Here is a 57,671-nt window from a genome sequence, read left to right on the forward strand (position 1 = left end):
GGCGACCTGGACAAGATCCGGCCGATCATCCGCGAGGGGCTCTCCGACACGGCCTGCCTGGACAACGCGGTGGAGCTGCTGGTGCGCTCCGGCTTCAGCCTGCCGCACGCCATGATGATGCTGATCCCGGAGGCCTGGGACCATCACGAGTCCATGTCCCAGGTCAAGAAGGACTTTTATCAGTATCACAGCTGCCTCATGGAGCCCTGGGACGGCCCCGCGTCGGTAACCTTCACCGACGGCAAGAACATCGGCGCGGTCCTCGACCGCAACGGGCTGCGGCCCAGCCGCTTCGTCGTCACGAAGGACGACCGGGTGATCATGGCCTCGGAGGTCGGCGCCATCGAGGTCGCGCCGGGGAACGTCCTGAGGAAGGGCCGGCTCGAGCCCGGCAAGATGTTCCTCCTGAACCTGGAGGAAGGCCGGATCGTCGACGACGAGGAGCTGAAGCAGCAGATCGCCTCCGCCCGGCCCTACGGGCAATGGCTCCGCGAGTACATGGTCCACCTATCCGACCTGCCGCCGGCGCCCGAGGTCCCGGGCCCGGATCCCCGGACGCTCCTCCAGCGTCAGCAGGCCTTCGGCTACACCCTGGAGGACCTCAAGTACATCCTCGGACCGATGGGCTCGAGCGGCGAGGAGGCGATCGGCTCGATGGGCAACGACGCGCCGCTCGCGGTGCTCTCCGACCGGGCCCAGCCGCTGTTCAACTACTTCAAGCAGCTCTTCGCCCAGGTCACGAACCCGCCCCTCGACGCGATCCGCGAGGAGCTCGTCACCTCGGTCTTCACCGGCGCCGGCGGCGAGCAGAACCTGCTCGAGCCGAAGCCGGAGTCGTGCCGCCAGATCGCGCTCGAGATGCCGATCGTGGACAATGACGAGATGGCCCGGCTCAAGCAGCTCGAGGGCTGGCGGGGCTTCACCTCGGTCACGCTGCCGATGCTCTTCGTCGCGGCCGACGGGGCCGCCGGCATGGAGCGGGCGCTCGATGCCCTGTTCGAGAAGGCGAGCGAGGCGATCGACGCCGGCGCCAGCCTGATCATCCTTTCGGACCGGGGCGTCAACGCGGAGATGGCGGCGATCCCGTCGCTCCTGGCCTGCTCGGGCCTGCACCACCACCTGGTCCGCCGCGGCCAGCGCTCCCGGGCCGGCCTGCTGATCGAGTGCGGCGACGTCCGCGAGGTCCACCACTGCGCCCTGCTCCTCGGCTACGGCGCCGGCACGATCAACCCCTACGTCGCCTTCGAGACGCTCGACGCCATGATCCGCCACGGGCAGATCAAGGGCCTCGACCGCGAGGAGGCGATCTACCGCTACCGCAAGGCGATCAAGAAGGGGGTCGTGAAGGTGATGTCCAAGATGGGCATCAGCACGATCCAGAGCTATCGAGGCGCCCAGATCTTCGAGGCCATCGGCCTGAACGAGGACTTCGTCGCCCGCTACTTCGACAAGACCGCATCCCGGGTCGGCGGCGTCGGCCTGGAGGAGATCGCCCTCGAGACCCTCGAGCATCACGCCCGAGCCTATGCCGTCCGCGAGGCCGGCCCGTCCCTGCTGGACGAGGGGGGCCAGTACCAGTGGCGCCGCGAGGGCGAGTTCCACCTCTTCAACCCCGAGACGATCTTCCGGCTCCAGCACGCCACCAGGTCCGGCCGCTACGACATCTTCAAGGCGTACACGCGGAGCGTGGACGAGCAGAATGAGCGGCTCTGCACCCTCCGCGGCCTGTTCGAATTCCGCAAGGGGGCCCGGAAGCCGATCCCCATCGAGGAGGTCGAGCCGGTCGAGGCGATCGTCAAGCGGTTCGCCAGCGGCGCCATGAGCTACGGCTCGATCTCGGCGGAGGCCCACGAGACCCTGGCCATCGCCATGAACCGCCTGGGGGCCCGCTCCAACACGGGCGAAGGGGGCGAGGATCCCGAGCGGTTCCGCCCGCTCCCCAACGGCGACAGCAAGCGGAGCTCCATCAAGCAGGTCGCCTCCGGCCGGTTCGGCGTCACCAGCGAATACCTCGTGAACGCCGACGAGCTCCAGATCAAGATGGCGCAGGGCGCCAAGCCCGGCGAGGGGGGGCAGCTCCCCGGCCACAAGGTCTGGCCCTGGATCGCCAAGGTCCGGTACTCGACGCCGGGCGTCGGCCTGATCAGCCCGCCGCCGCATCACGACATCTACTCGATCGAGGACCTCGCGCAGCTCATCTTCGACCTCAAGAACAGCAACCCGCGGGCGCGGATCAGCGTCAAGCTGGTGGCCGAGGTCGGCGTGGGCACGGTCGCGGCGGGGGTCGCCAAGGCCCACAGCGACGTCGTCCTGATCAGCGGCCATGACGGCGGCACCGGCGCCAGCCCGCTGACGTCGATCAAGCACGCCGGCGTCCCCTGGGAGCTCGGCCTGGCCGAGACCCAGCAGACGCTGGTGCTCAACAAGCTGCGGGACCGGATCGTCGTCCAGACCGACGGCCAGATGAAGACCGGCCGCGACGTCGTGATCGCCGCCCTCCTGGGGGCGGAGGAATACGGCTTCGCCACCGCGCCCCTGGTGGTCATGGGCTGCGTGATGATGAGGGTCTGCCACCTCGACACCTGCCCGGTCGGCATCGCCACCCAGAACCCCAAGCTCCGCGAGAAGTTCCACGGCCATGCGGACCACGTCGTCAACTTCTTCCGGTTCATCGCCGAGGAGGTCCGCGAGCACATGGCCGCGCTCGGCTTCCGGACCGTGGAGGAGATGATCGGCCGCAGCGACCTCCTGGACATGCGGAAGGCGCTCGACCACTACAAGACCCGGGGCCTGGACTTCAGCAAGATCTTCTATCGCCCGGACATGGGCCCCGACGTGGCCGTCCGCAAGGTCCGCGAGCAGGAGCACGGGCTGGACACGACCCTGGACGTGAAGACCCTGGTCCCGGATTGTGCGCCGGCCATCGACCGCGGTGAGCCGGTGTCGCTCGACCTGAAGATCCGCAACGTCAACCGCACGGTCGGGACGATCCTCGGCAGCGTGATCTCGCGCAAGTATGGCTCGGCCGGGCTCCCGGAGGATACCATCCAGCTCCGCTTCAAGGGCTCCGCCGGCCAGAGCTTCGGGGCGTTCGTGCCGCGGGGCATCTCGTTGACGATCGAGGGCGACTCCAACGACTACGTCGGCAAGGGGCTCTCCGGCGGCAAGATCGTCGTCTTCCCGCCGCGGGAGTCGACGTTCGTCCCCGAGGAGAACATGATCATCGGCAACGTCGCCCTCTACGGTGCGACCGCCGGCCGGGCCTTCTTCCGCGGCCTCGCGGGGGAGCGGTTCTGCGTCCGCAACAGCGGGGCGCAGGCCGTCGTCGAGGGGACCGGCGACCACTGCTGCGAATACATGACCGGGGGCGTCGCCGTGATCATCGGCCGGACCGGCCGGAACTTCGCCGCCGGCATGAGCGGCGGGATGGCCTTCGTCCTCGACGAGGCCGGCGACTTCTCGCGCCGCTGCAACAAGGACATGGTCGACCTGGAACGCCTGGTCGAGTCCGAGGACGTCGAGCTCGTCCGCGACCTCCTGATCCAGCACGCCGGGTACACGGGGAGCACCGTCGCCGCACGCCTCCTCAAGAACTGGGACCAGGCGGTGGGCAAGTTCGTCAAGGTGATGCCCCGCGATTACCGCCGGGCGCTCGAGGAGAGGAAGAAGGCCGAGATGGAGGCTGTCGAGGTGTCCGTGCAGGTGGAGGTGACCCGTGGGTAAGCCGACCGGATTCATGGAGTACCCGAGGGAGCTCCCGACCCGCCGCCCGGTGGACGTGCGGCTGAACGACTACCTCGAGGTCTACGACCCGTTCCCCGAGGACCGGCTCCGGGCCCAGGGGGCCCGCTGCATGGACTGCGGCATCCCGTTCTGCCACCAGGGCTGCCCGCTGGGCAACCTGATCCCGGACTGGAACGACCTGGTCTACAAGGACCACTGGCGCGCGGCCATCGACCGGCTGCACGCCACCAACAACTTCCCCGAGTTCACCGGACGGCTCTGCCCCGCCCCCTGCGAAGCCTCGTGCGTGCTGGGGATCAACAGCGACCCGGTCGCGATCAAGAAGATCGAGGAGTCGATCATCGAGCACGCCTGGGAGCAGGGCTGGGTCGCCCCCGAGCCTCCCCGGGTGAAGACCGGGAAGTCGGTCGCGGTCGTCGGCTCCGGGCCGGCGGGCCTCGCCGCCGCCCAGCAGCTCGCCAGGGCCGGCCACGCCGTCACCGTCTTCGAGCGGGCCGACCGGATCGGCGGGCTCCTCCGCTACGGGATCCCCGACTTCAAGATGGAGAAGAGGTATCTCGACCGGCGGCTCCGCCAGATGGAGATCGAGGGGGTCGTCTTCCGCCCGGGCGTCAACGTCGGCGTCGACGTCGCCGCGGCCAAGATCCTCGCCGAGTTCGACGCCGTCTGCCTCTGCGGCGGCGCCACCCAGCCGCGGGACCTCCCGATCGAGGGCCGCGACCTCGACGGCATCCTCTTCGCCATGGACTTCCTGACCGCCCAGAACCGGCGCGTGGCCGGCGACGGGAGCCAGCATCACGTGCACACGGCGGAAGGTAAGCACGTGATCATCATCGGCGGCGGCGACACCGGCGCCGACTGCCTGGGGACCTCCCACCGGCACGGCTGCAAGACCGTCCACCAGTTCGAGATCGTCCCCCGGCCCCCGGACGACCGGGCCCCCACCAACCCGTGGCCCCAGTGGTCGAACGTCTTCCGGGTCTCGTCCGCCCACGAGGAAGGGGGCGATCGCGTCTACTCGATCAACACCCGCCGATTCGTCGGCGAGGGGGGGCGGGTCAAGGCCCTGGAGACGATCGAGGTCGAGATGAAGGTCGAGAACGGCCGCCCCAGGTTCGTCGAGGTCCCGGGCACCGAGAAGGTCTACCCGGCCGACCTGGTCCTCCTGGCCATGGGCTTCACCGGCCCCGAGAAGAACGCCCTGCTCGAGCAGTTCGGCGTCGAGCTCGACCCGATGGGGAACGTGAAGGCGGACGCGGCCAAGCGGACGAGCGTGCCGAAGGTCTTCACGGCCGGGGACATGACCCGCGGCCAGAGCCTCATCGTCTGGGCCATCGCCGAGGGCCGTCACGCCGCCCACTCGATCGACAAGTTCCTCATGGGGGACACCCAGCTCCCGAGCCCCCTCGATTTCGGCAACCATGCGAGGCCGTTCGCCTGATCACCCGGAGGTCGCGGACACGATGCCCGGCAGCCGTCGTCAGCTCCGTCACGCCCTGGGCCTGGTGGCCTGGCTCTCCCTGGGCCTCGGCCTCTCGGGGGCGGCCCGCGCGCAGGTCGGTCCGACGTATTCGGGCCTGTTCGACGACCCCCCGCGGACCGACCGGCTCGCCCCGGCCGATCTCGCGAACCTCGGCCGCCTGGTGGTGCTCGAAGCCACCTCCATGTATGACCACGCCCGGTCGGAGTTCCTCAATAGCCCGGCCGGCCCGCCGCTCCTCGCGGAGATTCAGGAGGTCTGGCGAGCCGGAGACGACTTCACCGCGGCCATCGCGTTCAGCCCGGATCGGCCGAGCGGCCTCGAGGCCGGGCGGCTCGCCTATCCGGCCCTCGAGCAAGCGTATGCGAGGCTCCGGGACCGGATGGACAACACGCCCGGCGGAGGCTCATCGAGGTCGAGGAGGAATTTCCTGCAGATGACCCGGGTCATCGCCGTCATCCCCCCGCTGCTGGCCTCCTCGCCGGAGCCCCAGCCGGTGGCCGTCGCCGCGACCGATCGCGCCCGAGTGGACGAGACGGCCCGCGTCCTGGCCCAGGAAACGCGCAGCCTGCTGGCCGCGCTCGAGGCCGATGCGACCACGCCCGAGGGGCCGAAACGCGACGTCCGAAGGCTCGGCGAGCTCGCCGAGGGCTTCGCGCGGATCGCCGCCGCCGGCGCGGACGATTCGACGGTCGTCGCCGGGCTCAGGCCGCTGGCGGACGTCGCCGGGTCGCTCGATCTCGAGTTTCAGCGGCCCGCGTTCGCCGCCGGTGTCCGGGAACGATGGAGGCGGGTCCGGCGAACGGTCGATTCGCTGGCCGCGAGATTCCGGCTCCCGCGGCAGATTGTCCTCGCTCGACCCCGCCAGGACGTCCCGCTCGAAGGGGCCGTCGCGCCGATCGACGAGGCCATTCGGCGGCTCGAAGGGTGGATCGGCAACGATCCCGCGGCGAGCCGCGCCGTCCCCGTTGCGGAGGTGCCACGGGACGCGGCCGGGCGTCTCCTCGCTCGCCTGCTCCTGCTTCGCCAGGACGTGATCGGCGGACAGCCCGCCGCCGTCATCGGCAGCGACCTCGACGGCGTCGAAACCGCCCGCGTCCCGCTCCGGCCCGATGTCGTGGGCCGAGGACTCCGCCCCGAGGCGGTCGCCCTCGACCAATCGCTGGGACGGGCGGCCGCGGCCCTCAGGACGCCTCCGGGTCGGAAAGACGCCCGTTGATGCGTTCCGAGACGGCCCCGGGGTCGTCGGTGATGATCGCCGCGACCCCGATCGCCGCGAGATGCTCGGCCAGCCCCCCCTGACGTGAGTCATTGACCGTGTAGACCAGGGTGGGGATCGAGGCCCGCCTCAGCTCGGCGACCTCGGCCCCGCACAGCGAGGCGGCGGAAGGGGACCGGCGGTAGGCGATCGACCCGGCCCCCAGGCAGTCCGCGGAAGCATGAAAGGTCTGTGCCCCGACGATGTCCCGGATGTACTCCGCCGGCCGGAAGAGGGGCGTATCCACGAGGATCCCCCGCGGCGGGCAAGTTCCCCCCGCAGCCATGTGGACGAGCCTTGCGACGTCGCGATGATCGAAGCTCGAAAGCAGAACCCGCCCCTCCGTCCCCGTCCGGCGGATCGCCTCCACGACCGCCTCGACGAGGCCGGGAGGAGACTCGGGGAAGGACTTCAGCTCCACATTGACCAGCCAGTCCAGCTCGGATGTCAGGGCGAGCGCCTCCACCAGGGTTGGGATCCGGATCCTGCCGGACTCGAAGAAGGCCCGGCGATCGGCCTCGATCCGCTCGAGCGTGCCGAATGCGACGGCCGTCCGGCGCCCACCCGAACGTTGAACGAACCAGCTCCCCGCGTCGAGCGAGGCGACCTCATCCCGGTCGAAATCGGATAGCCGGAATCCCCCCGAACCGCGAGCATCCCCCTCGAACCGCCGGGCGACGTCCGTGGTCCGGACCAGGAATTCGTCATGCAAGACCACGGGCACCCCATCCCTCGTGAGCTGCACATCCAGCTCCCACGCGGCGGCCCCGCACGCGTGGGCGAGCCGGGCGGCCTCGAGCGTGTTCTCCGGGGCGAGGCACGAGCATCCCCGATGCGCGATCACCGCGGGCTGCCTGGATTCGGAAAGAAGCTCCAGGAAAGGATTGTTCACGAGTTTGCCCCCTTCACATGGGAAGCAGTCGAGGCACCGCATCGAACCCTCACGGATCCTGGCATGTGACTTGCCCTAGGAGACTCTTCGTCGTGCTCTCTCCTCACCGCGGTCCTGCGACGACTATCGGAGCAGGTTACACAATCCCTTTTGAATTCACCACTTGCGCGGTAGCGCGGGATTGTGGTGCTGAACCTCTAGGGCGAGGCAGCGAATCATCGATCCGGCATCGTGCCCATTTCCTGAAAGGAACTGCTTATGAAGCGTGCAGTGACACCGTTGATCCTCCTCATCGGCCTGGCGGTCCTGGCGCTGGCGCCAAATTTGTTCGGGGGCGAGGCGCTGCCGGACGGGGATGCGCTGAGCGCCGGCGACACGGCGTGGATGCTGACGGCGTCTGGGCTAGTGCTTCTGATGACCCCCGGCCTTTCGTTCTTCTACGGCGGCATGGTCGGCTTCAAGAATGTCGTCTCCACGATGCTTCAGAGTGTGATCGCCCTGGGCGTGATCAGCCTGCTCTGGGTCCTGGTGGGCTTCAGCCTGGCCTTCGGCCCCGATGTCGGCGGATACGGGCTGATCGGGAACCCGTTCACCCACTACATGCTCAACGGCGTGGGCGAGAAGACCGTGACCATGGGGGCGGGGGAGGGGGCGATCAAGTTCACGATCCCGTTCCTGGTCTTCTGCATGTTCCAGCTCAAGTTCGCGATCATCACACCGGCGTTGATCACGGGCTCGTTCGCCGAGCGCGTGCGGTTCTCCGCGTACCTATTCTTCATGGTCCTGTTCAGCCTCCTGATCTACTGCCCGCTGGCCCACTGGACCTGGCACCCCCAGGGCATCTTCTTCAAGTGGGGTGTCAAGGACTTCGCTGGCGGGACCGTGGTGCACATGTCGGCGGGGTTCGCGGCGCTCGCCGGGGCGATGCTGCTCGGGCGTCGCAAGGCTCACCTCGCCAATGAGGCCCACGAGGCCTACAACGTCCCCTACGTCCTGCTCGGGACCGGGATGCTCTGGTTCGGCTGGTTCGGCTTCAACGCCGGCTCCGCCCTGGGGGCCAATGGCAGCGCCGCGCTGGCCTTCGCCACGACCAACACGGCCTCGGCCTGTGCGATGCTGGGCTGGATGTTCTTCGACTGGGCGAAGGGCCGCAAGCCGTCGGCGATGGGCGCCTGCATCGGCGCCGTGGTCGGCCTGGTGGCCATCACTCCGGCCGCCGGTTTCGTCACCATCCCCCAGAGCATCGTGATCGGCCTGGTCGCGAGCATCATCAGCAACGTGGCCTGCCATTTCAAGAGCAAGTCCACGCTGGACGACACGCTCGACGTCTTCCCGTGTCACGGGGTCGGCGGCATGGTCGGCATGGTCGCGACGGGCATCTTCGCCAAGGACGTCGGACTCTGGTACGGCAAGACCGAGACCTTCATGTACCACATGATCGCCCTGGTCATCGTCGCGGTCTTCGCGTTCGTCGGCTCGATCATCCTCTACAAGCTGACCGACCTGATCATCCCGCTCCGCGTGACCGAGAGTCAGGAGCACGAGGGCCTGGATCAGAGCCAGCACGGGGAGTCGGCCCTGGCGATCAGCTCCTTCACGAACGGCAACGGCCATGCCTACGCCAAGGTGCCGGCCGACATCCTCGCCTGAGGCCGTCGCATAGGGGTCGATGAGAACCGGCCCCATCATAACTTCCGGCTGCCGAAGAGCCGCCCCGGGATTCATGCCGGGGCGGCTTTTTCTGGTTCATCCGGCCGAAGCGTGCGCCGGATGAGCGGCGGGGCAGTGCACCTCCCGCCAGGGAGTCTCTCCTCAGGGTGAGACCGTCCTTTGTAGGGTGCGTCAAGCGGAGCGCAGACGCACCGGATCGGATCGGCACCAGGATGGCGAGGATTCCCCATTCGGGCAAGGCACAGTGACCTCAGATCGCTCGCTCGTCCACCATGCCTCGGCGGTCCGGTGCGTCTGCGCTCCGCTTGACGCACCCTACGAAAGGCTCATCCGGCGGAGGCGAGCGCGGGCTTCAGGACGAGGCCAAATCCGGCTCTCCCCCTTGGTAAGCGGGGAACGATTTCTGTCTCGGCCCGCCCCGGCAAGTGAGACCGAGACGGCCTCGGGACTCGCAACGATCACCTATCGTCGCTCGAGCTCAAGGCCCCGGCCCGCTTCCCTCACCTGGCCACCCGCTTCTTCCCTGAAGGCCGTCCTGCCCCTTCGACCGTGAGCCTCCGATCGGACGCGCGCTCCTCCTGGATGAACCCTTTTTGTGCCCCAGACCGGGCCGTCGCCTTCAGGACTGTCGACACGGATCCGGCACGCCGGGACTCGAGAAGAGCCGGCCGCCTTGGACGTCCCCGCGGTTCCTGTTACCGATCAGGCCGGTCGACGATCGATCACCGATCAATCGGTGCTTTCGTCGATGCCGCCGCGGCTCGTCCCTTCTCCAGATCCGGAGGTGCCGAGATCCCGGAACGTGGATCATGAGAATGCCATGACCGCCCCAACCACGGCCAGGAAGAGGAGGATTTCCTTGATCAGCTCGTTCTCTCGAAGCTTGGCGTTCAAGGTGCGCGGTCCTCGAGCTTGATCGGCCTGCGTCGCCGATCCGGAATTCTTGTTCGCATCAGGGCGAGTTGTCCCTGAAGGAAAGCTCATACCAAATGCAGGAAATTGCCGGTCCTCGTCGCAACAACCTGCAAGTGGTTTTCGGTCAGCGAGTTTCGGCACCGACGAGGCGAAGAGAGGCGGGACGACGCAGCTTCCTCGGGAACGCTCCGTGGATTTGAGCAAACGAATGGGGCACTTCTGTCTGAAAAGTGCGCTGGAGATGCAAAAGAGGGCGGTCCCGGTGGACCGCCCTCTGAGGGTTGTCAAGGTTCTCGCTCGGGCGGACGATCCGTCACGAGTGGTGAACCGGAGTCCTGGATTCCGTCTTGCCGACGTTGCTCGGGACCCCGGGGCCGTAGGTGGAGATGTGCTCCGCGCCGGCGTTCTGGATGTGGATCGGATCCTCGTCGACGTACCCGAGGACGCCCATTTCGGGGATGTCCAGGCCCTCGATCTCGATCTTGGCCGAGACACGATTGCCGATCGTCTTCTCGATGATCAGGAAGCTGATGTACGCCACGGGGAAGACCCAGAGGATATTTGCCAGGACGCCGATCGACTGGGCGGCGAGCTGGCCGAATCCGCCGCCGTAGAAGAGGCCGAGCGGGGCCTTGTCGGCGACGCCGTTCCAGCCGGCGCCGTACTTGCCGTCGGCGAAGAGGCCGATCGCGAGGCAGCCGAACGCACCGCAGACCCCGTGGACGCTGATCGCGCCGACCGGATCGTCGACCTTCAGGACGCGTTCGATGAAGAGCACGCTCCAGATGACCAGCACGCCCGCGATCCCGCCGATGATCACCGCGCCGATCGGGTTCACGAAGGCGCAGGGGGCGGTGATGGCGACGAGGCCGGCGAGGAGGCCGTTGCAGGCCATGGTCGGATCGGGCTTGCCGAAGACCATCCACATGTAGGTCTGGGCGGTGAAGAATCCGGCGGAGCCCGCGAGCATGGTGCAGACGCAGACGCTGGCGATCCGGCCGTCGGCCAGGGAGAGGGTGCTACCGCCGTTGAATCCGAACCAGCCGAAGGCCAGGATCAGGGTCCCGAGCACGACCATCGCGATGTTGTGGCCGGGGATCGCGTTGGCGGAGCCGTCCTTGTTGAACTTGCCGATTCGAGGACCGAGGATGATGGCCCCCGCCAGGGCGGTGACGCCGCCCGTCATGTGCACGACCGAGGATCCGGCAAAGTCGCAATGGCCGTTGCCCAGCCCGAAATTGGCGCCCAGGTCGGCGAGCCATCCGCCGCCCCAGACCCAGCAGCCGTAGACGGGATAGATGAGCATCGAGATGACGAATCCATAGACCACGAAGGCCGAGAACTTCCAGCGTTCCGCCATGGCCCCGGTGGGGATGGTCGCGGTGGTGTCCATGAACACCATCTGGAAGAGGAAGAGCGTCAGCACCGACATGTCGTTCGCATCGCCGGCCAGGAAGAAGCCCGAGTAGCCGAGCACCTCGAACGGCTTGCCGAAGAGCTCGAACTTGACCATGTTGTGGAGGACGTCGGGCCCGTTGAAGACCCCGATCGGCCCGAAACCGCCCATCTGAAAGGCGAAGCCGCAGATGAAGTAGCCGAGCATGCCGATCCCGTACACGGCCAGGTTCATCGCCATCGTGTGGGCCATGTTCTTGTGCCGGGTCAGCCCCGTCTCGACGAGCGCGAACCCCGCCTGCATGAACATGACCAGGAAGCCGGCGATCAGGGCCCAGATCATGTTGCCGTTGATCTTGAGCATGGCCACGTCCCGCGTGACCGTATCGATGTTCGCCTTGCCGTCGGCGAGCGTGAGCGCCCCGGTGGTGCCGGCCCCCGTGTAATTGCCCGTGGAATCGGGCGAAGTCGCCGACTTGGTGACGTCGGGAAGGGCTGGAGCGGGGGCCGCCGCGGGAGCCGGGGCCGCCGCGTCCGGCACTTGACCCCTCGCGGTCAGTCCGCCTTGCCAGTAAGACACCAGCCCAAACCATGCGAACATCGCTAGCCCGAGGACTAACCGTCGGGAGAGGGGACGCTTCATCGGCTGAATTCTCCAGTGGGGGGTCGGACGGACTGCGCGCAGACTCGACGAGCGTCGAGCTGGCGACGTCGCACGGAACGCTCGAAGTCCAGGCTGCTTGGGGAGACAGGTAGGACAGCCGGACCGGCATCTTTCCGGATCCTAGAGGAAAACCCGTGCCACAGGCCAGCGAGCGATTCCTCCCCGCCCGTTAATTCGCGTTAATCATTAACCCGAAACAACTTACACACGAACATGTTGTCAATGATCTTCCGCCTGCCGGGATCAATGTCCGGTGAACAGCAGGTATCGTGCGCGCCTCTCCGGCACCCCTGTCCGGAATCTGAGCGACGAGTTCCGCGATGCGAACATGAAAACCCGCAATTCGCTGACAAACCGAGCGTGATTGTTCGACGATGTAACGCCTCGGTGGGCGACCGCGACGCGAGCATTTTGCAGGCGCGTCCCTCGGTTCGTCACCCCTCCGATGCGCTCGGGCGGTCGGGCCGGAAGCCTCGGCGTGTTGTCCGATCACGCCCGGCCTGGATCGGTGGCATGGGACGTGCTCCCTGCGTGAAATGGACAACACGGGCCGGGAGACACATCGCAAGGCTCCGACCGCGGCGCGATCGCTCATCGCTGGGCGACCTGGATCCCGCAAGACTTCGAGTGCCTCCCCGCGGCTCGACGATCGGCCCCCTGGATCGGATCGCGACAACTTTGAATCGACTCTCCTCCTGGCCATGCCGCCTGGCCGCCCAACGGAGCATGTGAGCAGCCATGAAATTGATCATCGCGGTCATCCAGCCGGAGATGCTCGAATCGATCCAGGCGGCATTGACTGATGTTGAGATATTCAGGCTAACCGTCGTCGAGGCAAGGGGCTTCGGCCGCCAGCTCGGATTCACCGAGGTCTACCGGGGCCAGGAGTATCGCGTTAATCTCCTCAAGAAGGTGCAGATCGAGATCGCCGTGAACGACGACTTCGTTCAGGCCGCGCTCGACGCGATCGTCCGTGGCGGCCGGACGGTTCCCGACGGGAAGATCGGCGATGGAAAGATCTTCGTCCTGCCCCTTGAGGAGTGCGTCCGGATCCGGACGGGTGAGCGCGGGTCGGATGCCATCTGACCCCACAACCCGAGCATGCTGCAGGCACGCCTCACGACTCGGGGCGGCCACCAATCGGGGATGAGCGCCTGCCGGTTGCGGATCGCAGGCCGTCCCCGGAGAATCCCCCAGTGAATCGACCCGCCCGAATCCACGTATTCCGGCTTTTCCTTCCGATCGTCGTCGCGATGGCCGTCCTGGCCCCGGACGTCCGGGCCCAGTCGGCCACGCAAGCCGGGACGGCCGTCCAGACCGCTCACGAGTCCGCCGCGAGCGGCCCGGGCGTGTCGGCGGCCGAGGCACACGAGGACACGATCGCCCCGGTCCTGCTCGGCGTCATGGTGATCATCCTGGCGGCGCGGGTGGGGGGACACGTCTTCGAGGTCCTCCGGCAACCCCCCGTCCTCGGCGAGCTCGTGGTGGGAGTGGTCCTCGGGAACCTGTCGCTGGTCGGTTTCCATGGGCTCGATTTCCTCAAGCTCGAGACGCCCGCGGCGGCGGCCGGGCTTCCGGAACATCTGCGGCTTGCCGGGATCTCCATCGACCACCTGTCTCGAATCGGGATCATCCTGCTCCTCTTCCAGGTCGGCCTGGAGGCCCATCTCGCGGATTTCCGACGCGTCGGCCTGTCGGCCTTCCGCGTGGCGGTCCTGGGCGTGATCGCGCCCTTGATCCTGGGATTCGGCGCGGGGGCGATCCTGCTGCCGTCCCGGGGCTGGCCGGTCTTCCTCTTCCTGGGGGCGGCCCTGAGCGCGACGAGCGTCGGGATTACCGCCCGGGTCCTGCGAGACCTCGGCAGGGCGTCGACCCGCGAGTCCCAGATCGTCCTGGGCGCCGCGGTCATCGACGACGTCCTCGGGCTCCTCGTCCTCTCGGTGGTCCAGGGGATCGTGCTCTCCCTCGGGGATTCGTCGGGGGGGTTCAGCCTGATCGACGTGGTCGTCATCGTCTCGAAGGCCGTCGGCTTCCTGATCGGCGCCCTGGCCGCGGGACAATTCGTGAGTCGGGCGGTCTTCAAGGCGGCCAGCTACCTGCAGGGGGGCGGGATGTTGACGGTCACCGCCCTGGCCATCTGCTTCTTCTTCGCCTGGCTCGCCTCGCGGATGGGGCTGGCCCCCATCGTGGGCGCGTTCGCGGCCGGCCTGATCCTGGAGAAGGTGCAGTATCGAGAGCTCGCGCGGAGGCAGGAGAGGCACGAGCTCGAGGACCTGATCCGCCCGATCGCGGACCTCCTGGTCCCGATCTTCTTCGTCATGATGGGCCTCCAGGTGGACCTCCGCACCCTGGCCGACCCCCGCGCGATGGGGCTGGCGGCCGTCCTCTTCGTCGCGGCCGTCGTCGGTAAGCAGGTCTGCTCCTTCGGAGCCCTCGAGAAGGGCCTGGACCGGCTGAGCATCGGCATCGGGATGATCCCGCGAGGAGAGGTCGGGCTCATCTTCGCCGCGATCGGCAGGCGGCTGCAGCTCAATGGGACGAATGTCGTGGACGACGGGACCTACTCCGCGCTGGTCCTCGTGGTGATGGCCACCACCCTGGTGACGCCGCCGCTGCTGAAGATCTCGGTCCAGCGTTACGAGACGGCGCGTGCCGTCGCGAAGCCCTCGGCGTAGCGGCGATCTTGGGAATAACTCGCCTTCGAAATGATCGGTCCCCGCTCCGTCCCGGGGACGTGCGGGGACCGATCAGGCTCGCGACCATGCTCAGAAGATGAAGATCGCGTCAACCGCCAGGGTAAACTGCGAGTTCCTGGTGTTGTTGCTGTACGACGGGTGGAACTGGGACCAGTCGTACCGCGCCTCCGGCCGGATCCAGAGCCATTCATAGGGCTTGATCTGACAGCCCAGGGTCTGCTCGTAGTAGGTATCGCCCACGAGCAGGCCGGTGCGAGCACCGTTCGTATCCCAGAAGACTTCCGACCGCCAGACCCCCATGAGCTTGTCGCTGAAGGCGTAGAGGAACCAGTTGCCGAAGCTGTACCAGGTCTCCTGCTTGGGCTTCGCGTTCTGGACGACGCCGTCGACCACCGGAGCACCGAGGCCGGGGACGTCCCGCTCCCACCCCTGGTCGGTCTCCAGGACCTGGGTCAACTTGTCATTCCACTTATGCGTGAGCACCGTGGTGAAGAGGGTGCGGTCGTTGCGCTTGTAGCCCGGGTTGTTCAGGCCAGCAACGGACGGGATGTTGATGTAGCCCGTCGGGTAGATCTGCTGGTTGGCCGGGAGGAAGCTGGGATACTGATTCGGTCCCCAGACGCACGTGAAGGCCAGGCTGGTCTTGTCGTCCTGAGAGGTCCAGGCGAATCCGCCCATATACCCCCAGATGTAGCGGTCGTTGATCCACCGATCCCAGCCGTTGATCGTGCCGTTGAAGAGGTTGATCTTGTCGGTCAGGTGGAGCGTGGTCATCAGGCCGACGTGGGTGAACGGTTGGCCGTAGTTGAACATGTAGGGCACGGAGAGCAGCGGGCGGGCGACGGCGGGCACCACTTCGTAGCCGGCAAGCGTGTAGAACCGACCGCCCTTGACGTCGAGGCCGCCCTTGGTGAGGAAAGGCAGGTGGACCTCGCCATAAAGCTGGGCCATGTCGTAGCCCGAGAACTGGCCGGGCCGGAAGGCGCCGTTGAAGAGGCCCTGCATGTAGTTGAACTGCCAGTCGTTGCCGAACAGGTTATCGATGCGGAAGCCCCAGTTGACCTCGTCGTTCTGCTTGAGCGGCTTCTCGAGGATGAGGTAATACTGGTTACCCATCCACGAATTCGCCTTGTAGTTCGGATTCACTCCGAAGTTGAAGCCGTTGCCGAAGCCGTTCGTGTTGCCGGTATAGCTGTTCTGGATCCAGCCGTAGACCTTCCAGTCCGAATCGGCCGGAATGTCCAGGAACTTCATGAGAAGGCCCCGGGTGTCCTCATTCCCCGCTTCGGCCTCCTCGCCGGCCGCGGCAGAGGCCGTCGGCTCGCCGCCGCCGAAGGCCCGCTCCGAGGCCGGGAGGCTGAGATCGCTGGTGTTGGCCCCCGGGACGCCCGGCTCGGCATTCACGGCCGCGTCGGGCGAAACCGGCGGCTGGGTCGCCGGCGCGGGGGGCTGGACCTCGATGACCGGAGGTTGAGGAGCGGCCTCCGTGCCCGGGGTCTGAACTTGACGGACGGCCCGGTCGAGCAGGCCGTGGCTGCCGGGCAGGTAGCCGGGCTTCCCGCCGATATTCCCGTAAGGCACCGAGCCCGCGCGACCCGTTTGCGCGGCCTGGGATCCGGAGCGAGTGCTCGATCCGTACGAATCCTGAGCGCGAACCGAACCGCTGTGTATGGAAAACAGCAGGGCGAAAGCGGCCCCGCCGGAAAATGCCTGCACCCACGGAGATCTCATCCTGAGCTCCTCCCGTTATCCTGTCGAAAGTCCATTGAAACAGTTGGCGATCCTGAACTAGCAAACCAAGTGGCCGGGCACCTCGGTCGGAGCCGGCACTTTCCTGGACCTAACGATCGCTTCATTCCGCGGTTACGCCCGACGAGTGGGCTACTCACTCCGTTTCACTGAACTTCCTGATCCTCGCAATACTGCGAGGCCGACGGCGAGCGCAACGGCTCGGCCTACGTCCATCCGAGTCTCCGCCAGGCCACGCCGGAGAGATCCTGACGCGAGAATTACACGTAAAATCAAATCGGATGAGCGGCCGTGTCAATTTAGAGGATTCTCAGCAAGAGCATGAAAGCCCGGGATCTTCCGTGAGGATGGGAAGCTCGTGCAATTTCTGAGGCGCCGGACGCGAGGGTTCGAACGAGACGGGGCCCTCCCCCCGAGGACTGGCCAAGGGAAGAGAGCCCCTTCGAATCGAGGACGCGGCCTTCAGGCCCGCGATCCGATCACTTGATGAAGAGCATCTCCTGGTAGGTCGGGAGCGGCCAGAGGTCGTCGGCGATTAGCGTTTCGAGCTTGTCGCCGGCGGCCCGGACGGCATTCATCGCGGGGATGATCGCGTCCCGGGAGTGCTTGGCATGGTCGAGCGAATCGCCCTTCGAGGGCTCGTCGATGGCCTCGTTGAGCTTGTCGACGGCCGACTGGAGGTCGTCGATCCCCGAGACGAGCTCGGCGAGGTGCGCCGACTGGCCCTTCGGGACCGCGACGCCGCTGTTCTTGAGGTTGGCGATCGAGCCGGCGACCTCGGCCTGGTAGCGGAGGGCCGCCGGCAGGATCTGGCGTTGGGCGATCTGGAGGGTCAACTGGGATTCGATGTTGATGGTCTTGGTGTAGTTCTCGAGGAAGATCTCGTAGCGCGAATGGAGTTCCCGCTCGGAGAGGACACCATACTTCGTGAAGAGCCCGAGCGACTTCTCGGAGACCAGGTCGGGGAGGCTGTCGATGGTGCTCTTCCGGTTGGGGAGGCCCCGCTTCTCGGCCTCCTTGTGCCAGGCCTCGCTGTAGTTGTCGCCGTTGAAGAGGACCGCCTTGCTCTCCTTGATGGCCTGCTGGAGTAGCTTCTGGATCTCGGTATTGAGGTCCTTCTTCTCAGCAACAGCCTTCTCGAGGACGGTGGCGAACTCATCGACGGCCTCGGCGACGATCGTGTTGAGAACCACGATCGGGCCGGCGATCGACTGGGCGGAGCCGCAAGCCCGGAACTCGAACTTGTTGCCGGTGAAGGCAAACGGGCTGGTCCGGTTGCGGTCGCCCGCGTCGCGAGGGAGGGTCGGCAGGACGGTGACGCCGATCTTCATCTCGCCGCCCGCCTTGGCCGACTTGGCGCCGCCGGCCTCGATCTGCTCGACGATGTCCTGGAGCATGTCGCCCAGGAAGATCGAGATGATGGCCGGCGGGGCCTCGTTCGCCCCGAGGCGGTGGTCGTTGCCGGCGTGGGCCACGGCGACGCGGAGCAGGTCGGAGTGCTTGTAGACGGCCTTGATGACGGCCACGAGGAAGATCAGGAACTGGGCGTTGTCGTGGGGGGTGGCGCCCGGCTTGAGGAGGTTGTTCCCCTGATCGTCGGACATCGACCAGTTCAGGTGCTTGCCGGAGCCGTTGACGCCCGCGAACGGCTTCTCGTGGAGCAGGAGCTGCAGGCCGTAGCGATCCGCCACCCGCTTCATGGTCTCCATGACCAGCATGTTGTGGTCGGTGGCGACGTTGGCGCTCTCATAGAGCGGGGCGATTTCGTACTGGGCGGGCGAGACCTCATTGTGCCGGGTCTTTACCGGAACGCCCAGCTTGTAGAGCTCGGTCTCGGTCTCGAGCATGCAGGCCAAGACCCGCTCCGGGATGGCGCCGAAGTAGTGGTCCTCCATCTCCTGGCCCTTGGGCGGCTTGGCGCCGAAGAGCGTCCGCCCGGCGTTCATGAGGTCGGGGCGGTTGTAGTAGAAGTTCTTGTCGATCAGGAAGTATTCCTGTTCGGGGCCGGCCGTGGTGTAGACCGTGTTGGCCGTCGAGCCGAAGAGGCGGAGGATGCGGAGGGCCTGCTTGGAGAGGACCTCGACGGAGCGGAGCAGGGGGGTCTTCTTGTCGAGGGCCTCGCCGGTCCACGAACAGAAGGCCGTCGGGATGCAGAGCGTCGTGCCGTTGGGATTCTCGAGGATGAACGCCGGGCTGGTCGGATCCCACGCCGTGTAACCGCGGGCCTCGAAGGTGGCGCGGATGCCGCCGGAGGGGAAGCTCGACGCGTCGGGCTCGCCGCGGATGAGCTCGCCGCCGCTGAACTCGGCGATGGCGCCGCCCCCCTCGGTGGGGGCCAGGAACGAGTCGTGCTTCTCGGCCGTGAGGCCGGTCATCGGCTGGAACCAGTGCGTGTAGTGGGTCGCCCCTCGCTCCAGGGCCCAGTCCTTCATGGCCGCCGCGACGACGTCCGCAACCGAGGGATCCAGGGCGACGCCCTTGCGGAGCGTCTCGCGGATCGCCTTGTAGACGTTCTCCGGCAACCGGGCCCGCATCTGGTCGTCCGAGAAGACGTTGCTGCCGAAGAGCTGTCGTATGGTCGACGACGATTTCGGGGCCCGCCGCCCCGTGGTCGGCCACGTGGTCACGGATTCGATCGCCGCCTGTCTCGCCCTTGGATGTTCCACGGAATGGCTCCTGAGTTCAGGGAGTCTGGGATCCGCCGCGCGCATGCCACGGGAAGGTCCCGCGATCTCATCCGCAACCTCGACCCCGACCCGATTTGCCGCGCGGATGGTAACTCCGCTTCGGCAGATCCGCGGCGCGATGGGCAAGGACGATTCGATTCAAGGATGCGCACCTAACGCGATCGGATGGAAATTTGGAGCTAGCCGGAAAGCCTCTGCACTCGAACGGTCCCACCGGTAGGACGCCCGGAGCCTGCGATTCACGAAGAGCTTCGGATTGCGAGGAGATTCGGGGCGGTTCGCTGGACCCGTCCGATCGAGAACCAGGCTCGCGAGAGAGGTGGAGCGGCTCGCCACGCATCGCGGGATCCGGAGCCCCCGGGAGGGCCTTCGCATTCCCAACCAACGCCGCGATTCACCCCACGTCTTCGTTTCGGCGCGGGAGAGGACGCCGAACCTGGGATCGTGGTCAGGGAACGCTCGCTCATCGAGCGGCTTGATGTCCCATTCTCGAAGTTTCAGATTATATCGTGCGAACGATTGACTCGCCAGCCCCCAATCCGGCCCCAACGCTCGATTCGGCACATGCTTGCGCAATCCGGTACGGACGGGCGGGGGGATGGCGGCGACCCCGGCCGGGGTCGATCCTCGGCGAGTGACGCGACCGGGGAAACAGGCCTCACTTCTTGTTGAGCTTCGCAAGGATGCCGGCCGGGTCCTTCTTCGCCTTCGGACCGCAAGCGTCGCAGCATAGATAGACGTCACGCCCCTCGAGGGTCAACTTGACCGGCTTGTCCATGGCGCCCAGGTGGTCGCCGCTGACGGGGCAGACCGCCTGCTTGAGGGCGGCCGCCTGCTCGGCCTCCGGCAACAACTTGACGTTGGCGATCTCCGCGGCGGTGAGGGTGACCTGGGCAGACTCCGTGGCCCCCGACTTCGGCTCCTCGAGCGGGGGCAGCTCCCCCTTGCCGGCGTCGGCGGCGGGCTTGGACTCGGCCTTCGCCGGTGCCGGGGCGGGGGCGGGGGCGGGAGCGGGGTCCGCCGGCTTCTTCTCGTCGGCCGGCTTGGCGGGCGACGGTGCCGGCACGGCCTTGAGCTCCTTCTTGGCCGTCGCGGGGGCGCCCGGCTCTTCCGCCACGTCGCCGTTGCAGCCGCCGAGCGCGAGCACGACCGCGAGGCCTAGAATTCCTTCACGCGTTTTCATCAGCATTTCCTTGTTGAATGGAGAGAGTCGTCCCGCGGCAGGGAGGGCCGACTTGCGTCGTGAGTGCCCGCCGGCCATTCTAACCGCCGCCTCGGAGGGCCGCCAAGCGCGGTCAGGACAGGGGCGCGCGGTCCTCGGCCGCGGCCGCCTCGTCGGGGATCCCCTTGTAGATCCGCCGATTATCCAGCCCGTACACCCTGTCCGTGAACTCGTCGAGCGTGTTCGACTGCATCCGCTGCCGCGCGACGATGTTCATCTTGGCGTCGAGCTCGTCGATGAAGTTGACCAGGATGGCCTCGACGGTCTGGGGCAGGACCGGCGCCCCGTACTCGTGGCGACCGTGATGCGCCAGGATCGCATGTTCCAGCAGCAGCAGCGTCTCCTCGGGGAAGCCCTCGATCTTCCGGGCCATGTCGCGGACCATGTCGCGCCCCATGAGGATATGGCCCACGAGTCTCCCCTCCTTGGTATAGCGGGCCTCCACCGGGTTGTAGAGCAGCTCCCGGAGCTTGCCGATGTCGTGGAGGATCACCGCGGCCATCACCACGCCCTTGTCGAGGGGTGGATTAAGCTCGCTGTAGTAACTCGCGTAGTGGAGGATCAGCGACTCCGCCACCCTCGACATGCTCCAGACGTGCTCGAGCAGGCCGGCCGTGTACGCATGATGCATGGCCTGTGCGGCCTGCATCTTGGTGAAAAGGCCCTCGTGTTCCTCGAGGACCCGGGTGACCAGCTCGTGCAACTGGGGCTGCGTGATGAATCGATCGATGCGCGACCGGATCGCCTTCATCAGCGTCTTCGGCTCGTACCGACTGCTCTCGACGAGGTCGAAGAAATCGTACCCGTCCGGCTCGTCTTCCTCGGTCGCCGGCCGGATCCCCAGGAGCTCGATCTGCATCCCGTAGCGGAGGTCGTGCTTGCCGCGCACCTCCAGGCGATACGGCTGGCCCTCGGCCCAGCCCTCGGCGTCGGGGAAGAAGCGGTGATCGTGCCACAGCATGGACTCGTACTGGACCCGCTTGTCGCGGAAGATGCAGCGTACGAAAGGCTGGTTCCTCGCGGTCATCCCCCGGTGCTTCTTGACCAGCGCCGCATAGCAGACCGCCTCCTGGGCGTCCACCAGGTCGGAAAGCCGGATGACCACGGAACCGATCGCCATGACGTCCCCACCTCTCCACGTTTCGAACTGTCGATCCCCGGGAACCAGTCATCGCATGTCTAGTACTACCAGTCTACAACATCCTCACGAAATGCAATCCTCCGCGATGAGTCCGGGCGGGGCGATGGTCCGGCGATTCCCCATATCCAGCCGACTCGGCGCAGGGTATTTTCGGCGTGAGCCGGAATTCCGAGGGCGCGAAGGCAGGTCGATCCGATCATCTGAAATCCTTCTCTTATCGGACCTTAGAGATCATGGGAACCACACCTGGCGGGAACCAATCGACCCTGGATACGCTCGGGGCCATCGAGCATCGCGATCCCGCGAGGGCCTTCGCGGCCAGGAACTGGGACGCGATCGTGATCGGGGCGGGGCATAACGGCCTGACGTGCGCGGCGTACCTGGCCAGATCCGGCCAGCAGGTGCTGGTGCTCGAATCGAGGAATCGGGTGGGGGGGGCCTGCACGATCGACGAGCCCTGGCCGGGCTATCGGGTCTCGCCGTGTGCCTACCTCCTCGGCCTGCTCCACCCGCTCGTGATCGATGAGCTCAGGCTCCCCGCGTATGGCCTCGACTGGACTCCGGCGACGGCCGGCCTGTTCGTGCCGTTCGAGGACGGCAGCAGCATTCAGCTCTGGGACGATGACGCCCGTTGTGAGGAGGAGATCAGACGGTTCTCGGCCGTGGACGTGGACGGCTGGAAGGACTTTTCCGCCGCCAAGGCCAGGCTCCGCGAGGCCGTCAGGCCCGCCGGCTCGGGGGACCTCTGGGTAGGCCCCGCGCCGACGATGGAGGAGCTCGAAGAGCGGATCGGCGGCGATCACGAGGCCCGCCACATCCTCTTCGAATGGTCCATGGTGGAGTGCGTCGAGCACTACTTCCAGGATGAGCGCCTCCAGATGGCCTACCTGGGCCAGGGGGTCATCGGGACGAACGCCAGCCCCCATGATCGCGGCACCGCGTCGATCCACTTCCATCATCAATCGGGGAGGCTCGGCGGCACTCCCGGGATGTGGGGTTATGTGAAGGGAGGGATGGGCATGGTCTCGTTCCTCCTCTGCGACATCGCCAGGGATCTGGGCGTGACCGTCGCGACCGGCGTCCCGGTCGCGCGAATCGTGCCGGGAGAGGGAGTCGAGCTGGCGGGAGGCGAGCGTATCCGGGCTCGCCACGTGATCTCCAACGCGGACCCGCGTGCCACGGCGGGCCTGCTCGGCCCCGCCGCGGACCCGGGCTGGGTCAGCCGCGTGCAGTCCATCCCGCAGAAGGGCTGCACGGTGAAGTTCAACGTGGCCATGCGGCAACTCCCCAGCTTCAGGGCCCGCCCGGGGACGTCGATGCCACACCATCAGGGGCAGATCAACACCCCTCTCACCAAGCAGGAATGGGCCGACACGTTCTCCGAGGCACGCGCGGGGAGGCTCCCGGGCCGACTCTGGACCGAGCTCTACTTCCAGACCGTCCACGATCCCTCGGTCGCCCCGGCGGGCGTCCACACGATGAGCGTCTTCGGCCAGTACGTCCCGAACGAATTCTCGGCCGGGGATTGGGACTCCCGACGCGACGAGGTCCGCGACGTCGCCATCGGCTCGATTGCCCGCTTCTGCGAGGGTTTCCCCGAGTCGGTGATCCAGGTTCAGGTGCTCGGCCCGCCGGACATCGAGGAGTCGGTGGGCCTGACCGGCGGGCAGATCTTCCAGGGGGAATGCCTGCCCGAATTCATGTGGGAGCGCCGGCTCACCCCCCGGACGCCGATGCCCGGAGTCTTCCTCTGCGGGGCGTGCACCCACCCCGGTGGCAGCGTGATCGGCATCAACGGCCGGAACGCGGCCATGGAAGTCCTCGGCCAGAACCGCAGGCCGGGGCGATGACGGCCCTGCACCCGGCGATTCGTATTCGGGGATCAGTGCTGGGGCGAGGCGAGCGGCGGCCTCGGGGGGCTCCCTTCGGGGAGGCCGGACAGCCATCGAGCCGGCGGCGCCCACCCCTGGTCCTCGAGCCTCAGGTGCTTGTTCAGGTAGAGATTGAGCGAGGTCGGATAGAAGAAGTCGCACGGATAGGTGGCCGTCGGCCGGGCGGTCTCGCGATCGATGATGCCGGCGTAGGCACAGGATTCCATGACCAGCTCGGAGCAGAACCACTTGGGGCGTTCCCCGATCGGCTGGCCGACGAACCAGGTCTTGATCGGCCCTCGGACCCGCAGCGGCGTCAACTGGCCGAACCATCTTGCCAGGGCGAACGGCTTGCCCTCCTGGGCCGAGGCGAACTCCGTCAGCCTGGCCGATTGCTCCGCCGTCAGCGGCAGCTTGCGGCGACGGATCCAGACGCGATCCCCGGCCTTCACATGATTCATCATGTGCTGATACGGGTCCATGACCTCGACCGTCGTCTTGTTGAAGGGCCCCGCCTCGATCAGGCCGAGCCGGCCGTCGGCTCGTCGGAAGACCAGCCCGGAATGGTGGAAGCCGTTGGCCCCGGCGATCAGGTGGCCCCAGCGGAACCAGAGTCGCTGGTCCGTGGCCAGGAAGATGTCACCGGGCTGCGGCGTGTACGACTCGAGCGGGCCGCGGATCTCCCAGTCCCGGGAGTACGACGGCTGGCAGAGATACGATCCTGTCTCGGGCACCTGCGTCAGCATGGACGCGACCAGGAATCCCAGGATACTCGGGCACATCCATGAGCCCCAACGGGTGAGGGTGGTGGGTGGGAAGGACGTTCTGGCTCTATCTTCGGACGCGATCGCAGCGTTCTTGACGTGCCTCCGCGATGCTCGGATCGCGCCGGGGCGGAGGGGCTACGGTCGGACGGATTGTACGGCCTGAAGCGGCCAGGAGGGCGACCCGCGATGAGACTTCAGCTCCTGGATCTTGATGGTGGCGTGGAGCTTCCGAATGTCGTGGGGACGGATTCGTCCCCCGGGACGGTCATCCCCGCCCGCGACTGGGGGCCGCGACTTCGGCTCGCCGTCAACTTCGCGGCCTTCGACCGCTTCTCCGGCTGGCTCGACAAGCAAATCCCCGAGGACAACCCCACGGTCACGGCCTACGGCTCGGGCGACTTCCACCACGTCACGCTGGCGCTCCTGCGGCGAATCCGCGGACCCTTCAATCTGCTCATCCTGGACAAGCATCCGGACTGGATGCGCGGCATCCCGTTCCTCCACTGCGGCACCTGGGTCCGCCATGCGCTCCGGCTACCCGGGCTGAACCGCGTCTTTCATTGCGGGGGGGACCTCGACTTCGACAATGCCTATCGCCACCTGGCCCCCTGGCGAGACCTCGAAAGCGGCCGGATCGTGGTCCTCCCGGCGCGGCGACGATTCGTCCGCGGCCGATGGAAACGAATCGAGCACGGCCCGCTCCTCGTCCGCGAGGGGCTCGATCCCGATCAGCTTGCCCTCCGCCTCGATCCCCTTCGAACCGACCTGGCGAGGTTCCCGCTCTATGTCTCCATCGACAAGGACGTCCTCCGCGCCGAGGACGCGGCGGTGAACTGGGACTCGGGCTACCTCCGAATCGACCAGGCGACGGCCGTCCTCCGGGCGTTCCTGGACGCGGCCTCCGGTCGACTCGCGGGCGCCGACCTCCTTGGAGATTGGTCGCCCGTCATCCTGGACACGACGTTGAACCGCCTCTGCGATCGCCTCGACCATCCCAGCCCGCAGCATGATCCCCGGGAGGCCGCACGCCGGAACGAGACGGCCAACCGGGCGTTCCTGGACCTGCTTTCGAGCGCCTTCGAGCTCGGCTCCAACTCGAGCTGAGCCGCGGGTATCCCCGTCACCGGGCGCCGATCCGGATCGTCTCCATCGGTGCCAGCCTGGAAGCGTGCCAGGCGGGGTAGAGGCCACCGAGCCCCGAGAGGATCAGGGACAGGCCCAGCCCCAGGGCGAGGTGAGCCGGCGAGGTCACGAGCCGGAATCCTCCCTCGAGAAAGGGACCAGCAATCGCAAATCCGGCCGCCGCGAGCGAGCAGCCGATGAGCCCCGCGACCAGCCCCAGGCAGAGGCTCTCCGCGAGGACCAGGGAGAGGACATTCCCCCGCGACCAGCCGTTGGCGCGGAGGATCCCGAACTCGGCCAGCCGCTCGCTGGTGCTCATGAGCATCGTGTTCAGGACGCCGATCGACCCCACGGCCAGGGCCAGGCCGATGAGGATCAGCAGCAGCCGATCGAGCTTCGACAGCATGCGTCCGACGCCCACCCGGAAATCGGCCGTCGTGCGGGCATCCACGCCCCTGATCATCGCCTTGATCCTCGAGGCCACCTCGGCCGTCCGGGAACGGTCGGCTGGCTCCACGTGGAAACAGGAGACGGTCTCGTCGCCCGTGTTCGTGATTCGTCGGGCCGTCGCAATGTCCATGAGGATCGTGCCGTCGAGGATCACGGACCCGGTCTCGTAGATGCCGACGATCGTGAAGTCCTCGCCGGCCATCCGGAGCGAGTCCGCGACGACCCTGGGGCGTCCGTCCTCGTGAGCGTATTCGCGGGCGATCGTGGAGCTGATCACGACGTTCGTCGTCCCGCGGTCGCGGTCGTCGAGGAACCTCCCCCCGCGAGCCCCGGGCAGGAGTCGGTCGCGATGGACCTCGTGCCGGAGCCTCGCGTGAGCCGGGATATCAAGCCCTTCGATCTGCACGGCCTTGAGCAGGTCGAGGATCGGATGTCGCCAGGCCTGTCCGGAGTCGCGATCGCGACGACGCGGGGCGGTCCGCCGGCCCTCGATGGTCGGCGCGAGCTTCCAGACCTGGGGTGCCACCACGCGGACGCCCGGGACCCTGCCGAGCTGACCGGCCATCGCCGCGGGGAGTTCGCTGAAGAGGTCCACCGGTGCGTTCTTGCGGAGGACGAGGATCCCCTGCACCTGCCCGAGCGTGTCGTCGATCAGGCCCCGGAGGCCGTCGGACAGTCCGAGCATGCCGATGGCCCCCAGGATCGGCACCGAGAGGCCCACGATCGCCAGCAGGGTCCGGGACGGCCGCGACCGGAGATTCCGGGCCGCGAAGCCGGCGATGGCCGCGGCCGCTACGCCGCGTGCCCGCACGCCGCGTGCGGGGCTCGTCCCCCGAGGGCCCACCTTCGCCGCGGTATCCCCATCCCCGCTTGACAAGTGCGTTCGCTCCCGAGAGACCTGGGGCCGGGATGGGTCAGTCGACCTGGTCGAGCCGCGAGGGGACGGCCAGGAACTCGTCCGCGTAGTGCGACCCCTCCACCAGTTCGCCCGATCGCCCCACGCCTCGAGGTGCGGGGAAGAAGCTGTAGAGCACCGGCATCAGGTATCGGGTGAGGAAGAGGGTCACGAGCATCCCACCCACGACGACGATGGCGAGGGGCTTCTGCGCCTGCGAGCCGATCGAGGTCGCGATGGCCGCGGGGAAGAGCCCCACCGCGGCGGTGAGGGATGTCATGACGACGGGCCGGACGCGCAGCTCCGCCCCCCGGAGGATCGACTCGCGGACGCCCCGGTCGGCCGATCGCATCTGGTTGAAGTACGAGATCAGGAGCACGCCGTCCTGGACGGCGACGCCGAAGATCGAGACGAAGCCGACGGCGGCCGAGATGCTGAAGGGCGTGCCCGTGATCCAGAGGGCCCACACGCTCCCCATCGCCGCCTGGATGACGTTCACCATCACGAGGAGCGCATCCTTGATGTTGCCGAAGGCGCCGTACAGCAGGACCATGATCAGGCCCACGGAGACGGGGACGATCATCATCAGCCGGGCGTTGGCCCGTTCCATCTGGGCGAACTCTCCCGACCAGTCGATCTTGTAGCCTTGCGGCTGCTTCACGCCGGTCGCCGGATCCTCGACCCGCCGCTTGGCCTCGGCGATCGTGGAGGCGAGGTCCCGGCCGCGGACGCTGAACTTGATGGGGATGTAGCGGCGGTTATTCTCCCGGTAGATGTACGAGGCCCCGGGCCGGTGCGGGGCGATGTTCGCGAGCTGGGAGAGCGGTATCCGGACGGCCGGCAGCTCGGGACTCGCCCCGGGCACGGTCACGGGGATCCGGCTGATGACCTCCGGATCGTCGCGCATCTCGAGCGGGAGGCGGAGCACGATGTCGAAGAGCTTCTCCCCCTCGACCATCTGCGAGAAGGCCTTGCCGCCGATGGCGACCTCCACCGCGGTCTCCACGTCGGCGATGTTCACCCCGTAGCGGGCGCAGGCGTCGCGATCGATGCGGATCTCCAGATTCGGCTGCCCGACGATGTGGAAGAGGCCCGCGTTCTCGATCCCGGGCACCTTGCGGATGACCTCCAGGACGTCCTTGCCGACCTTCTCGAGCGTCTCCAGGTCGCTGCCGAAGAGCTTCACCGAGTTGGCCCCCTTCACCCCGGACAGGGCCTCCTCGACGTTGTCTCGGATGAGCTGGGAGAAGTTGAAGTTGAGACCGGGAAATTCCGCGAACTGCCTCGCGAGCTCGTCCTGGATCTGCTCCCGGGTGATCGGCCGCCCCCAGCGGTCCTTCCGCCACTCTTCCATCGGCTTGAGGGGGACATTGAACTCGATGTTGAAGAATCCGGTCACGTCGGTGCCGTCGTCCGGCCGGCCGATCTGCGACATCACCCCGCGGACCTCCGGCGCCGAGGCGATGATCCTCCGCAGCCGCGGGGCGATCCGCGCGGCCTGCTCCAGCGACGTGGTCCGGGGCATCACGGCGCGGATCCAGAGGTTCCCCTCCTCGAGCTGCGGCATGAACTCGCCCCCGAGCCTGAGGAGCAGGCTGGCCGTCCAGGCCAGCAGGCCGATCATCACGAGCACGGTGACGTACCGGTATCGGAGGACCCGGTCCAGGTTCCTCAGATATCGCTGCTTCATGATCCGATCGACGATCGTGTCCTTCTCTCGCATCGCGTCGTGGAAGAGGAGCGAGCAGAGCACCGGCGCCAGCGTGACCGCCAGGAGCAACGCCCCGCAGATCGCGAAGGCGTAGGTCCGTGCCATCGGCCCGAAGAGGGCCCCCTCCGGCCCGGTCATCGAGAAAAGGGGGATGAATGCACAAATGATGATCGTCGTCGAGAAGAAGAGGGCGCGCTCGATCTCGTGCGAGGCGTCGGCGACCCGGTCCAGGAACGGCCGGGATCGATCCGCCCCCTCGGTGGCGATGTGTCGGTAGATGTTCTCCACGATGATCACGGAGCTGTCCACGATGATCCCGAAGTCGACCGCCCCGAGCGAGAGCAGGTTCGCCGACTCGCCCGTCAGGTAGAGCAGGGTCACCGAGAAGAGCAAGGCCAGCGGGATCATCACCGCCACGAGCGCCGCGCTGGTCAGGTGGCCGAGGAAGATGAAGAGCACCGCGATCACCAGGCCCATGCCGAAGAGGAGATTGTGCAGCACGTTGTGGGTGGTCACGTGGATCAGGTCGGTCCGGTTGTTGAACAGCCGGACCTTCATGCCTTCGGGCAGGATCTTCTCGTCGTCGATCTGCGCGAGTTTTTTGAGGACCTCGTCCGCGGTCGGCCGGGACTTCTCATACTTCCGCATCAGGACGATGCCCTCGACCACGTCGTTCTCGTCCGAGCCGGCGACCCCGCGGTCCTCCGGCGTGGCGCGACCGACCATCCCCAGCCGCGGTTGATGGCTCACCACGACCCTGGCGATGTTGCGGACGAAGATCGGCGTCCCGTCCGCCTGGTTCGCGATCAGGACCCGGTTGATGTCCTCGAGCTTCTTCGCCTCGAGTTGAAGCGCGGAGCCCGCATGGACCGGATCGAGGGTGTCGATCCCCTCGCCGATCAGGCCGAGTGCGCGGACGTTGTGGGCCTGGCTGCCGATCGTCAGGACATTGCCGCCGACGTTGGCGTTCGCCCCCTGGATCGCCTGGCTCACCTGCGAGAGCGTGACCCCGAACTGCCGCATGAGGCCGGTATCGAGCAGGACCTGGTATTCCTTGACCGTGCCGCCGAAGCCGGTGACGTCGATGACGCCGGGGACCTGCTTGAGCTGCCTGGTCAGCACCCAGTCCTGCACCGCCTTGAGCTGGTTCAGGTTGTAGGCCGGCCCTTCCAGGACGTAACGGACGATCTCACCCGTGGGGCTCCACGGCGAGAGCCCGGGGGACACGCCGTCGGGCAGATTGGAGACGAATCCGAGGCGGTTGATGACCTCCTGACGCGCCTCCCAGTAGTCCACCCCGTACTCGAAGACGCACTTGATATCGTTCAACCCCGCGAGCGACGTGCTCCTCAGGTATTTCAGGCCGTGCATCCCATTCAGGGCCGTCTCGATCGGGATCCCGACGAGCCTCTCCATCTCCTCCGGGCTGGCGCCCGGGTTCTGCGAGATGACCTCGACCAGCGGGGGGGTCGGGTCGGGATAGGCCTCGACGTCGAGGTTGCTCGCCGAGTAGAGCCCCATGGCCACCAACGCGGCCACGCCCAGCAGCACGACCATGCGGTTGTGCAGGCTCCACGAAATCAGATATCGGACCATGTAAAAAACTCTTTGAACGACCCCGGACGCGTCGGCGACGGTCGCCCCCGATCCGGCGGAGGTGCCCCGGAGCCGCGGCCCGAGCTCGCGTCACAGGACGGTGCGGAAATATTCGAGCGTGCGCCGCAGGCCGTCCGCCCGATCGACCGTCGGATTCCAGCCGAGGAGGGTCTGGGCCTTCGTGATGTCCGGCTTGCGACGCTTCGGGTCGTCTTCCGGGAGGTCGTGGTAGACGACCGTGCTTTTCGTCCCCTCGACCAGGTCGATGATCTCCCGGGCGAGCTGGGAGACCGTGATCTCCGTCGGGTTACCGATGTTCACCGGCAGGCTGTAATCCGAGAGCAGCAGCCGGTAGATCCCTTCGACCAGGTCGCTCACGAAGCAGAAGCTGCGGGTCTGCTCGCCCTTGCCATAGATCGTGATCGGTTCGCCTCGGAGGGCCTGATGCATGAAGTTCGGCAGCACCCGGCCATCGTTGAGCCGCATCCGGGGCCCGTACGTGTTGAAGATACGGACGATCCGGGTCTTAACCCCGTGGAACCGATGGTAGGCCATCGTGATGGCCTCGGCGAACCGCTTCGCCTCGTCGTAGCAACCCCTCGGGCCGATCGAATTGACGTGCCCCCAGTAGTCTTCGCGCTGGGGATGAACCTCCGGGTCGCCGTAGATCTCGGACGTACTGGCCAGGAGGAACCGGGCCTCCTTCGCCTTGGCCAGCCCCAGCGCATTGTGGGTGCCCAGCGAGCCCACCTTCAGGGTCGGGATCGGGTGGGCGAGGTAGTCCGCCGGGCTGGCCGGGCTCGCGAAATGGAGCACGGCATCCACCGCTCCATCGACCTCCACGGGCTCGGAGATATTGTGCTCCATGAACCGGAACCGCGGATTCGCGGCGAGATGCTCGATGTTCCGCAGGCTCCCCGTCAGCAGGTTGTCCACGCAGAGGACCTCGTGGCCCTCGGCGAGGAATCGTTCGCAGAGGTGAGACCCGACAAAGCCCGCGCCGCCCGTGATCACCGCTCTCATGTCATGCTCCTGAATCGCCCGGCATCCTTCGAGACGAGTCGACGCTCTCCGTCGTCACGGGCCCGGTTGCCATGATACTGTCGCGTGCCCGCCGTCGAAACACGAGGTCAGTCGTCGGATCGAGGACGCGTTGGGAGCCGGCATCGCTCGCGGCCGATGCCAGGACTCTCTCCTCGACCGCCTCCCGAGTCTTCCATCATCGTGCCGGGCCCGAGAGTCAGCCCTCCGGCGGGAGCTCTCCGGATCGTCGGCGGCTGCTCCAGCCGGCAACGCGTCGGACGATTGCGGCGAGCCTCTCGGGCCAGCTTCGGAGCCTCAGCGCCGGGGTCGGACACTCCGGCTCGGAGGCCGCCAGTTCCTCGATCCACTCGTCGACGTTGATCCCGAACGGCCGGTAGACGACCGCCAGGCCGTGTTCCCTGAGCGCCCTGCACATCACGCCCGCCGCCTTCACGTTGTGGGTGTGGATGACGAAGAGCGTGTCGTGAAATTGCCCCGCGGGCCTCGAGACGATCCAGCGGACCACCTCCATGCCGCAATCGGAGCGTCCTGAATCCACGTACACCTCGCCGCCAAGGTCGTGATCGAGATGGACCTCATCCCAGGGATCTTCGAGCCGCGAGACGCAGGCCTCGGCGGTGCTCACGGCGACTGCATGCGGGTTGATTTCCAGGAAGCTCCGCGTCCGCCTCGGATCGTCGTCGAGGAAGAGGAGGCGGGCGGCATGCGGGACGGCATCGCACTCGCGACTGGATTCGGCCGACGTGGGTGAGTTCGGCTCGGGCCGTGGTGGGGAGTCGATCCCCATGCGAGTCATGCCTTTCCGACTCACCGAGGGGAGTCGCCTCGACGGTCCGCGCCGCCGTTCGGGCCCGCGGCCGTCTCGGTCCCCGCTCGATCCCTCAGAGGATATTCGAGGATCGGCAGCCCGAGCCGCACGACCTCCGCCAGGCGCAGGTAACCGGCGGTCACCCTCGCCTCCTCGCGAGTCACGAAGTCGGGATCGAGCTCGGCCCTGGCGAACGGTCCGTCCACCAGGACCGGCGGGAACCCGGGGGCTGCGATGAACTGGGCCAGGACGGGATTGCAGACGATGTGACGCTCCGGGAGTCGATGGAGGAGGTCGGGGTCGACCTCTCCCAGGACATAGCGAAGGTAGAGGTCGGACTCGACGATGCCCTCGACATCCCGGCCGCAGACTTCGCAGCGATATCCCTGGTCACACTTGGCCATCGCGAGCCGCCTCCGCCTCGTCCCGGTCCGCCGGCCTCTCAACGGGCCGCCGCCGTCAGTCGCCCAGGACCTCCGCCATCGTGTAGACCCTCGCCGGCTTGCCGGCCAGGAACTTCGCCGCATCGATGGCGCCCCGGACGAAGCCGTCACGATTGAGCGCCCGATGGCTCAGCTCCAGGGATTCGCCCATCAGCCCGAAGATCACGGTGTGGTCGCCCGGAGAATCGCCGGCCCGGACCGCATGGATGCCGATCTCGTCCCGAGGCCGCTCGCCGACCTGCCCCTGGCGGCCGTGGACGAATCGCGAGATCCCCGCGCCCCGGGCCGCGACCTCCGCGAGCCGAAGGGCCGTCCCGCTGGGCGAGTCCTTCTTGTGGCGGTGATGCCGCTCGACGATCTCGATGTCCACATCCGGGCCGAGGGCCCGGGCCGCTTCCCCGACCAGCTTCATCAGTAGGTTCACGGCCCGGCTCATGTTGGGCGAGATGAGGATGGCCGTTCGCGCCCCCAGCCCCTCGAGTCGCCGCTTCTGATCCGGTTCGAACCCCGTCGTCCCGACGACCAGGGGGATGCCGTGCCCGGCGCAGAACTCCGCACAGGCCAGCGAGGCCCCGGGCTGCGTGAAGTCGATCATCGCGTCGAGATCGGGCGGAGCATCCTCGAGAGTCCCGAGCCGCACGCCCAGCGGCGGCAGGCCCGCCAGGCTCCCCGCATCCTCCCCCAGCTTGGAATGCCCGCCGCGCTCCACGGCGCAGGCCAGACGAACGTCCGGATCCTGGGCGATCAACTGGATGAGCCGCGTCCCCATCCGGCCCGAGGCTCCATGCAATCCCAGGGATAGTCTCGTCGCCGCCACTCCGGATCTCCCTCTTCCTGTCCCAAAACGTTCTTACAGGATGCCGGTCGTCACTCGGACGCACGTCGATCGCCGCTCCCCGTGGGGGATTCGCCCCGCGAGCGGAGCTCGATCGCGCGGATGATCTCGTCAAGGTCGTTGGCCACGCCCACGGGCCGATTTGCGAACGACGCCTGGTTGACGCCGCGGGCGCCCAGGACCTTGGCGAAGTTCTCGGCGTCGGTCCCGTGATAGGCCACCGTCGCCGTCGGATCCTTGAGCTGATGCCCGGTCAGGATGCAGACGACTCGATCCGAGGGGGCGATCACGCCCTCCTCGCGGAGCCGCCGGGCGCCGGCGACGCTCGCCGCGCTCGCGGGCTCGCAGCCCAGCCCGCCGCCGCCGACCTGGGCCTTCGCGTCCATGATCTCCTGGTCGCTGACCTGGCGGACCACGCCGTCGCAGAATTCCAGGGCACGCAGGCACTTCTTGAGGTTCACCGGACGGTTGATCTCGATCGCCGAGGCGATCGTCGAGGCCTTGATCGCGTCCCGATCGAGCCGCCCATAGTAGGCCTCGACGCGATCCATGTCCGGCAGGCCGCTCCGCCAGGTGACCCCCTGCCGGCCGTGCAGCTCCTCGAGCGTCCGGGCACCCTCGGCGTTGATCACCGCCAGGCGGGGGACCCGGTCGATGAGCCCGAGATGCTTCAGCTCGATGAACGCCTTGCCGAAGGCGCTCGAATTCCCGAGGTTCCCCCCGGGCACGACGATCCAGTCCGGCACCTCCCAGCCCAGGGCCTCGAGCACCCGGTACATGATCGTCTTCTGCCCCTCCAGCCGGAAGGGATTGACCGAGTTCATCAGGTAGATCCCCATCCGCCCGGCCACCTGCTGCACCCGGGCCATGGCATCGTCGAAATCGCCGACGATCTGGATCGTCAGGGCGCCGTGATCCAGCGCCTGGGCCAGCTTGCCATAGGCGATCTTCCCCGACCCGATGAAGATGATCGCCCTGAACCCGAGCTTCGTCGCCGAGCAATAGACCGCCAGCGCCGCGGAGGTATTCCCGGTGCTCGCGCAGGCCACCCGCGTCGCCCCCACCATCCGAGCATGGGTGAAGGCGGCCGTCATGCCGTTGTCCTTGAAGCTGCCGGATGGATTCATCCCCTCGTATTGGAGGAGAAGGCGGCCAGCGTCCAGGCCCACGAAGCTGCCGACCTTGTCGGCCTGCTGCAGCAGGGTCTGACCCTCCCCAATCGTCACGACCATGGGCGCCGGGGCAAACGGGAGCAGCTCGTGGAACCTCCAGACGCCGGAGAAACAGAGCGGATCGAGCCGGCGGGACCATTTGCGCTCGAAATCGGAAAGCCGGGCCGGCACGGGGAGGCGATCCCATTCGTACACGACATCGAGGAGGTTGCCGCAGGATGGGCACGAGAAGTGCACTTCCTCGACGCCGAATGTCGCGCCACAGGCCGGATGGATGCACTGCTGATAGACGGCCTCGGTCGTCCGTAAGTCCCGAGGTGTGACCATCGTCGCTGCTCCGGACATCGGGCCGGTTCCTCCTGCTCGTCACGCCCGGCGGGAGCGGCGACCCCGCGGACTCCCGAGATCCTACCAAACGTTCAGATTACTCTAACGGCCTGGGCCGGCCCGCCACAAGCCGGACCCGACGGTGCGGACAACGCGAGGCCCGGCGGACCAGCCGCAATGTCAATCACGTATGCCGATTCCAAGAATTCATATCGCGACAGGATTCAATTGAATGAAAGTGCCAGGAGGGGTTGACGCTTTCGACGCGCAATCCTATCATGAACTTTAACGATTCATAGCTGCCGATGTCGCGATCCGACGGGCCCTCTCCTCGGCCCCCGTGCGGAGTGTCCTAAGTCCCTTGATTTCAGGCGATTGAGACAAAAATGGCTGCGACCACCACCCGCTCGTCACGCTCGTCCAAGGCCGCGGCGTCCGGCCGATCCCTCGCGGAGATCCGTCGGGTCGCGGAGCTGCTCAAGCAGGTCTCGGATCCGACGCGTCTTCAGGTGCTCATGTTGCTCAGTGAGAAGGAACGGAACGTTTCGGAGCTGTGCGCCGACCTCGGGACCCAGAGTCAGCCCGCGGTCAGCCACCACCTCGCGCTCCTGCGGCACGGCCGCCTGATCGAGCCTCGCCGCTCCGGCAAGCACAATTTCTACGCCCTGACCGAGGCCGGCCGCGAGCTGGCCGATGTGGTCGTGTCCGTGGTCGGCTGAGCGAAACGTCCGGCCCGACGGGCGGGGTCATGGGATCGCCCATCGGCCCGGCTTGGTTGGCGCGGTTTATCATGCGAGCCGCCCCCTCGTGGGGGCGGCTCGCGTCGCTCAATCGCGGAGGCAATCGCGCAGGAAGCCCAGCCCTTCCTTCACGTCGCGAAGCCGGCCCGCCTGGTCTCCCACCTCCCGCTCGATGATGAGCGGTCCTTGAAAGCCCACCCGCTTCAGGGCCCGCAAAAACTCGGGGATGTTCACCTCTCCACGCCCCAGCGGGACTTCCTCTCCCCAGGCGCCCGGGCTCTTCGGGCGGATCGCATCCTTGACGTGGACCGAGCGGATGTCGGGGCCCAGGATCTCGACGGCCCGGATCGGGTCTCCCATGTCGTAGAGGAGCATGTTCGCCGGGTCGAAGTTCACCTTGATGTGGGGCGACGCCAGGTCGTCGAGCGTCCGCCGAAGGAGATCCGCCGACTCCTGGCCGGTCTCGAAGGCGAGCGTCACGCCCTTGCCGCCGGCGAGCTCGCCGGCCCTCGCCAGCGTGTCGAGGAATGGCCCGCGCCCCGGATCTCCGATCTCGGGCAGGAATCCGGCATGGAGCGTGAGGTCCGAGAGCCCCAGCGCCCTCGTCCGATCGAGGGCCCATTCGAGACGCTCCAGCCGTTCCGCACGCCAGGCGGGCTTGCCGAAGCCCCCCGTCTCCTTGATCGTCTCGGGCGTCGTGTAGTCCTCGCCCGGGAATCCCAGCATCGCGCCGGCCATCTCGATCCCGGACGCCCTGGCCACCTGCGGCAAGTCATCCCCCTCGACCCATGAGGCGTGGTGCGGGTCGCCGCAGGCGATCTGGATGAGGTTCACACTGAGGATCGAGAGCAGGTCCTTGAGCTCCGGGATGCTCGTCACCTGCAAACTCCAACTGCACACGCCCAAACTGAAGGGGGCCGGGGCGGACGTCGACACGGGCTGGGTCACGGCGATTCACCTACCTGATCGATCGGAGTGGAGGTCTCATCCGAGCCACGAGGCCCGTATCCGTTCGATCTTAACCCCGGCGGACGGCCCTGGCGACGGCCCACCTCCCGTTTGCCGCTAGACCGCGAGGATGGAGACGCAGCCGTCGACCGATTCCGTCTTCCCGAACGGGGTTCCCACCGCGGACTTGGCGCAGACCACCCGATTTCGCCCCGTCCGCTTGGCTTCGTAGAGGGCCCGATCTGCCTGAGTGATCAGCTCGGACAGGCCCCCCGAAGCACCCTGCTGGCGGAAGGCGACCCCGATGCTCATCGTCACCCGGATCGACCGGCCATCGATCGCCACGGGGGTCGCGGCGAGCGCGGAACGGAGCCGTTCCGCCCAGTTCATGGCCTGCTCCAGCGACCCGATCGGGAGGGCGAGGATGAATTCCTCTCCCCCGTAACGCGCCAGAAGGTCCTCCGATCGCGTCGACTCCCGGAGGATCGCGGCGACCTTCCGCAGGACGAGATCCCCCGCATCATGCCCGTGGGTGTCGTTGATGTCCTTGAAACGATCGATATCCGCCATCAGCACGGCCAGGCCCAGAGACGACATCGCGTTCAGCTCGGCAAGCGGCCCGACCTGGCTCAGGAAGTAGCCCCGATTGTAGAGCTCGGTCAGGTTGTCCCGGACCGCTCGCTCGTACATGATCCGCTGGAAATCCTCCTCGCAGGAGTCCAGGGCGACGAACTTCAGGAGCGTGGCGTCGCCGACCTGGAGACGGTTTCCGTCTCGAATCCGGGTCGGCGTGTTGGGCGACAGCCTGCGCCCCTCGACGAACGTGCCGTTGGTGCTCCCCAGGTCGGTGATCCAGGCGTGCCCCTGGCCATCGATGGTGATCACGGCATGGCGGCGGGAGATCGTCCCGTCGGAAAGCTGGCAGGTGTTCTCGACCGCTCGACCCAGGCTGCTTACCTTCTTGACCAGCCGGAACATCGTCCCCGGGACCCCGCCCCGGACGACGATCAGGTACTGCATGAGGGGCCCGGCGGCGGGGACCGTAGGGAAGTCCTCGCTGGTCACGGGGGAGAGACTGATCTGCGTCTCGCATCGGATGTCCACGGTGCCTCCCCTGGTTGCCGCGACCTCAATCCCCCAGTTCTCTACCTCCACAACCGCCCTTTACACGAGTCTAGGTCGCGTGTACGGCCTGTCAAATCCGCGTGACACTCGGCCGGCCCGGGCGCTGCCGCCGTCCTACGCCCCCGGATCGACGATGAAATGGATCATCACGATCGGCTAGAGTGGACCCGTCGACGAGGCTCCACGATGGGGCGCGGGCGCGTGGCTCGCCGGGGCTCGAGGCGGTGGAGGCATTCGAGTCGCATGTCCTGGTCCCTGAAACTCGGCCGGGTGGCCGGCATCCCGATCTTCGTGCACTGGACCTTCCTGATCCTGCTGGGCTGGATCATGCTGGCGCAGTGGGGGCAGAATCACGAGCTGACCGCGGCCCTCGCGGGGGGCCTCTTCCTTATCACGCTCTTCGCCTGCGTCGTCCTCCACGAGCTCGGCCACGCCCTGATGGCCCAGCGGTTCGGCGTGCCGACCTCCGACATCACGCTCCTGCCGATCGGCGGCGTCGCCCGGCTTCAGCGGATCCCGGAGCATCCGGGACAGGAGCTCGCCATCGCCGCCGCCGGCCCCGCCGTCAACGTCGCCATCGCGCTGGTCCTCTACCTGGGCTTCGGAGTTCCGTTCCCGGGCACGCTGGACGACGCCGCACACCTGGAACGTGGCGCCTTCTGGCCGAGGATCCTCGAGGTCAATGTCTTCCTGGTCGCCTTCAACCTGATCCCGGCCTTCCCCATGGACGGCGGCCGGATGCTGCGGGCACTGCTGGCCATGCGCCTCCCTTACGCGAAGGCGACCCGGCTGGCCGCGTCGATCGGCCAGGCGCTGGCGATCGGCTTCGCATTCGTCGGGATCCAGTCCAACCCGATGCTCATGCTGATCGCCCTCTTCGTCTGGATCGGCGCCGAGGCGGAGGCCCGCCAGGTCGAGGATCGCATGGCGCTTCGCGGGCTCCGCGTCCGGGACGCGATGCTCACGGACTTCCATACGTTGAACCCGTCGGATTCGCTGGGCCGGGCGGCTGACCTGCTCCTGGCCGGCACCCAGCACGATTTCCCCGTGGCCACGCCGGGCGATAGTGAGTTCCGCTCGATCCTCACCCGGGCCGACCTGATGGCCGGGCTCGCCAGCGCCGGGAGAGAGAGTCCGGTCTCGGACCATGCCGTCACCGAGCTCCCCGCGTTCGACGTCTCCTCCGACCTGGAACAGGCCGTCGCCTCGCTCCGGGACCAGCAGCTCCGGTGCCTCCAGGTCACCGAGAGAGGCCGGACCGTCGGGCTGCTCTCGCTCGAGAACGTCGGCGAGTTCCTCCTCGTCCGCTCCGCGCTCGGCGGCCCGGAGTCGGCCCCGCCCGGCCCCGGCCAGCGACTCCTCGCCGCCGATGCCTGACGGAGGCTCGCGGTCATGAACCAGGGTGAGATCCTCTCGAGAGTCGCGGCCACCGATGGCACCTTCCGCCGGGAGGGCCCGAACTGGGTCGGGAAGTGCCTGATCTGCAACGGTCCACTCGCGTTCGACGCCCGGACCGGAGAGGGGGCCACCCTCGAGCACATCCGCGCCCGGAGCCGGGGTGGCGGGCAGGACCTCGCCAACCTCGCCGTCGTCCACGACCGGTGCAACGGGGAGAAGGGGCGTCGCTGGGATCCCAGGAAGCGGCGCTCTCAGGAAGAGTACGACACCTTCGTCGCGCGACTGCTCAACCGCCGTCAGGAACGATGGCGAGACGTCGAGCCGCCCCGGAAGCCCGCACCTCCGGGGCGGACCTGAACGGCTCGCACTCTCGCCATTCCTGATTCGCGTCCGCTCGCGGGCCTTACTCGCCCGTGAGCTCCTTGACGAGCCGGTCGGTCTTGTAAATGGACCGGAGCGCCTCGACGATGCCTCGCGAATCCACCGACACGGCCCGGGCGACCTTGTCGTCGTAGCCGAAGTCCAGGACGAGCGACTGGATGTTGCCGTCGAAGATCAGCCCGACGACCTCGTTGTTCCGGTTGACCACCGGGCTCCCCGAGTTGCCGCCGATGATGTCCGCCGTGGAGACGAAGTTCAGCGGCGTTTCACCCTTCAGCTCGCCGGATTCCCTGGCCTTGTGCCAGGACTCCGGCAAAACGTATGGGTCCTTGTTGCCGTGGGCGTCCGCGTGCTGGAAGGCGCCCGCCATGGTGGTGAAGGGGGGGATCGTCTTGCCGCCGACCCCGTAGCCCTTGACCGTCCCGAAGGCCAGCCGCAGGGTGAATGTGGCGTCGGGGTAGACCCTGTCCCCTCGATCCTCGAAGAGGGCCCGGGCGATCAGCGCGTAGTTCGTGGCCTCCACGCTCTCCACCTTGTCTTCCCGCTCCTTGCGGACGGCCCGTGCATCGGCGTCGACCGCCAGCGCCAGCTTGATCATGGGGTCGTCGGAGGCAGCGATCCCGGCCTTGCCCTCCGCCGCCAGCTTCTTGCGTACCGGGACGTGCGCCAGCTTGGATCCGGAGACGAAGTCGTGCGCGGCCGCCTCCGGCGAACGTCCCCGCAGGACCTGCTCGACGAGCGGATGGTCGGGCATGACCTTCTTCCAGTATGCCAGCGACTGGGCGAGCTTCGCCTCCTCGTACTCGGGATAGATCGGCGCGTCCGAGAAGAGCCGGAGCTCCAGCGAGGCCATGCCCGACTCGCGGAATTCCTTGAGCCGCTCCGAGTTCGGCTTCGCCTTCTCGTCCGCCAGCCGGACCAGGATGCGGGCGATCCGGAAGAGGTCGGAATCGAAGGCGAATCCGCGCTCGAGGAACGAATACGGACGAAGGATCGCCGCGGCGTGCTCCTGGGCCTTGGCGATCCGGTCCCAGGCCTTGTCGTAGAGGGCCTTCTTCTCCGGGTTGGCGGCGATCCTCGAGCGAAGCTCGTTCTCGCCCTGGGCCTTCCTGGCCATGAACGACTCGTCGCGGAGGCCTTCATGGCCCCCCACGCGGGCCTTGCGGCTGTTCTGGATGCTGAAGAGGTCCTCCTTCGACTGCCGATACGCCTCGGGCCCCTTCTTGCCATACTCGAGGAGGAACGCCTCCTTGGTGTGGAGGTAGTCCAGCAGGACCGGCATGGCCTGGTCCCGCATGTAGTGAAGGCTCGCCAGCGTGTTCAGCCGATCGGTCCGGCCGGGGTGGCCCGCCACGAAGACGAGCTCTCCCGCCTTCGCGCCGTCCTTGCTCCACTTCAGATAGTTCGCCGGCCGGGCCGGCTTGCCGTCCTCGTAGGCCCGGAAGAAGCAGACGTCCAGGTCGTAGCGTGGATACTCGAAGTTGTCCGGATCTCCGCCGAAGAAGGCCGACGCGAATTCGGGCGCGAAGACCAGTCGCACATCGGTGTACTTCTTGAACGTATAGAGATGATACTGTCCCCCCTGATAGAGGGTGACCACGTCGCTCCGGAGCCCGGTCCTGTCGGTCGATTCCTTCTCGATCTCCGCCATGGCCTTGCGGCGGGCCTTCTCGACGCTGGCGTCGTCCTGGCCGGGCTCGATCGCCGCATTCACCCGGGCGGTGACGTCCTCGATCCCCACCAGGACGTTCAGCTCGAGGTCCGGCGCCTTGACCTCCTCCTCGCGGGTCTTGGCGAAGAAGCCGTCGCGATAGTAGTCCTTCTCCTTGTTGCTCAGCTTCGCCAGGGTGTCCGCCCCGACGTGGTGATTGGTCATGATCAGCCCGTCCGCCGAGACGAACGACCCGGACCCGCCGCTGTTGAACCGGACCGCGGACGACCTCAGGTGATCGGCCCAACCCGGGGGCGGGACGAAGTCGTACTTCGCCTTGAGTGTTTCAAGGGGCAGGTTATTGAAGACCCACATCCCCTCGTCGGAATAGCCCGCCGTGCTGAGGATCATGATCGCCAGTCCACCAAGAAGCCCGTGCCGAGCACCGGTACGCATCGAAGTCCACTCCCTCAACCCCGTCGCCGGGGGGCCAGTCCATCCTCCGGGCGTCGGCGACCATGGCCGGGGCCCGCCTATGGCTTCACCTCGCGTAGAAAAGAGCCATCGCGAGGCTTGCAAGTCGTCGTCGCTGCGGGCTGTCGAGCAGTCCCTCCATGCCGACGTCCAGGAACCTCATGATGCGAGCCCCCCGGATGCACTGTCAAGGCAGAGGCCGGAAGCTCCGGCCGCCCGACGCACCTGCTCATGCGTGAGCAGGTGAGGGGGAAGCCTCTTCACGGAATGTCACGCCCGGGCCTCGTTCGGGACTTTCCCCTCGTCGACCGCAGACTCCCCGTCAAAGGGACAGTGGCGGCATCCGCTCCCGCAGCAGTAGCCGCGTCTCCGGTGATACGCCGCGGTGAAGACCCACCGACCCTGCTCGACGTAGTAATCCACCCCCTCGACCAACGCCGCAGGCTCGCGGCCCTGCCGGGGCCACTCCGATACGGGGAGGACGTCGGCGAAACAGAAGCCGTCCCGCTCGACCGTCTCGCCGACGGTGATGGAGATCGAGGATTCGAACATCGGTCCCGCGTGGCAGAACGTGTGGAACTCCCCGCGTTCGCCGCACGGGTCGACCGACGCCGGCAATTCGTCGATCAGCCCGAGATCGAACGTACGCCCGGCGAATCTCGCCTCGAGCTGCCGCGGATCCACGCAGGTGAGGGTCGCTCGGAGCCCGGACGCGATCATCTCCCGTGCCAGCCGCGGCGTATCCTCGGGCCGTCCCCAAACCGGGAACAGCGGCTCGAGGCCCGTCCCGGCCAGTTTCTGCTCGCGGTAGGCTCGGATGTCGGCCAGGTGTAGATCGCCGAACGCGAACGCGCGGACTCCTTGATCCCGGGCCCGCTCGACAACGGCCCGCATTCGCGCCTCGTAAATGTCATTCGAACAGGGCCATGGCAGGGGGACGGCCCAGAGCGGGAGTCCGGCGGCGCTGGCCTGGCGCTGGACCAGCTCCATGCGGACCCCGTGCATGGCGACGCGTCCGAACGCCTCGTTGTACGTCGTCACCAACCCGACCACCTCGACGTCACCCCGCTGCCGCAACAGGTGGAGCGCCCACGCACAGTCCTTGCCAGAGCTCCACGACAGCAGTGCCTTCGGTCTCATGAGGGAACGCCTTCCGCCACGCCCAGGTCCAGAGGGGTCAGCCGCTGCGCCAGGGGCATACCGGGCGGCGGTGGATGGATGTCGGGGTGGAGCACGTGGGCAAGGATCTCCAGACTGTCCACCAGTCGCGGCCCCGGCCGGCTGAAATAGGCGTTCCCGTCCACGACGTGGACACGCCCCGCGCGGACACAGGCCAGGCTGCCGAACTCTCGATAACCGGCAAGGATGGGTAGATCCTGCCTGGTCCGCTCGGCATCGAATCCACAGCAGGCGATGACCATGACTTCGGGATCGGCGCGGAGAACGTCCGACCAGGAGATCGTCCGGGAGCGTTCACCCTCCCGGCCGATGAGCTCGACGCCGCCCGCGAGCCGGACCAGTTCCGGGGACCAGTGCCCGCAGCAGAAAGGAGGATCGATCCACTCCAGAAGGACCACCCGGGGGCGGGACGTCGCGGCGCGAGACCGGCCCGCGACGGCCTCCACTCGCTCCTGAAGCCTGGCGACGGCCACCCGACCCAGTTCCGGCGCCCCGGCCGCCTCGCCGACGAGGTTGAGGCACTCGAAAACGTCGGCCAGCCGGGTGGGTTCCAGGTTAATGACCTTCGGCCGTCCGGGCAGCCGGCAGGCGGCGGCGGTGACCTCCGACTCGGCCACGGCGCACACGTCGCACAGGGCCTGGGTAACGATCAGCTTGGGTTCGAGCCGTTCGAGCGTCGGCAGGTCGAGGCTGTAGAGGGCCCTTTCGGTCTTCAGCCGCTCGCGGACCAGGCCGTCGATGTCCCGGCTGGACGCGATCTCCGGGATCAGCGTCCGCGTCACCCTGGGGAGCCGCCGCACGAAAGGCGGATAGTCGCACTCGTGCGTGACGCCAACAAGCTGGTCGGCGAGCCCGAGCTCGCAGACAATCTCGGTCGCGCTCGGGAGCAGAGAGACGATTCGCATGACGGATGCCGGTCCCGGGGAGGCAGGCAGATGGTGGAACGCCATTGCCGCCTGATTCTATCACCGGCCCTTGCGGAAAGCTCGGTCGCGAGAGTAGACCACCCCGTCCTCGCCCCTCGCCGAGCCTTGCGGCCGACGGATCTCATCGCCGCTCGGCTCGCAATTCCTTCAGGATCGCCTCGCCGAGGTTCGTCTCCGGGGCCTCGGGTTCGTCGCGTGAGGTCAGCAAGCCGGTGACGTCCGGCGGGGTCGGGCGACGGGGAGAAGGCGACGCGGGGGGAGGGAGGCTCGCCGCTTTCGTCGCCTGCGGCGGGGAGGGGAGGGCGGAATCGGACGGGGTCCAGGTGGTGCCGTGGGCGGTGAGAACGAGACCGCAGGTCGCGATCGAAGTGGCGGCGAAGGCGAGTCCGAGCAGGAGCGAGTGCTTGGCGACGAGGGCATGGCCGGTGGAGAGCGACGCCAGCGCGGCCACCGAGGCGGAGGCAACTCTCACTCCTCCGGACTGAGCCATCGCGAGTTGAAGCGTACTCCGGGCGAGGGATGCGGGGAGGGCGGCCGGTATACGCGTTCCGGGCGAGGCCGAGGCGATCGTGATCGCGGGGGCCAGTCCGCGGCGTGTGAGGGCCTCGCGGAGCCGGCGTTTACCGCGGTCCAGACGGCTCTTCACGGTGCCGACGGGGAGATCGAGGAGGCGGGCGGCCTCGTCCTGCGTCAGGCCGCGGAGGTGGCACAGCTCAACGGGAGCCCGGAACTTGCCGGGGATCCGGGAGAGCTCGGTCGCGATGGCCGCGCGAAGGTCCTCTCGCTCGGCGATCTGGCAGGAATCTCCGTCGGCCGGCAGCCGCTCCGCGTCCGCGCCGACTGGATGGCGCCGGGCCTCGGCCCGGGCACGACAGGCGACCCGGGTCGCGACGCGTCGGAGCCACCCTCCCAGCGATTCGTCGACCCAGAGCGATGCGCCCTGGCGGGCCAGGATCAGAAATGTGGCCTGAAAGGCGTCTTCGGCCCCGTGGTAGTCGCCCAGGGTCCGCTGGCAGATCCCCCAGACGAGCGAGCCATGGCGGTCCACCAGCGTGGCGAACGCCGCCTCGGCCTCGTCGGGCGCGTCGTGCCGGTTCGCAAACCGATCGAGGAGCTGGCCGTCGGTCAAACCGCCGGTCGGGCCCGACGAGAACAGAACCCCCATGTGACGAGGGGCGAGATTTCTGGTGCCATAAGCCAACGTATCATCCCCAGGATCGTGATTCGGCTCTCTACCTCTTGATATGCGGGGGATTCGGTGAGAGGGTCCCGATAATTCCCAGAAACGAGAATTTCCGAGGAGGCCGAGTCCATTGGCCTGATCTTCCGATCGCACGATGGCCCATCCTGGCATCTCGGGGAAAGAAGGAAGCATGGCGAGCCGGGTCCGGCTTCCCCTATCGAGCCTCCCCATCAATTCCATTGGACCGGTATAACAAGTAGCTGCCGTCGGGGGAGAGGGCTAGGTCCGCGATCATCGGTGCTCTCGCCACCTGCTCGAGCTTCCGGAAGGATCCCGGCTTGCCGCGCTCGAACCGGTACAGACTCATCTCTCCCAACCGCGTCGCCGCGAAGATGCAGAGGCCGGTCCGCGGATCATAGACGACGTCGGACGGGGTCAATCCGGTCTGATTGGGACTCCCCCAGAGGACTTCCTTCACCCGAGCGACCTCGGGATTGGAGACGTCGAGCAGGGCGATCGTGTGGCGGGTCTCCGAGCTGAGGACGGCCAGGAGCGTGTCGTCGTCCGTCCATTCGGGCGCCACCAGGAGGGTCCAACCAGGGGCTCGGATCTGACGGTGCTTGCCGGTGACGGGGTCCAGGATCTGGGCATTGAGGGGAGTACCGAAGCCGGAGATGAGCAGCTTCCGTCCGGACGGCGACCAGCGTGGCCCGCCGTAGACATTCAGGTAGCGCGGAGCCGTGCCGTCAGCCTGCATCACCCAGGTACCGGGTTCCTCGATGCAGTCGCCCCCAGAATTGGCCAGATATGCAATCTGCCGGCCGTCCGGCGAGAGCGAAGGGCAGTTGCCGGGCTTGTGTTCGACGAGGACGGGCCTTCCGGCGACGAGCTCCACCGACTTGATGTGGGCCATCTGGAACAGGCCGACAGGGCTCGCGTCCAGGAAGATCCGACGGCCGTCATCCGACCAGGAGATCGACCCGCAGAAGGAGAGCCGATACCCCGGCTCATCCAGGACCGACACCGGCCGCCCGCCCGGGAGCTTCATCAGGAACACACGATCCCGGTCCGAGCCTTTCGGCCTCAGGATGGGGGCGCGTCTCAGTGCCTGCACCAGCTTCCCTGCTTCCTCGGAGGGCGAGCCGCCCGGTCCCGGCGGAGGCGGTTCCTGCGAGGGCCGGCCGCGGGGACGAGCGGGGCTGTCCGTGTGGAAGAGGAGATAGCGCCCGCCGGGCGAGAGTGCCAGGTCGCCGAGATTGGCGTCGAAGCCCGACGGCTCGACACGACGCGGTGCCCCGTGATCACCGACGAGAAATGTGTAGAGGGCCAGCCCCTGAGGCCGCTTGCCGACGAAGACGCAGCGCCGGGCCTCAGGGCTGAACGCGACCTCGACCGGGTCCAGATCATCGAGGTCGCCGGATTTCTTCCAGAGGGTCTCACGGACCACCGCATGCTCGGGATCGGAGACGTCGAGTCGGACGATCGCCGTCGGCGATTGTTCGCCGATCGCCGCGATGATGGAGTCGGCAGAAGCCCAGTCGGGGATCGAGAGGATGCGTTGGCCCTCGACCTCGACCGACCGATACTCGCCCCCCGATGCGTCCATCATCCAGAGCGGCGGCGACGCACCCGGATCGGCCACCATCATCCTGCGGCCGTCGGGCGACCAGCGGGGCCGCCCCTGCTTTCCCAGCCAGCGTCCCGCGGAGCCGTCGGTCCGCATCGTCCAGACTCCAGGCGCATCCTTCCGATCGGACCTGGGGACTAGGGAGAAGGCGATCCGGTCCCCTGCGCGGGAGAGGCAGGGGAATCGCCCGGAGCCGAGATCCTTGATCGTCGGTATCCCTCCGACGAGCTCCAGCGACTCGATGCGAGAGAGCTGCCAGAGGTCGAGCGGCGCGGCGTCGAACACGATCCGCTTGCCGTCCGACGACCAGCACGGCGAGCCGCACCGCGCCCGCCCTCGTTCGAGCTCGTCGACGACGGGCACCGCCTCGCCCGTTTCGAGGTCGGCCACGAAAAGCCGGAACCGATCCGACTCGGCCGGCCTCTCGATCGGGGCGAGGCGGAGCCCTTCAGCCAGTCTTTGGATGGCATCGCGGGTTGCAGGCGGCACGTCGGGCGGATTAGAAGGTGCGATCTCCTGCGAACGCAACAACTCCGGTGCCGTCACCCACGACAGGACGAAGACTGGCAAGATCCAGAATCGCGAGGGCCTGCTGCGAGTCATGTCCACCTCAGTTCCTACAGGTTGACGAACGGCCCGACTCGATGATACGGCCGGGGAGGAGTCGATCGCCACGCGGGCTGGATCGTCTCGGCTCGATGCCGTGATCCCCCGCGAGCCGGAGCCACCCGCGGTGGTCCCTCGGCAGGGCCACCAGTACGAGCCGGCCGAGATCGGCGTCGGTAGGCTGACAAGCCCAGAGGCATTCCCCGCCCGCGGCGAGGGCGGGGGGCAGGTAGGTGGAGCACCTCTCGGCCAGCCTGACGTCCGTACCGGCGACGATTCGCGCCCGTCCCGACCCCTCGAACGAGAGGCGGACGGCGTGCAGCTCCCACCCGCCGGCCGCCGGTCGGTCGGTCGAGAGATACGCCAGGAAGAGGCCGCCATCTTCGGTCCGTCCCACCGAGGGTGCCCGCAGACTTCGGCCGGAGGTCGCATCCTGCAGGCCCGAGATCGGACCTGAATCGATGACGGCGTCCTCGGTCTCGGCCAGCCTGGCCCAGCAGAGCTGGTCTCCCACCGGATCGCTCGGTTCGGGTCCCATGCGGGCCTTGATGACAAGAATGAGGATGTCCCCGAACCGAGCGTCCCGCAGCCAGGTAAAGTCCAGGACCATCGCGACATCCCCGGGCGGAAACGGACTCCGCCAATCGAGCCGCTTCTGCCCGGACCGGCCCGCGTTGTCGATCTCGTCGCGGTCCGAAGCCGGCCACTTCGACCGAGCCCCGTCGAATAAACGTCGATAGAGTCCACCATCTCCCGCGACGTAGAGCACCCGGGGCAGAGGGCCGGGAAGCCAGCAGGGCCGGCTCGTGGGTACCGCCTCGGTCTCGATGAAGTCGAGGATCTCGCCATCGGGGTATGAGATCCTGGCGAGCCCGACCGATCCCCGCGACGAATTCGCCGGGGTGCCGGAAAGCCGGCCGACGACCTGGAATCGCCCGAGTTCATCCACCCAGGGCGAGCAGGTAGCCAGGTCCAGGTCCATCCCCCCGGGCGGCGGCATGGCGACGATTCGGCCGGTGTCGGCCTCCGCCCAGAGCGTCGGCGGGCATGGGGTCCGCTTCCTCGCCGGACTGACAAGGACCGGGCCGGTCGCGGCCGCAATACCGGGCCGTCGGGACGCGGATGACGACGTTCCGATGCACGCCGCCATCGCCGACATGATCACTCCCGCCGTCATCATGGCTCGAAACCACGGACTCGCAGGCATGGCGATCCCCCGCCCTGGCGTCAGAATTCGGAGGCCGGGCCACTCCGGTGAACGACTCCTGAATCCTCTATGCGGACGGAGCGCGAGATCGTTCCCGATTTCCTGGAGGATGTGCACAGGGTGAGGAGATGCGAATGCACGGGCCTCGCAGAATTCGAGGCCGGCGATCAGGGCGGCGAGAGTCCAGGGATGTCGGCCGCGCTCGAGAACGACGACCGGTCGAGCCCGTGACGAGGGAAGGTCGCCCCGCGGGAAATGCTTGGCCTGGAAATCAAGGGGATCAGCGAGGTCGACCGCCTGCTCGCGGACGATCAACTTCCAGAAGAAGCCGGGCCAGAGGGGAAGGAAGAGCCCGTTACGCGGCGTCCTTCGCCGCAATCGTGAACTAGCTTCGAGCGTCGCAGGTCGACGGAGTTTTGTCGGAGAAAGTCGAGCCTAAGAGTTCGACCTTCTCCGACTCAACTCACTCGATCTCGCGGCAAGGAAGCAAAATCGGGCCGAGGGGATTTGAACCCCTGACCTCTAGCACCCCAAGCTAGCGCGCTAGCCAAGCTGCGCTACGGCCCGATTCTAGCCAAGAAAAACAGCCCCGTGAGGGGCGGTCTGTTCTCGCCAGGAACTAGATTGTATGATAACGACACGGTCTGTCAATGAGGATTGTCCGGAGTCCTGCACGGTGAACTTCGCGGACCAGCTCGTCGAGGCAGTGCGTCGCAAGGGAAACCCTGTGCTGGTCGGCATCGACCCCAGGCCGGAAGAGCTGCCGGACGGATTCCTCGATCGGTTCCCGGGGACCAGGGCGGGAGTCGCCCAGGCGCTCAAGGCATTCGGATGCGACGTGCTCGATGCCGTGGCTCCGCTGGTCCCGGCCGTGAAATTCCAGTCCGCCTTCTACGAGGCCTATGGACCCGAGGGGCTCGAGGCGCTGCACGCGACGGTCGAACACGCCAAGACTCGCGGGGTACTGGTCCTCTTCGACGGCAAGCGGAATGACATCGGCTCGACGGCGGAAGCCTATGCTAGGGCCTATCTTGGCAAGGTCCCCGTCGGCGGAGCCTTCGAGCCCCCGTGGCAGGCGGACGCCATCACCGTTAACCCCTACCTGGGGACCGACGGCATCACCCCCTTCGTCAAGGTCGCCGCCCGAGAGAACAAGGGGGTCTTCGTCCTCGTCCGCACGAGCAACGCCTCCGCCCGCGAGTTCCAGGACCTGGTGGCCGACGGCAAACCCCTCTATCGTCACGTCGCCGAGAGGCTGATCGCGTGGGGTGCGGGACACGAGGGGGAATCGGGCTATAACCTCGTCGGAGCCGTCGTCGGCGCGACCTACCCGCAGGAGCTGAGCGACCTCCGCGAGGCGATGCCCGGGATCCTCTTCCTCGTCCCCGGCTACGGCACGCAGGGAGGGACCGCGAAGGACATCGCCCCGGCCTTCGACGACAACGGGCTGGGCGCCGTCGTCAACAATTCCCGGGGCATCACCTTCGCTTACGAGCGGCCTCATTTCAAGTCCCGATTCGGCGGGGACTGGCAGGGAGCCGTGGCGGAGGCCGTCCGCGAAATGATCGCCGATCTCGCCGAGAATACCAGGGCCGGCCGACTGCAATCGTAGCCCGACCGGGAGTCTGGGCGACGTCCGCCCGCCCGAATCGCTCAGAGCTCGGGCATCGTCCCGTTGCGCACCGCCCGTCGGACCAGGAAGGTGCCGGTGCCGAGCAGGCCGAGCGGGACGGCCAGCATCAGGCAGATGCTCCAGTTGTAACCGCTGGCCATGCGAGAGACCTCCTCCGGCTGGGCGGAGACGGCTTCCTTGCAGTTCGGGCACGCCGTGGCCGACCCCGTCGACAGCAGCGAGACGGAGATCAAGGGGATCGCGGCAAGCAGCCGGGATGACCGGGCAAGGCGTCGCGGCATGGGAGGGCTCCCTCGACGGCGTGGACCTGCAACGCAACCGATTCTAACCCGCGCCCGCGCGACGGTCAAACGGCGAGCTGATCTCGGATCCGATCCGTTCCAGGCCGTTCAGCCACGCTTGACCGACGACCCGGCGATCACCTTCACCGGCTTACTGGCCGCGGCATGCAGGCTCGTCCGCGAAACGACCTTCGTGGTGACCGGCTTCGTCAGCGCCTTCCCGTTCTTCTGCAAGAACGGATACTGCTTCACCGTGAAGCTTGATGCGGACATGTTCACGCGGATCTGGCCGAACTGCCCGAGGCCCTCGATGTCCTGCAGGGTCGTCGTCCGGGCCGCCCGGCCCCGCGTCTTCGCCACGCTCCCCGTCAGGACCGACTTCCCGGGGACGCCCCCCTGGAGTCGGAGGCTGAGCCCCTCTCCGGTCGCCGAGCGGAGGAGATCGAGATAGCCGCCACGCGTCACCTTGAGAGTGACGAGGTTGCCGCTGTCGTCGTAGTACTTCAGGCTCGTGCCGCGGCCGAAGAGGGCGACGTAGTTCGTCCCCGCCGGACCGGTCGCGGTCCCATCGAGCGCGTTGCCGGCCAGGTCCATCAGGCCCGCCGGGCCGCTCCCGGCGACGAGAATCCGGTAGAAATGCCCTGCGGCCAGCGGCTGGGACGGGATGAGGGTGACGACACTCCGAGTCGGATCGTACGAGGGCGTGTTCAACCCGATGATCCTGGCGTCGCCCGGAGCAGGCCGCCCGCTGGTGCCCAGGTCGGCGAGCATGTAGGCGGCCGGGCTGGCGGCCATCGAGGCGACCAGGGGCTCGGTGAAGTTGATCTCGATGCGGTCGATCGAGGATGGCGAGCCGAACCAATGGACGTCGGCAACCTGGGGCGGGGTCAGGTCGGGGTCGATGTTCACGACGTGAAGCGAGGCCGTCGTCGGCCCGGCCAGGATGGCCCCGCCGGCGGGCGAGTCGAGCATGAGCGAGACATACTCGTCGCCCCGATCGTGAGGGTTCGCCAGGACGGGCACGACGATGTTGGCAACGGTCTGCCCCGGGGCGAAGGTCAAGGTCCCCGTGGTCGGGATGTAATCGACGCCGGGCACGGCGTTGCCGCCGCCGGTCCAGTAGTGAACCGAGACCGTCCCGAGCGTGCCGACGGTCCGGTAGACGGGGAAGACGGCGGAGCCTGCGTTTTCGGCGACGGTCACCGCCGTGGTCCCGAGTGCCAGGGTCCCGGGGACGTTGAGGATTTCCGCGGTCGCCGTGGAGGCGTTGTTGTCGGTGCTGGGATCGAACAGAGGGCCGCTCACGCTGGCCGTCCAGGACGCGGGGCCGAAGGAACTGGCCAGGAGAGTGATCAGGACCGAGACGGCCCCTCCCGACGGGACCAGGCCGAGCGGAACCTCCAGGACTCCCGAATCGAACGAGCAGGCTCGCGACCCCGCGTCGGCCGAGACGAACGAGGCGCCCGTCGGCACGGGGAGCCGGAACATGGCCCCCGCGGCGTCGGACGGGCCATTGTTGGCGACGGTCGCGACGAGGGTCAGGGCCTTGCCGACCTCGGGCGAGGGAGTGGCCACGGCGAGCTCGACCGCCAGGTCGGCGACGGGGTCCACGCGGACCGAGGCCATGATCGAGCCCCCCCCGGGGCCGGGATCGAAGTCGTCGGCCTCGACGGCGGCCGAGAGCAGGAGAGTCGCCGGGCTCGAGGGGATCGGCAGGCCCAGCCTGACCAGGATCGTCACGGTCACCGTCGCCTGGTTGGGGATCGTGCCGATCGCGGCCTCGAAGAGACCCGGCAGCAGGACCGGCGCGTCGCCGAGGCTGGAGGTGGCGGAGAGGGGCGTGAGGCCGGGAACCATCGGCAGGGCGAGGACGACCCCGGTCGCATCCGAGGGCCCGTTGTTGATGACGCTCACGGTGTAGGTCAGGGAGCTCCCCTGGTAGGACGGGCCGGGGGGCATGGAGAGCGCCAGCAGGAGTCGAGACGAGGGGACGACCTGGACCGTGACGGCGGCCGAATGGTCGTCGGGCGTGGGGTCGATGTCGTCGGTCGTCAGGGTGCCGGCGATGTCTCCGGAGCCGACGTCCGCGGCGTCGAGGACGACGGTGACGGTCGCGGTCGAGCCGCCGATCAGGGTGCCGAGATTGACGGTCAGGATCCCGCCGTCATACGAGGCGAAGCCGTTCGTGGTCGTGGTCGAGTCGTACGAGAAGTCCGGGCCGACCGGGATCTGGAGGACGACGCCGTTGGCCGGAGTCGTCCCCTGGTTGGTCGCCAGGAAAGTGATCGAAAACGAGTCGCCGAGGCGGACCGTCTCGGGCGCCGAGGTGACGGCCAGGGAAACGTCGGACACGGCCCGGACCAGGGTCGACGACGTCGCGACGTTGTTCGACGGGACCGGATCGGGCTCGGCCAGCGTCACCGAGGCGGAGCTCGTCAGAGTCGTGCCCGGCAGGGCCGTGACCGTGCCGACGACGGTGACGGTCGCGGTCGAGCCGGCGGCGAGCGTGCCGAGATCGGCCGTGATGGACCGGCCCGCCCGCGTCACGGAGACTCCCGGGCCCGCGGTGACGGACAGGACGGATAGGCCGCCGGGCAGGCTGTCCTGGAGCATGACGCCGTGGGCGTCCACGAGACTCTTGTTGGTCACCGTGACGCGATAGGTGAGCGACTGGCCGGGAGTAACCTGCGAGGGACTGGCGTCGATCGTGACCGAAAGATCCGCGACACCCTGAATCTGGACGGCCGGGGAGAACTCGGATGTGTTCCCCCGCGAGTCGGTCGCGGTCGCCGAGAGGACCATGCCCGGCCTCGCCGACGAGGGGAAGCCCAGGTTGAACGCCGATCGACCGGTCGAGTCGGTGGAGACGCTCATGACGCTCAGCAGCGTGGTTCCCTCGCCGAAGCCGCTCGGATCGGGCGTGGGGGAGCCGAAGAACTGGATCAGGTAGGTCGAGGACCGCACGCCATCGAGGATTCCGTTGACCGACATGCTGCCGCCGTCGGACCGGGCCAGCGAAAGCAACGGGTAGTTCTGGAAGTCGTTCGGTCCCTGACCCATGCCGGGCTGATGGTTGGGGGTAGGACCATTCCCCAGGTTGATGCCAAGCCCGGCGTTGTCGTGGATCGAATTGGAGAGGATCGAGTTCCGATCGACGAGCCCGACGAGCTGTACGCCGGCACCCAGGCTCCCGGTGCCGTTGAACGCGATGAGATTCCCCGACTTCTCGGACGCGCCGCCGACGGAGTTCCCGCCGCTCGCCAGCGTCACGCCGTTGACCGCGTTGCCGAGCGGGTTCTTGCCGGAGGCGTCCGTGCCGATGAAATTGCCGAGGATCTCAACGCCTCCCTGGCCGCGGAAGACCTCGACCCCGCTCCCGAGATTGCCGCCGATCACGTTGCCGGCGCCCGCGTCCGCGCCGCCGATCGTGTTGGCCCCCGCGCCGTCGAGGTGGATCCCATCCTTGAGGTTGCCGAGGCCGAGCCGTCCATCCGCGGTCGTGCCGATGAAATTCCCCTGGATCAGGTTGGCCGCCGCGCCGGAGTTGACCAGGACGCCGTCCAGGACATTGCCGGAGACGACATTGCCGGAGACCCCCAGGACCCCGCCGACGAAGTTCCCGCTGGCCCCGGACAGCACGATGCCGGTCGAGCCGTTGCCGAGGGCCGCGTTGCCGTCAGCCGTGGTCCCCACGAGGTTCCGCTCGATGACGTTGGCGGTGGACGTGCTCGTGGAGATCGCCAGGCTCAGCCCGTTCCTGAGATTCCCCGAGATCAGGTTCCCGTCCCCGGCAGTCAATCCCCCGATCGTGTTCCTGGAGGCGTCGACCAGGCGAATCCCGTCCTGGTTGGGCAGGGCCGTGCGGCCGGTGGGATCGGCCCCCACATAGTTCCCCTGGATCACATTGCCGTCGCTGCCCTGGATCAGGATCCCCGCGCCCCGGAAGCCGCCGATCGCCAGGCCGCGAACCAGATTACCCCCGGCCTGCAGGACCAGCCCGTCCGACGCGACGCCGGATCCGGAACCATCGATCTTGATCAGCGGCCGGCCGGCATAGCCGGGCTGGGTGGTGCCGTCGATCGTCACCTGGGCGGTGATCGCCGGCAGCGGGCTGGTCAGCGAGATCGTCTGAACACCGCCGCCGTCGATGTCGAAGCCGATCGAATCCCCGCCATTGTCGAGGTTGGCCTGGAGGATCGCCCACCTTAAGGACCCGGGATCGAGGTCATCGGCCGTCCTCTGGACGAGGAGCGTCGTCAGCAGCCGCCGGGACTCCATGCGCTCGACGGCCAGTCGCGCCCGCCGCTGGCGTACGGGGCTGCATCGCGTTTGGGGTCCGGCGGGTGTGCGGGACATTCGATGCTGCTCTGGTGGGTGTCAAACGGCGTTGTGGTCGACCATTCTTATTAAACCCGCGTGCATCCGTCGAGGTGTCGCAGCAATCACTCCGAATTCTATCCCACTTTCCTCGGATGCATCACGTCGAGGACGACTGACGGCTTCCCCGCGCCCATTCGAGCGGCCAGAACTCCTACGTTTCAGATACTCCCTTCTTCGATCCATCGCCAGGAATCCCAATGCGATGGTGCATTATAGCACGAATGCTTGGCCGTTCAAGGCAGTAGCCGGCCCTGAGAGGAGACCCTGTCCTGGTCAGAGCCCGCCGGAGCCATTCGCAACGGGCAGATGGTAGAGCATCAGGTAGATCACGACCCCGGTCACGGAGACGTAAAGCCAGATGGGGAAAGTGACCGCGGCCGCGCGGGCGTGGGCGGCGAAACGTCCGCGGAGTGCGCGGGAGAGTGTCACGAGGACGAGGGGAACGACGCCGAAGGTGGCGAGTAGCGTGTGGGAGAGCAGGATGGTCAGGTAGCTCCAGCGAAGGGCACCGCTGCCGGGGAACTCCACGCTGCCGGCGAAATAATGGTAAATCAGGTAGCAGGAAAGGAAGACCGCCGACGTGAGCAGGGCGACGACCATGAAGAAGACATGGCCGCGGACGGCCGGCTGCTGGAGCAATCTCGCGTCGGGAACGTCGACGGATTGGGGGGAGCCAGGTGACCGTCGGGGTCGTCGGATCAGGTTCCATCCGGTGAGGAGGAACACGGCACAGAGGCCGTTGAGGCTGGCATTGACCGCCGGAAGGGCCCTCAGCCAGGAGGGGGCGGCGAGCCTCTTCGCCCGCTTGACGAGCCTGGCGACGGCCGCCGGGTCGTTCGAGTCGAACTCGCCGATGATCCGGCCGCGGTCCACGAGGGCCAGGCGGCTGCTATGGGCGATGGTCTCGATCTTGCCGTCGGCGGTCGGCACGGGGTTGGGATCGACCATGACGCTGAGCTTGAATCGGTCCTTGATCAGCGCATAAATCTGGTCCCGAGCTCCGGTCAGGAACCACCACCGGCCGGGGTCCGCCTGATGGCGGTTGGCGTACTCGGACAGGACGGCCGGCGTGTCGTATTCCGGATCCACGGACAGGCTGACGAGCAGCACGTCGGTCCCCGCCAGCTTCCCCTGGACGTCCTGCATGATCGCCGTGATCTTCGGGCACTGGAGCGGGCAGCGGGTGAAGATGAAGTCGACGATCGCCACGCGATCGGCGAGATCGGCCTGCGTGATCTCCCGGCCGGAGCGTTCCGTGAGCCGGAACGAGTCCAGGCGCTCTCCCGCTTCGCCGAGATCCTCGGCCGCCGGACGAGATGCCGGGGCAAGGCTCCCGGGCAACAGCAGGATAGCCAGTCCCGAGCAGAGGAAGGTTCCGACAACAACGACGATGCCGCGGCGGTAGAGGTTGGTGAGATTCATGAGGAACAGCTTATCACAACCAGCGGGCGGGATGCAGAGCCGCAAGGGCATCCGAGCCGATCGCGTCTCAGGCTACGATCCGGAAGGTCCCCGGATGGTCGATGGCGGGCGCGGGGACGTTCATGGTCTCTCCCTCGTCGAGCAAGTCCTCGGCCACGGGCTTCAGGGCGACATCGGGGCAGAGCATGATCGTCAGGAAGACGGCCAGGACGCAGGCCGGGATGATCATCAGGTAGACCCACTTCTTCTCGAACTTCAGGTGCATGAAATACCAGCCGACCAGACCGGCCTTCACGAGCGCCATGCTCAGCAGGCCGAGGAGCAGCAGGGCGAAGTGGTCCTTGACGATCATCGCATAGACGTACTCGACGAAGGTGAGCACGGCCAGCGCCAGCCAGACCCTGAAGTAAGGGGCGTGCGATTCGACCTGGAGCTCATCGGCCATCTCGGGAGTCAGGCTCTGGGGATCGGCCATGATTCGGCTCCTTCGGGCTCATGGGTCAGACGAGATAGACGATGGTGAACAGGATGATCCAGACGAGATCGACGAAATGCCAGTAAAGCCCGGCGTACTCGATCGTCTGGTAGTTCGTCTGGTTGTAGGCGCCCATCAGGGCCCGGATGAAGACGAGGATCAGGGTCACCACCCCGGCGGTCACGTGCAGGCCGTGGAAGCCGGTCATGGTGAAGAAGCAGGAGGCGAACAGGCTGACCCACGGCCGGAAATGGCCGTTCGGGCTGATGCCCGGGGGGTAGTGTCGGCCGATCATCAGCTCGTAGTATTCGCTGGCCTGAACACCCAGGAAGATGCTGCCGAAGAGGATCGTCAGGCCCAGGAAGATCAGGCTCTTCTGCCGCTTCCCCTGCTGGATGGCGGAGAGCGAGAGGACCATGGTCACCGACGAGCAGATCAGGATGAAGGTGTTGATCGCGGTCAGGTTGATGCTCAGCGGGTTGGTCAGGTCGTCGTAAGGTTTGGGCCACTCGTGGGTGACGACCCCTTCGACCGTGGCCGTCACGCCGAGTCCGCCCAGGCTGGCGGCGAGCGAATCGGCCTTCGCCTTGCTCAGGTGATTGACGACCATCGGCTCGCCGGGCGCGGCCTCGGAGACGATCTCGTGGGCCTCCTCGGCGGTGATTTCCGGGTTGGCCGCGCGGATGAGCTCGATGGCATGCTCGGGTTCGGAAGCCTTCGAGCGGAGGATCACACCGTAGGTGCCGTCGATATCCTTGAAGTTGGTGGTCGGTGCGTACAGGTTCGTGTACGAGGTCCGCGGGCTCCCCGCCCGGAGGACGATGTACGAGCCGATCAGGCCGGTGAAGAACATGATTTCCGTGGCCAGGAAGAGCCACATCGCGACCTTCCCCGGGGTCACCGGGGCGTGATGATCGTGGGAGTGCGACCTGCCCGGCGCTGGGCCGTGGGCATGCGCCGGGGTCGTGATGGAGGTTGCTTCGGCCATCGTGTGGATCCCTCGAAACGGGGCCGGTCGGAGAGGCGTCTCGAAGCCGGTGGACGCGTCGCGTCCTCAGGCCGGCGAGGGGTTCAGCAGCAGGAAGAGCAGGACCAGGGGCAGATACAGGAACGACATCCGGAGCAGGCGCCTGGCGTTCGCGTCCGAGATCTCGCGGAGGAACCGGACGGCCGCGGCCAGGTAGACCAGGCTCAGGACGAGTGCCCCGACGAAGTAGAAATCGCCGGCCAGGCCGATGATGGTCGGGAGCAGGCTCGCGGGGACCAGGGCGAGGGCGTAGAGCGTCGCCTGGCGGGCCGTGATCGTGCCGTCGGGATCGACGTTCGGCAGCATCCGCATGCCGCCTCGGGCGTAATCCTCGCGGTAGAGCCAGGCGATCGCCAGGAAGTGGGGGAACTGCCAGAGGAAGACGATGAGGAAGAGGGCGAATGCCTCGATGCCGATCTTGCCGGTCGCCGCCGCCCAGCCGATCGCCGGGGG

At 67.3% G+C, this 57,671-nt stretch carries 40 protein-coding genes and 1 tRNA gene (2 of these 41 cut by a window edge); 12 read left to right on the top strand and 29 right to left on the bottom strand.

All coding sequences use genetic code 11. The annotated features are described in order from the left end of the window. The 3 genes in view from gltB to G6O54_RS07785 are tightly spaced (at most 22 nt apart) and all read left to right on the top strand, a layout consistent with a single transcriptional unit that may run on beyond the window. Positions 1-3,723, top strand: partial view of a glutamate synthase large subunit gene (gene gltB, locus G6O54_RS07775; protein ID WP_165222717.1) — the 3' portion only. It extends 849 nt beyond the left edge of the window; 3,723 of the gene's 4,572 nt are visible here — the last part of the coding sequence; the start codon falls outside the window, past its left edge; the stop codon is at positions 3,721-3,723. Beyond that, positions 3,716-5,185 carry a glutamate synthase subunit beta gene (locus tag G6O54_RS07780; protein ID WP_165222720.1) on the top strand — a complete coding sequence of 490 codons (1,470 nt, stop codon included), beginning with the start codon at positions 3,716-3,718 and terminating at the stop codon, positions 5,183-5,185. Before gltB ends, G6O54_RS07780 begins: the two co-directional genes overlap by 8 nt. 22 nt (positions 5,186-5,207) lie before the next feature. Then, positions 5,208-6,443, top strand: a complete 1,236-nt coding sequence (locus tag G6O54_RS07785) for a hypothetical protein (protein ID WP_165222723.1) — start codon at positions 5,208-5,210, stop codon at positions 6,441-6,443. Here G6O54_RS07785 and G6O54_RS07790 read toward each other — a convergent pair. After that, entirely contained in the window at positions 6,409-7,374 is a 966-nt protein-coding gene (locus G6O54_RS07790; RefSeq protein ID WP_165222726.1) for a glycerophosphodiester phosphodiesterase, read from the bottom strand. The genes G6O54_RS07785 and G6O54_RS07790 overlap by 35 nt on opposite strands. 258 nt (positions 7,375-7,632) lie before the next feature. Between G6O54_RS07790 and G6O54_RS07795 the strand changes: the two genes are divergently transcribed. Then, positions 7,633-9,024 (top strand): ammonium transporter, encoded by a 1,392-nt coding sequence (locus tag G6O54_RS07795; protein ID WP_165222729.1) that lies wholly within the window; start codon positions 7,633-7,635, stop codon positions 9,022-9,024. Between the two features lie 1,249 nt (positions 9,025-10,273). Here G6O54_RS07795 and G6O54_RS07800 read toward each other — a convergent pair. After that, positions 10,274-11,896, bottom strand: coding sequence for an ammonium transporter (locus G6O54_RS07800; protein WP_205678695.1), 1,623 nt, complete (start codon positions 11,894-11,896; stop codon positions 10,274-10,276). Between the two features lie 861 nt (positions 11,897-12,757). Here G6O54_RS07800 and G6O54_RS07805 point away from each other — a divergent pair. Next, positions 12,758-13,105, top strand: coding sequence for a P-II family nitrogen regulator (locus G6O54_RS07805; protein ID WP_165222735.1), 348 nt, complete (start codon positions 12,758-12,760; stop codon positions 13,103-13,105). Positions 13,106-13,215: 110 nt separating this feature from the next. Continuing rightward, positions 13,216-14,694, top strand: coding sequence for a cation:proton antiporter (locus tag G6O54_RS07810; protein WP_165222738.1), 1,479 nt, complete (start codon positions 13,216-13,218; stop codon positions 14,692-14,694). Positions 14,695-14,784: 90 nt separating this feature from the next. Here the strand turns inward: G6O54_RS07810 and G6O54_RS07815 are convergent, their stop codons facing one another. The 4 genes from G6O54_RS07815 to G6O54_RS07830 all read right to left on the bottom strand — a co-directional run bounded on the left by G6O54_RS07815 (position 14,785) and on the right by G6O54_RS07830 (position 21,493). Beyond that, positions 14,785-16,296 carry an outer membrane beta-barrel protein gene (locus G6O54_RS07815; RefSeq protein ID WP_250846762.1) on the bottom strand — a complete coding sequence of 504 codons (1,512 nt, stop codon included), beginning with the start codon at positions 16,294-16,296 and terminating at the stop codon, positions 14,785-14,787. A 647-nt stretch (positions 16,297-16,943) separates the two neighbouring features. Next, positions 16,944-19,130, bottom strand: a complete 2,187-nt coding sequence (locus tag G6O54_RS07820) for a glutamine synthetase III family protein (RefSeq protein WP_205678696.1) — start codon at positions 19,128-19,130, stop codon at positions 16,944-16,946. Between the two features lie 679 nt (positions 19,131-19,809). Further along, the gene (locus G6O54_RS07825; protein ID WP_165222747.1) at positions 19,810-20,334 is read right to left on the bottom strand and encodes a hypothetical protein; all 525 of its coding nucleotides are present in this window, start codon (positions 20,332-20,334) and stop codon (positions 19,810-19,812) included. Between the two features lie 112 nt (positions 20,335-20,446). Next, positions 20,447-21,493, bottom strand: a complete 1,047-nt coding sequence (locus tag G6O54_RS07830) for a 3'-5' exoribonuclease YhaM family protein (RefSeq protein ID WP_165222750.1) — start codon at positions 21,491-21,493, stop codon at positions 20,447-20,449. Positions 21,494-21,747: 254 nt separating this feature from the next. Between G6O54_RS07830 and G6O54_RS07835 the strand changes: the two genes are divergently transcribed. After that, positions 21,748-23,364 carry a phytoene desaturase family protein gene (locus G6O54_RS07835; RefSeq protein WP_165222753.1) on the top strand — a complete coding sequence of 539 codons (1,617 nt, stop codon included), beginning with the start codon at positions 21,748-21,750 and terminating at the stop codon, positions 23,362-23,364. Between the two features lie 32 nt (positions 23,365-23,396). Here G6O54_RS07835 and G6O54_RS07840 read toward each other — a convergent pair whose 3' ends face one another. After that, positions 23,397-24,167, bottom strand: a complete 771-nt coding sequence (locus G6O54_RS07840) for a C40 family peptidase (RefSeq protein ID WP_165222756.1) — start codon at positions 24,165-24,167, stop codon at positions 23,397-23,399. Positions 24,168-24,338: 171 nt separating this feature from the next. On the opposite strand from G6O54_RS07840, the gene G6O54_RS07845 reads away from it, so the two are divergent. After that, positions 24,339-25,256, top strand: coding sequence for a hypothetical protein (locus tag G6O54_RS07845; protein ID WP_165222759.1), 918 nt, complete (start codon positions 24,339-24,341; stop codon positions 25,254-25,256). Positions 25,257-25,272: 16 nt separating this feature from the next. On the opposite strand, the gene G6O54_RS07850 is transcribed toward G6O54_RS07845, so the two are convergent. From G6O54_RS07850 to thrC, 7 genes are all read right to left on the bottom strand, one after another. Then, positions 25,273-26,601, bottom strand: coding sequence for an ABC transporter permease (locus G6O54_RS07850; protein WP_165222762.1), 1,329 nt, complete (start codon positions 26,599-26,601; stop codon positions 25,273-25,275). A 37-nt stretch (positions 26,602-26,638) separates the two neighbouring features. Then, positions 26,639-29,926 (bottom strand): efflux RND transporter permease subunit, encoded by a 3,288-nt coding sequence (locus G6O54_RS07855; protein ID WP_165222765.1) that lies wholly within the window; start codon positions 29,924-29,926, stop codon positions 26,639-26,641. 90 nt (positions 29,927-30,016) lie between these two features. Continuing rightward, on the bottom strand, positions 30,017-30,949 hold the full coding sequence (locus G6O54_RS07860; RefSeq protein WP_165222768.1) for a UDP-glucuronic acid decarboxylase family protein: 933 nt from the start codon (positions 30,947-30,949) through the stop codon (positions 30,017-30,019). A gap of 217 nt (positions 30,950-31,166) precedes the next feature. Next, positions 31,167-31,766 (bottom strand): cyclic-phosphate processing receiver domain-containing protein, encoded by a 600-nt coding sequence (locus G6O54_RS07865; protein WP_165222771.1) that lies wholly within the window; start codon positions 31,764-31,766, stop codon positions 31,167-31,169. Between the two features lie 11 nt (positions 31,767-31,777). Then, positions 31,778-32,182: a hypothetical protein gene (locus G6O54_RS07870; protein ID WP_165222774.1), complete on the bottom strand. Its 405-nt coding sequence runs from the start codon at positions 32,180-32,182 to the stop codon at positions 31,778-31,780. A 55-nt stretch (positions 32,183-32,237) separates the two neighbouring features. Then, a complete protein-coding gene (gene dapB, locus G6O54_RS07875) occupies positions 32,238-33,038 on the bottom strand; it encodes a 4-hydroxy-tetrahydrodipicolinate reductase (RefSeq protein WP_165222777.1) in 801 nt (266 codons plus the stop codon). A gap of 50 nt (positions 33,039-33,088) precedes the next feature. Beyond that, positions 33,089-34,573 (bottom strand): threonine synthase, encoded by a 1,485-nt coding sequence (gene thrC, locus G6O54_RS07880; RefSeq protein WP_250846764.1) that lies wholly within the window; start codon positions 34,571-34,573, stop codon positions 33,089-33,091. 368 nt (positions 34,574-34,941) lie between these two features. On the opposite strand from thrC, the gene G6O54_RS07885 reads away from it, so the two are divergent. Further along, a complete protein-coding gene (locus tag G6O54_RS07885) occupies positions 34,942-35,274 on the top strand; it encodes an ArsR/SmtB family transcription factor (RefSeq protein WP_165222780.1) in 333 nt (110 codons plus the stop codon). 108 nt (positions 35,275-35,382) lie between these two features. On the opposite strand, the gene G6O54_RS07890 is transcribed toward G6O54_RS07885, so the two are convergent. Both G6O54_RS07890 and G6O54_RS07895 read right to left on the bottom strand, forming a co-directional pair. After that, positions 35,383-36,174, bottom strand: a complete 792-nt coding sequence (locus G6O54_RS07890) for a sugar phosphate isomerase/epimerase family protein (RefSeq protein ID WP_250846765.1) — start codon at positions 36,172-36,174, stop codon at positions 35,383-35,385. A gap of 186 nt (positions 36,175-36,360) precedes the next feature. Next, positions 36,361-37,347 (bottom strand): diguanylate cyclase, encoded by a 987-nt coding sequence (locus tag G6O54_RS07895; RefSeq protein ID WP_165222783.1) that lies wholly within the window; start codon positions 37,345-37,347, stop codon positions 36,361-36,363. A gap of 264 nt (positions 37,348-37,611) precedes the next feature. Here G6O54_RS07895 and G6O54_RS07900 point away from each other — a divergent pair, with 264 nt between their 5' ends. Next, complete coding sequence (locus tag G6O54_RS07900) at positions 37,612-38,745, top strand: site-2 protease family protein (protein WP_165222786.1); 1,134 nt, start codon at positions 37,612-37,614, stop codon at positions 38,743-38,745. Positions 38,746-38,760: 15 nt separating this feature from the next. Next, complete coding sequence (locus tag G6O54_RS07905; RefSeq protein WP_165222789.1) at positions 38,761-39,123, top strand: HNH endonuclease; 363 nt, start codon at positions 38,761-38,763, stop codon at positions 39,121-39,123. 46 nt (positions 39,124-39,169) lie between these two features. On the opposite strand, the gene G6O54_RS07910 is transcribed toward G6O54_RS07905, so the two are convergent. From G6O54_RS07910 to G6O54_RS07940, 7 genes are all read right to left on the bottom strand, one after another. Beyond that, positions 39,170-41,254: a S46 family peptidase gene (locus G6O54_RS07910; protein ID WP_165222792.1), complete on the bottom strand. Its 2,085-nt coding sequence runs from the start codon at positions 41,252-41,254 to the stop codon at positions 39,170-39,172. Between the two features lie 288 nt (positions 41,255-41,542). Beyond that, on the bottom strand, positions 41,543-42,412 hold the full coding sequence (locus G6O54_RS07915) for a Dph6-related ATP pyrophosphatase (protein ID WP_165222795.1): 870 nt from the start codon (positions 42,410-42,412) through the stop codon (positions 41,543-41,545). Then, a complete protein-coding gene (locus G6O54_RS07920) occupies positions 42,409-43,356 on the bottom strand; it encodes a BtuF-related (seleno)protein (RefSeq protein ID WP_165222798.1) in 948 nt (315 codons plus the stop codon). The genes G6O54_RS07915 and G6O54_RS07920 overlap by 4 nt, the downstream gene beginning before the upstream one ends. A gap of 142 nt (positions 43,357-43,498) precedes the next feature. Then, positions 43,499-44,578, bottom strand: coding sequence for an RNA polymerase sigma factor (locus G6O54_RS07925; protein ID WP_165222801.1), 1,080 nt, complete (start codon positions 44,576-44,578; stop codon positions 43,499-43,501). 196 nt (positions 44,579-44,774) lie between these two features. Then, entirely contained in the window at positions 44,775-46,790 is a 2,016-nt protein-coding gene (locus G6O54_RS07930; RefSeq protein WP_165222804.1) for a PD40 domain-containing protein, read from the bottom strand. A 7-nt stretch (positions 46,791-46,797) separates the two neighbouring features. Next, positions 46,798-47,793 carry a hypothetical protein gene (locus G6O54_RS07935; protein ID WP_165222806.1) on the bottom strand — a complete coding sequence of 332 codons (996 nt, stop codon included), beginning with the start codon at positions 47,791-47,793 and terminating at the stop codon, positions 46,798-46,800. Between the two features lie 699 nt (positions 47,794-48,492). Next, positions 48,493-48,567, bottom strand: a tRNA-Pro gene (locus G6O54_RS07940). 109 nt (positions 48,568-48,676) lie between these two features. Here G6O54_RS07940 and pyrF point away from each other — a divergent pair. Then, a complete protein-coding gene (gene pyrF / locus G6O54_RS07945; protein WP_165222809.1) occupies positions 48,677-49,612 on the top strand; it encodes an orotidine-5'-phosphate decarboxylase in 936 nt (311 codons plus the stop codon). Between the two features lie 41 nt (positions 49,613-49,653). Here pyrF and G6O54_RS07950 read toward each other — a convergent pair whose 3' ends face one another. The 6 genes from G6O54_RS07950 to cyoE all read right to left on the bottom strand — a co-directional run. Next, positions 49,654-49,914 (bottom strand): hypothetical protein, encoded by a 261-nt coding sequence (locus tag G6O54_RS07950; protein ID WP_165222812.1) that lies wholly within the window; start codon positions 49,912-49,914, stop codon positions 49,654-49,656. Between the two features lie 108 nt (positions 49,915-50,022). Beyond that, positions 50,023-54,270: a Calx-beta domain-containing protein gene (locus tag G6O54_RS07955; protein ID WP_165222815.1), complete on the bottom strand. Its 4,248-nt coding sequence runs from the start codon at positions 54,268-54,270 to the stop codon at positions 50,023-50,025. Between the two features lie 297 nt (positions 54,271-54,567). Continuing rightward, positions 54,568-55,716, bottom strand: a complete 1,149-nt coding sequence (locus G6O54_RS07960) for a DUF420 domain-containing protein (protein ID WP_165222818.1) — start codon at positions 55,714-55,716, stop codon at positions 54,568-54,570. A 67-nt stretch (positions 55,717-55,783) separates the two neighbouring features. Then, positions 55,784-56,191: a cytochrome C oxidase subunit IV family protein gene (locus G6O54_RS07965; protein WP_165222822.1), complete on the bottom strand. Its 408-nt coding sequence runs from the start codon at positions 56,189-56,191 to the stop codon at positions 55,784-55,786. A 25-nt stretch (positions 56,192-56,216) separates the two neighbouring features. Then, positions 56,217-57,179 (bottom strand): cytochrome c oxidase subunit 3, encoded by a 963-nt coding sequence (locus tag G6O54_RS07970; RefSeq protein WP_165222827.1) that lies wholly within the window; start codon positions 57,177-57,179, stop codon positions 56,217-56,219. 66 nt (positions 57,180-57,245) lie between these two features. After that, positions 57,246-57,671, bottom strand: partial view of a heme o synthase gene (gene cyoE / locus G6O54_RS07975; RefSeq protein WP_165222832.1) — the 3' portion only. The gene runs 504 nt beyond the window's last position; only the last 426 of its 930 coding nucleotides appear in the window; its start codon lies beyond the right edge, outside the window; the stop codon is at positions 57,246-57,248.

Origin of the sequence: Aquisphaera insulae (genome assembly GCF_011064615.1) — a bacterium.
In the GTDB taxonomy this organism is placed as follows: Bacteria; Planctomycetota; Planctomycetia; order Isosphaerales; family Isosphaeraceae; genus Aquisphaera; species Aquisphaera insulae.

Bases quoted from the DNA above. Each gene is read 5' to 3' on its own strand.
- G6O54_RS07785 (WP_165222723.1), top strand. From the start codon at position 5,208: ATGCCCGGCAGCCGTCGTCAGCTCCGTCACGCCCTGGGCCTGGTGGCC.
- G6O54_RS07930 (WP_165222804.1), bottom strand. From the start codon at position 46,790: ATGACTCGCAGCAGGCCCTCGCGATTCTGGATCTTGCCAGTCTTCGTC.
- G6O54_RS07865 (WP_165222771.1), bottom strand. From the start codon at position 31,766: ATGACTCGCATGGGGATCGACTCCCCACCACGGCCCGAGCCGAACTCA.
- G6O54_RS07835 (WP_165222753.1), top strand. From the start codon at position 21,748: ATGGGAACCACACCTGGCGGGAACCAATCGACCCTGGATACGCTCGGG.
- G6O54_RS07840 (WP_165222756.1), bottom strand. From the start codon at position 24,167: ATGTGCCCGAGTATCCTGGGATTCCTGGTCGCGTCCATGCTGACGCAG.
- G6O54_RS07955 (WP_165222815.1), bottom strand. From the start codon at position 54,270: ATGTCCCGCACACCCGCCGGACCCCAAACGCGATGCAGCCCCGTACGC.
- G6O54_RS07965 (WP_165222822.1), bottom strand. From the start codon at position 56,191: ATGGCCGATCCCCAGAGCCTGACTCCCGAGATGGCCGATGAGCTCCAG.
- G6O54_RS07885 (WP_165222780.1), top strand. From the start codon at position 34,942: ATGGCTGCGACCACCACCCGCTCGTCACGCTCGTCCAAGGCCGCGGCG.
- G6O54_RS07900 (WP_165222786.1), top strand. From the start codon at position 37,612: ATGTCCTGGTCCCTGAAACTCGGCCGGGTGGCCGGCATCCCGATCTTC.
- G6O54_RS07910 (WP_165222792.1), bottom strand. From the start codon at position 41,254: ATGCGTACCGGTGCTCGGCACGGGCTTCTTGGTGGACTGGCGATCATG.
- G6O54_RS07855 (WP_165222765.1), bottom strand. From the start codon at position 29,926: ATGGTCCGATATCTGATTTCGTGGAGCCTGCACAACCGCATGGTCGTG.
- G6O54_RS07960 (WP_165222818.1), bottom strand. From the start codon at position 55,716: ATGAATCTCACCAACCTCTACCGCCGCGGCATCGTCGTTGTTGTCGGA.
- G6O54_RS07805 (WP_165222735.1), top strand. From the start codon at position 12,758: ATGAAATTGATCATCGCGGTCATCCAGCCGGAGATGCTCGAATCGATC.
- G6O54_RS07845 (WP_165222759.1), top strand. From the start codon at position 24,339: ATGAGACTTCAGCTCCTGGATCTTGATGGTGGCGTGGAGCTTCCGAAT.
- G6O54_RS07870 (WP_165222774.1), bottom strand. From the start codon at position 32,182: ATGGCCAAGTGTGACCAGGGATATCGCTGCGAAGTCTGCGGCCGGGAT.
- G6O54_RS07950 (WP_165222812.1), bottom strand. From the start codon at position 49,914: ATGCCGCGACGCCTTGCCCGGTCATCCCGGCTGCTTGCCGCGATCCCC.
- G6O54_RS07915 (WP_165222795.1), bottom strand. From the start codon at position 42,412: ATGAGACCGAAGGCACTGCTGTCGTGGAGCTCTGGCAAGGACTGTGCG.
- G6O54_RS07920 (WP_165222798.1), bottom strand. From the start codon at position 43,356: ATGCGAATCGTCTCTCTGCTCCCGAGCGCGACCGAGATTGTCTGCGAG.
- G6O54_RS07830 (WP_165222750.1), bottom strand. From the start codon at position 21,493: ATGGCGATCGGTTCCGTGGTCATCCGGCTTTCCGACCTGGTGGACGCC.
- G6O54_RS07860 (WP_165222768.1), bottom strand. From the start codon at position 30,949: ATGAGAGCGGTGATCACGGGCGGCGCGGGCTTTGTCGGGTCTCACCTC.
- G6O54_RS07905 (WP_165222789.1), top strand. From the start codon at position 38,761: ATGAACCAGGGTGAGATCCTCTCGAGAGTCGCGGCCACCGATGGCACC.
- G6O54_RS07825 (WP_165222747.1), bottom strand. From the start codon at position 20,334: ATGAAAACGCGTGAAGGAATTCTAGGCCTCGCGGTCGTGCTCGCGCTC.
- G6O54_RS07795 (WP_165222729.1), top strand. From the start codon at position 7,633: ATGAAGCGTGCAGTGACACCGTTGATCCTCCTCATCGGCCTGGCGGTC.
- G6O54_RS07970 (WP_165222827.1), bottom strand. From the start codon at position 57,179: ATGGCCGAAGCAACCTCCATCACGACCCCGGCGCATGCCCACGGCCCA.
- thrC (WP_250846764.1), bottom strand. From the start codon at position 34,573: ATGTCCGGAGCAGCGACGATGGTCACACCTCGGGACTTACGGACGACC.
- G6O54_RS07935 (WP_165222806.1), bottom strand. From the start codon at position 47,793: ATGCCGCCGCCCGGGGGGATGGACCTGGACCTGGCTACCTGCTCGCCC.